We start from the raw sequence: 56,078 nt of genomic DNA, 5'->3' as shown, positions 1-56,078 counted from the left end.
CAGCTGGAAGGTGATCGACAACAAATGGCCGGGGTTCGAGGAAGCTTTTGAAGGATTTGTACCCGTACGCTGGAAGTTCATGTCAGATGATGATCTCGACAGCCTGCTCAAGGACAAACGTATCGTACGCAATGGCCCCAAGATCATGACAGTGCGTGACAACGCCATTATGCTGTGTGATCTCGAGGATGAATATGGCTCCGCTGCCAACTGTATCGCCGACTGGCCAATGGATGATTTTGTCGGCCTGCTTGAGATGCTCAAGAAACGCGGCAGCCGTTTGGGGGGCAACACCGGGCCTTACTGCCTGCGCTTCCTTGGCAAGGATGGCTGGGTTTTGGGCCGTGACGGGGTCGCGGCGCTGATCCGCGAAGGTGTGGTTGACAAAACCCCCACCGGAAAGGGCGCCATGCGCGCGGTGCAGGCGGCGTTTAACACATGGGCCGAAGAGTCTGGCCGTCCCTTTGCCCATATCTCCCGCACCCTTGCCATGAGCATCGACACATAACATCTATGGAGAACAGGAAAATATAAAACACAGCGGAGGAAACGGAATATGCGGCATCTGATGATGGCGATGGTACTTGGCGGCGCATTGGCGCAGCCGGTTTGGGCGGAGGGCGACAGCCCCCTGTTTTCGGACAAACGCTCCTACCCCATAGGGGCAGAGAATTACCGAACGGCGGGGCTGGCGCTGGGTGATGTGGACGGTGATGGCGACCTTGACCTCATTGAAGCCAATGGCCGTCACTGGGCGCAGCCGAGTTATGTTTATTATAACGCGGGCAACCGTTTCACCTCGCGTGCGCGGCTGGGCACACTTGAGGTCACGAGCTACACCGTGGACCTCGCGGATCTTGATGGCGATGGCGACCTTGATGTCATCTCGGCCTCGGACCGGTACGCCAATCAGGTTTACCTGAACGACGGCAAGGGCAACTTTGGTGACCCCATCTGGTTTGGTGCGGGTTCATCCGCCACGCGCAGTATTACGGTCGCGGACGTGAACGGGGATGGCGCGCCTGATATCCTTGAGATATGCCGTGGCAGCCGCAACTATATCTTCGTCAACGACGGCAAGGGTAACCTGGGTGCACCTGTCCCTTTCGGGAAGGGGGATGACGCCACGCTTGATGTCGCGGTGGCCGACATGAACGGCGATGGCACAATCGACCTTGTTCTTGCCAACCGGGACGGCCAACAAAACCAGATCCTGCTTGGCAGTGGTGGCTTGTCCTTTGAAACCGCCATCCCTTTCGGGCGCGGCAATGACGATACCCGCAGTGTCGTGGTGGCAGACATGAACGGGGACGGCCTGCCGGATATTGTCACCGCCAATATCGGTGAGGCAAATGACGTGATCCTCAACCGTGGCGAAGGCCGGTTTGAGACCGTTGGCGCTTTTGGCGGCGCGGAAGATGCCACCTATTCCATGGTGGGCATGGATATTGATGGTGACGGTGACACGGATATCGTTGTGGGTAACGATGAAGGCGTGAACCAGTTGTTCGTCAATGATGGCAAGGCGGGCCTGACCCTGAATGCCGAGTTTGGCGAGCCGGACTCTTACACCTATGCCCTGGCGGTCGGGGATATCAACGGGGACGGCAAGCTTGATATTGTCACCGGCAATTCCGACAGCCAGAACTGGACCTATTATCAGCACAAATAAGAACGGGGCCGTGACGGCCCCGTTTGTTTCCCACGTCAGGAATGGCCTTATCAGGCGGCGCTTGGTGCCGCGGCGATAACACTTGCATCCACGTGGGCCGCGAAGGTCTCGAAGTTCTTGATGAACAGGCCCACGAGATACTGCGCTTTGGCGTCATAGGCGGCTTTGTCGTCCCATGTGTCGCGCGGGTTCAGGATTGTGCTGTCCACGCCCGAGACTTCCTCCGGCACTTCAAAGCCGAAATTCGGGTCAATGCGCATCGGGGCCATGTTGAGGCTGCCGTCCAGCGCCGCGTGCAAGAGGGCGCGGGTTGCCTTGATCGGCATGCGGTGGCCGGTGCCATATTCGCCGCCGGTCCAGCCGGTGTTCACCAGCCAGCAGTTCACGCTGCCTTCCGCAATCTTCTTCCTGAGGAGGTCACCATACACGCTGGGGTGACGCGGCATGAAAGGCGCGCCAAAGCAGGTGGAGAAAGTGGCCTGCGGCTCTTTTACGCCAATCTCGGTGCCCGCAACCTTCGCGGTATAGCCCGAGAGGAAGTGATACATCGCCTGCTCAGGCGTCAGCCGTGCGATGGGGGGCAACACCCCAAAAGCGTCAGCCGTTAGCATGATGATATTCTTGGGCTTGCCTCCACGGTTATGCTCGGACGTATTCGGGATGAAGTTAATCGGGTAAGCGCCGCGGGTATTTTCGGCGAGTGTGTTGTCGTCCAAATCCAGCTCGCGGGTTTCCTCATCCATCACCACATTCTCAAGGATGGTGCCGAAACGCTTGGTGGTGGCATAAATCTCGGGCTCTGCTTCTTCGGACAGGCGGATAAGCTTGGCATAACAGCCGCCCTCGAAGTTGAACACGCTGTCTTCGGACCAGCCGTGCTCGTCATCGCCAATCAGCGTGCGGGAGCTGTCGGCCGAAAGCGTTGTTTTGCCAGTGCCGGAAAGGCCGAAGAAGATCGCCACGTCACCCTCGTCACCGATATTGGCGGAGCAATGCATCGGCATGATGCCTTTTTCCGGCAGCAGGTAATTGAGGATGGAGAAGACGGATTTTTTGTTCTCGCCCGCATATTCGGTGCCGCCTATGAGCACGAGGCCTTTTGAGAAGTTCACCGCAATGGCCGTTTCGCTGCGACAGCCCATGGTGGCCGGGTCCGCGCGGAAGCTTGGCAGGTTGATGATGGTGAACTGCGGCGCCATTTTGCCCAACTCCTCGCGCTCGGGACGGACGAGCATGGTGCGGCAAAACAGGCTGTGCCAGGCATATTCACCAACAGTGCGCACGGCAACGCGGTGCTCGGGGTCGGAACCGCCCCACAAGTCCTGAACAAAAAGGTCCTTGCCTTTCATGTGGGCAAGGAACGCTTTGTGGATGGTATCGAACTGGTCGGGGGTCATCGGGCGGTTCACGTCGCCCCACCATACGGTGTCTTCCGTCATCTCGTCGCGTACGGTGAATTTGTCATTCGCTGAACGACCGGTGTGTTTGCCGGTTTTCACAACGAGCGGGCCATCCTTGGCCATTTTGCCTTCACCGCGACGAATCGCTTCTTCATACAGTTGGGCGGTTTCAAGATTCCAGTATTGATTCCCAGTGTCGGTGATACCTTGCGCATCAAGGCCGACATTGCTTAGACGGGTGCCGTAAACTTGCAACGTCTTGTCCTCCAAGTGATTATTGGGGCTGTTTCGGATGGTCTTCGCCACCTCGAAACACTCGGTGCCGGGCGCCTCAAATTGTGTGCCGCAGCTTATTTTTGTCCCGTGTACGGGAGAGTTAGCCAGTCAAAGTTGCGGAATTGGGGGGTGAAATCAACTTGAATCTGATGGTGTTGCAATTGATAGCGCTGTCAATTTTTCCAATATAACTCATGAGGTTAGGGAGCGTCAGCCATGATAGCGCTGTCAATTTCGGCGCGGGAGAAGATGCGTGCATTGATCGACCGGTTGTTTGCCACTATTTCGTCTTAAAGTGCTCTTAACCCTTTACCTTGATCCAGATTCGGGCAAAGACTTGTTATCGCTTTGGAAATAACAAGGAGGCTCCCGGATCAGGGTGAACGGTACATGGAAGAGGGAAACAAAATGACCGCACAAATTGCGCTCGTCGACGACGACCGTAACATCCTGACATCGGTGACAATCGCATTGGAGGCGGAAGGCTTCCATGTGCGGACCTATCCTGACGGTCAAAAAGCTTGGGACGCACTTTCCAAAAATCCGGCTGATCTTGCGGTGCTGGATATCAAGATGCCACGTCTGGACGGTATGGAACTGTTGCGTAAGCTGCGCGAAGTTTCTGATATGCCGGTGATTTTCCTCACGTCCAAGGACGAGGAAATTGATCAGGTACTGGGTCTTCGCATGGGGGCTGATGACTATATCGGCAAGCCGTTTTCGCAACGCCTGCTGATTGAGCGTATCCGTGCATTGTTGCGCCGCGTGGAAATGATCAAAAAATCACCGGAAGAATTGATCGAGGAAACCGAAGAGGTCCTCGAGCGCGGTAATCTGGTGCTTGATCCGCTCAGGCACCGGGTCACATGGAAGGGCAAAGATGTCACCCTCACGGTGACCGAATTCCTTATTTTGCAGGCGCTTGCCATGCATCCCGGCCATGTAAAAAGTCGGGACCAGTTGATGGATACTGCCTATTCCGATGATGTGTATGTGGACGACCGCACAATAGATAGTCACATCAAGAGGTTGCGGAAAAAATTTCGGGCCGTTGCTGACGACTTTGATGCAATCGAAACGCTTTACGGCGTAGGCTACCGCTACCGCGACGCTTGAACAAGCGCGTAAGGGGCTAGCGATTGCGACCACAGATACAACACAGCGCTGCAAGTGGTCGGGGCCGGGATATCCGGCCTCGTCATTACACCCGTGGGCTTTCCCCACTTATGGTGCGGATCATGGTGGTCAACTCCATGGCACTGCTTATTCTTGTCGGTGGCGTTTTGTATCTGAACCAGTTTCGTCAAAACCTACTTGATGAACGAATTGACGCTTTGCTTGTCCAGGGAGAAATTATTGCGGGTGCATTGGGCGAATCAGCGGCAGGCGGTGCGGAAGCAACCGAGATTGACCTTGCGCCGGCACGGCAGATCATCACACGCCTTGTCGGTCCTACCGACAATCGCGCCCGCGTCTTCGCGACAGATGGCAGGCTTATTGCGGATAGCCGTTTCCTGGCCGGTGACAAGCGATTGATTGAAGAAGCATTGCCTGCCCTTGAGACCAGGCCAAGTTTTGTTGAGCAGCTGGAGGATGGCCTGCACCGATTGCTCGATAGCTTGTCCCCGCGTCCGGCGTCGCCACCGAGTGTGGACCGCCCAGGCATGCGAGGCTCAGACTTCATGGAAGTTGCGACGGCCTTGGAAGGCGTGCCAACCGCACAATTGCGTATGCGCGCAGACAACAGGCTTGTTATCAATATCGCAGTGCCGATCCAGCGCTTCCGGCGTGTATTGGGTGTGCTGCTGCTAACCGCTCAGACCGAAGATATTGACCGTATCGTGCGGGCTGAACAGATGTTGACAGTGAAGGTTTTTGGCGCGGCGTTGTTCGCAACCATTCTGCTGTCTTTCTTTCTGGGGCGCACCCTCGTGCGGCCGATCCGTGTTCTGGCCCGCGCGGCCGAACGGGTGCGCGGCGGGATTGGCCGGGAAGAAAACATTCCTGAATTTGCCGAGCGCATGGACGAGATCGGCGATCTCTCGCGTTCTCTGTCCGACATGACGCGGGCGCTTTATAACCAGATTGATGCGGTGGAACAGTTTGCGGCAGATGTGGCACACGAGATAAAGAACCCGCTTTCTTCCATGCGTAGCGCACTTGAGACGCTGGAGATGACCGACAAGCCAGACGTGCAGGCCCGGCTGTTTGCCATCTTGCGGGATGATGTAAAGCGTATTGACCGCCTCATCACCGATATTTCCGACGCATCACGGCTCGACGCGGAACTGACGCGAGGCGAGATGGATGAACTGGACCTGGCCATCATGCTCAACATGATTGTTGACGCTTACACCACAGCGAACAACCATCGTGGTATTGAGGTGGTGCTCGGTGATTATGAAGCCGGGGTCTTTGTCATGAAGGGCATTGACATGAGGCTTGGCCAAATCTGGCGCAACCTGATTGACAACGCCATCAGCTTCAGCCCCGAGGATGGTACAGTTACCGTTTCCCTAACCCGGCGGGGCTCGCGCGTCATTGTGACGGTTGAAGATGAGGGGCCGGGTATGCCCGAGGGGGCGGAAGAGAAAATATTCAGTCGCTTTTATTCCGAACGTCCCGATACAGAAGCCTTTGGTTCACATTCTGGTCTTGGTCTGGCTATCTCGCGCCAGGTAGTTGAAGCCCACGGCGGTTCCATTCATGCTGAAAATAAAATTGCCGACGATGGGTCTGTATCGGGCGCGCGCTTTGTCGTAGAGTTGCCTCTTCTGAAGTAAAACCGAGCAAGAGCAGTTTGCAGGTGAAGGCCAGACTAGGGGCGGCGAGTGTGACAAATCCTATACATGGGACAGTGGTTGACGTGGCGGGCGCAGGGGTGCTTCTACGCGGCCCTTCTGGTGCCGGAAAATCAGATCTTGGGCTGCGGTTGATCGACCGTGGTGCGGTGCTGATCGCAGATGACCAGATATGTTTGCGGGCGGGTAGCCGGGGGCTTGTTGCCTCTGCCCCGGATGAGATTTACGGTTTTGTGGAAGTGTGGGGGCTTGGCCTGCTTTCTGTGCCTGCCGCTAAATTCAGTCTTTTGCGTCTGGTGGTGGACCTTGTTCCTGCCAGCGGGGTTGCCCGTTTTCCTGACGTGGAGACAACGACGTATGAGGGCTTGTCTTTACCGCTTATAAAATTGCATGCGTTTGAGATCTCCACGCCGGCGAAAATTGAATTGGCACTAAAGTATGCCGACCAGATTGGGGACGAGCGGCCACTGCGTGAGAGGAGAAAGCGCTCATGAGTCTCGCTGTCAAACGCCAACTGGTTATTGTGACCGGGCTTTCCGGGGCGGGTAAGTCTTCCGCGCTTCATGCATTTGAAGACATCGGCTTTCAGGCGATTGATAATCTGCCACTTACAATGTTGTCCCAACTGCTTGACGAGGCCATATCGGGAGACAGTGACGCACCGATCGCAGTTGGAATCGATTCGCGTACCTTGCATTTTTCGCCCAGCAAGTTTGAAAAAGCACTCGGTACTCTGCGGGGTCGCTCCGACATTCACCTGCATGTGTTGTTTATGGATGCGTCCGACGACGTGCTGATGAAACGTTTTTCGGAAACGCGACGCGTACACCCTTTAGGGGAAGGACGTCTGTTGCGGGCAGCCATCCGACAGGAACGCGATCTCATGGTCCCTATTCGGCAGCACGTCGATGGTCTGATCGATACCAGCAAGCGCACCGGTGCGGAGACACGGCGGACTATTCTCAACCGTTTCACCGCTCATGACGAGCCCAATATGGTGGTGACCTTCATGTCTTTCGGCTTTGCCAATGGTGTCCCACGCGACGCTGACATGGTTCTGGATGTGCGCTTCCTGAGAAACCCGCATTATGTGCCGGAACTGAAACCAAAAACCGGCCTGTGCGAGGAAGTGGCCAGTTACGTGCAGGCTGATGACGGCTTTGAACCCTTCATTGAGAAGACGATGGGGTTGGTGAATTTTCTGTTGCCGCGATATCGTGATGAAGGAAAATCCTATCTCACGCTTGCAATTGGCTGTACGGGCGGCAAACATCGTTCTGTAACGGTTGTGGAAAGGATCGCGGGCCAAATGACGCTCGACGGTATGACGGTCAATCGCTACCATCGGGAAATAGCAGGTGATGAAAGACGTTGAGGTCTGTTTGGCGGGTTGTCCGTCAGGGAAATAGAATGAGGTCTAGTGTATGATAGGCATGGTGTTGGTAACGCATGGCCGGCTCGCGGATGAATTCATCGCGGCGACGGAGCATGTAGTGGGTGCGCAGGAGCAGATCAGGGCTATCTGCATTGGTCCTGATGATGACATGGAACAGCGCCGTCAGGAGATTATGGACGCAGTCAAAGATGTTGACAGCGGCAGCGGTGTGGTGCTGCTCACCGATATGTTTGGCGGGACGCCGTCAAATCTCGCTATTTCGCTTCTGGAGAAGGACAGGGTTGAAGTGATTGCGGGCATCAACCTGCCGATGCTGATTAAGCTGGCAAGTGTACGCCATGGATCGAGCTTGCAGGAATCGGTTGAAGCGGCCAAGGATGCTGGCGTTAAATACATTAATATTGCCAGCCAGGTTCTTGGTGGCTGAAAGGGTGGGGCCAGTACCGCTATGACAACAAAGGACAACCTCTCGAAGACGGTGGGTATCGTCAACCAGCGTGGGTTGCATGCCCGTGCATCGGCGCGGTTCGCAACCGAGGCGGGCCGCTATGAAGCAAATATCGCGGTAGCGAAAGACGGTATGGAGGTCATGGCGACCTCTATTATGGGGCTGATGATGTTAGGGGCCGCTAAGGGCGATGAAATAGTTATCTCAGCGGGGGGCGAGGAGGCTTTTGCCGCTGTTGAGGCGCTATCTGCGCTGGTGTGTAATCGATTTGGGGAACCGGAATAAACCGTCCGCCCATTCTATATAAAGAAATCTTTATCTTTAGGCGCAAACCTGCTATCACGGCTGCAAATGACGTGGGTGGCCTGCTTCGGCTGCCTTTTTACATGAAGAGTTAGTGAGCAGGACATTCCATGACCGATTATAAAGTTGCCGATATTTCGCTTGCCGATTGGGGCCGGAAAGAAATCAACATCGCTGAGACCGAAATGCCGGGCCTGATGGCGCTGCGTGAGGAATTTGGCGCGTCGAAGCCACTCAAGGGTGCGCGCATCGCAGGCTGCTTGCACATGACGATTCAGACTGCGGTGCTGATTGAGACACTCATCGACCTTGGTGCTGAAGTGCGCTGGTCAAGCTGCAATATCTTCTCGACGCAGGATCAGGCTGCTGCAGCGATTGCAGCGGCAGGCATTCCTGTATTTGCCTGGAAGGGCGAAACGGAAGAAGAAGCTGAATGGTGTATCCACCAAACGATCAAGGGCCCTGACGGCTGGGTGCCGAACATGATTCTTGACGATGGCGGCGACCTGACCGTGATCATGCACAATGATTACCCGGATCTGATGGACGGTGTACGCGGCATCTCCGAAGAAACCACCACGGGTGTCATGCGTCTCTATGAGATGGCAAAAGAAGGTCGCCTCAAGGTGCCTGCCATCAATGTGAACGACAGCGTGACCAAGTCGAAGTTCGATAACCTTTATGGTTGCCGGGAAAGCCTTGTTGATGGGGTCAAGCGTGCGACCGACGTGATGATCGCGGGCAAAATCGCGGTTGTTTGCGGCTACGGCGACGTGGGTAAAGGCTCCGCCGAATCGCTGCGTAGTCAAGGCGCCCGGGTGATGGTGACCGAGATTGATCCGATATGCGCGCTGCAAGCCGCCATGGAAGGTTATGAGGTTACGACGATGGAAGATGCCGCTAAAATTGGCGATATCTTCGTGACAGCGACCGGCAACAAGGATGTCATCACCGTTGATCATATGCGGGATATGAAAGACCGCGCTATTGTGTGCAACATCGGCCACTTCGACAGCGAAATCCAGATTGCGGGTCTTGCAAACTACAAGTGGGAAGAAGTGAAGCCACAAGTGGACGAAGTTGTTTTCCCGGACGGCAAGCGCCTTATCGTGCTGGCGAAGGGTCGCCTCGTGAACCTCGGTTGCGCGACAGGTCACCCAAGCTTTGTCATGTCGGCTTCCTTCACCAACCAGGTGCTGGCGCAGATCGAGCTTTGGAACAACCATGAAAAATACGACATTGACGTCTTTGTGCTGCCTAAGCATCTGGATGAAAAAGTCGCGTCTCTGCACCTTGCCAAGCTTGGCGCAAAGCTGACAACTTTGTCAGCGGACCAGGCGAAATACCTTGGTCTTGAAGTAGAGGGTCCGTTCAAGCCTGAACATTACCGTTACTAAGTTTGCCAAGGAAAGTGCAGATGATGAAAGAATATGTTTTCACCAGTGAGTCGGTCTCCGAAGGCCATCCGGACAAGGTAGCCGACCGCATCTCGGACGGTGTTGTTGACCTGTATCTCGGTCAGGAACCCGAGGCGCGTGTCGCGTGTGAAACGCTCGTGACCACCAACCGTATTGTTCTGGCCGGTGAAGTACGCGGTCCACAATCCATTACCTCAGACGATATAGAGGAAGTGGCGCGGGGTGCCGTGAAGGAAATCGGCTACGAACAGGAGGGTTTCCACTGGAAAAACGCGGTATTTGAAAATCATCTGCACGAGCAGTCGGCCGACATCGCACAAGGTGTCGACGCCGCGGGCAACAAGGATGAAGGCGCTGGCGATCAGGGCATCATGTTTGGCTATGCCTGCGATGAAACTGAAAGCCTGATGCCTGCGCCGATTGATTATTCGCACCGCATCTTGAAGTCGCTTGCTACGGCGCGCCACTCGGGCGAAAATCCGGAGTTGGAGCCTGATAGCAAAAGCCAGGTAACACTCAAGTATGTTGACGGCAAGCCGGTCGGGGCGACCACGGTTGTGGTCTCCACACAGCATAAAGACGGTGTGACACAGGAAGCCTTGCGGGCGCTGGTGCGCAAGCATGTTGAAGGTGTACTGCCGGAAGGCTGGATGTGCCCTGACGACGAATTTTACGTCAATCCGACGGGTAAATTTGTGATTGGCGGCCCTGACGGTGACGCTGGCCTGACCGGCCGCAAGATCATCGTTGACACCTATGGCGGCGCGGCCCCTCATGGTGGGGGTGCTTTTTCGGGCAAGGACCCGACCAAGGTTGACCGGTCCGCAGCTTATGCGGCGCGCTACCTCGCAAAAAACGTGGTGGCAGCAGGACTTTCTAGTAATTGCACCATCCAGCTTGCATATGCCATTGGCGTCTCCAAGCCACTGGCGGTTTATGTAGACCTATGGACCAACGAAGCAGGTATCGACCCGCACAAGTTGTCTCGCGTATTGCAGGATATGGTCAACCTCAGCCCCCGCGGTATCCGAGAGCATCTCGAGCTCAATAAAGCAATTTATGCCCGCACCGCCGCTTATGGTCATTTCGGGCGCAAGCCATCCGAGGACGGTGGTTTTTCGTGGGAGCGCACGGATCTTGTAGATGCGCTAAAGGGTGAATTTGGCCTCTAGGTGCACGATCCCGTCCGCCAGAAGGTGGGCGGGTCCGTCTTGATTGGCGTCTCTATCAGCTTTGGGAGGTGGCCTGAACGTGGGTGGCGCAAGATAGCTAACTCCCGCTCCCTTGTCCTCGGAGCGACAATTCCCAGCGTAATCAATTCCTCTTCTTGTATCTGACGCTTGATACAGGATACTCTTGGTGAGTATCGCGAGGAGGGGACCTCTCAAACATGACCGAGCCTGACCTGCTATCGTTCGCTTTATGGGGTATCATCGCCTGTGCTGCGATCGCGTGGATCGCCCTTAGTCTTTGTGCTTTGTGGCGCGCCGGGCGCATGACTGACCGTGCAAACGGGCTGCAGGAGCTGACCAGTTTTCTTGACAGCATGATCCGGTCTGACCGGCGCCACCCTATCTGGTTGTGGTCGGATGGTCGGCTGCAGGCAGACACAGGATCGCTGGCGCTGGTCGGCCTGCCGGAGAACGCCCGGCATATTGACCAGCTTGCAGGTGAGGGCGCGGTTGTTCCCGCTGATGTTGTCAGTACGCTGAAAAAAGATATGAAGAACGGGCGTGGCGGTACGTCGCCTTATGTCGTCTATCGCGGGAAGGATCGTCCACGCTTGATTATCGACGTTCAAACCTTGCCGACAAACGATAATCACTGGCCGTCAACTGTCCTTTGGGTTGAGGAGGTTCTTGACCGTTCGCCCAAAGGCTATGGGCAGGGTGTCCGCACACTTGAATTGAGATTGCAGGACCTTAGCCGCGCCTTCAATGGTTTGCCGTTCCCCGTATGGGTCCGAGGTCCTGACTTCTCTCTTTTGGAAGTGAATAATGCATATGTAGAGGCTGTTGACGGCGAGAATATTTTTGATGTTGTGGAACGGGGCGTCGAACTCTTTGACCGCCGTAGCCTGACCTCGGCGCGAAAAGCCCGTGAGACTGGCCAGCGAATCCGGGACCGGCGCTTCGGTGTGATTAGTGGCCAGCGTCGGGCGTTTTCGGTCATCAATGTGCCCCTTGATAACGACGGCAACATTCTTGGTGTTGCTGTTGATGTTACGGGCGAAGAGGAGGCGCTGTCGGAGCTGTCAAGGGTGCTTGAATCGCAGTCGGAAACCTTGAACAGACTTCGTAGTCCTGTTGCAATCTTTGGTCCAGGTCAAACACTCCGTTTCTACAACAGTGCGTTTGCACGCTTGTCTCATCTGTCGGAAGACAGCCTCTCATCGGAGTTAAGGCATAGCGAATTGCTGGATGCCATGCGGGACAAACGCCGGTTGCCGGAGCAGGTAGATTTCCAGCAATGGAAAAAGAATGTGCTGCGTCACTATACGACGCTTCTGGAGCCCTATGAAGAGATGTGGCACCTGCCGGATGGGACAGCGCACCGGGTTGTGACGCAACCACATCCACTGGGCGGTCTGCTGATATTGTTTGAAGACGTTACAGATCGGCTTGCCTTGGAACGATCATACAATACTCTTATTGCGGTGCAGCAGGAGACGCTGGATAACATGCGCGAGAGTATCGCCGTTTTTGGGACGGACGCTCGCTTGCAGCTTTCCAACCCGGCGTTCCAGACCATGTGGCAGTTGACAGAAACCGCGTTGGAAGGCAAACCCCACCTTTCAACGCTGGTAACAGATATCCCTATCGATGAAGCGCGTAGCGCCATAGGAGATGAACAGGATTTTCGAGCCTCGCTGGCGGCGTGGGTGTCTGAGCACAAACACCGGTCCGGGCGGTGGTATCGCGCCGATGGCATGGTAGTGGATTATGCCATGGTTCCTCTTCCCGATGGCGGGGTGATGCTTACTCAAAGTGATGTCACTGACAGCTTCAAGGTCGAACAAGCCCTGAGAGAACGATCCAATGCACTGGAAGCGGCGGATCGACTGAAAAGCGAATTTATCACCAGCATGTCTTATGAACTCAGGACCCCGCTCAATTCGATTATCGGTTTTGCTGAATTGCTCGATCAGAAAATCTTCGGGGAGCTCAATCAGCAGCAGGCTGAATATGTGAAGAATATCCTGAGCGCATCGGATGATTTGAAGGTGCTGATTGCCGATGTCCTCGACCTTGCTGTGCTGGATGCCGGTGAGGCAGAGCTTGAGCTTGAAGACGCAGACGTCGTCCGCGCACTTTCTGACGCGGCAACATTGGCCGCAGATATTGCTGGCAAGGTTGGTATTGCACTGAACTTGGAAGACTTTAAGGACGTGGGCACGATTACTGCTGATTCACTGCGCCTGAAGCAGATATTCTATAATATGGTATCATCCATGCTGAACTTTGCTCGCTACGGCGGGGCGCTGACAGTACAATTGTTGGGCGACGACCTTGGCGTTTCGGTAACAGTATTTAATGCAGATTCAGGGCTTACCCCGCGCGAGCGAGACAGGCTTGTTACAACGGTAGCCATGGGTGCCTCTCCAGGTGGACGGCGTGCGACGGGACTTGATCTCGCTCTTGTCCGCAGTATTGTCGGCTTGCACCACGGTACAATCCAGCTTGAACCATATGGTGATGAAGGTCTTGCGCTCAGTTGTCATTTGCCGCGCAGTCAGCCCGATCATAGTTCAGTTACCTGATTTTAATAAAGACAAGATCGCCCATGCCCAACACCTTGCTTTTTGAGCTATCCTGCAAAAGCGAAAAAGAAACGGCCGACCTGGCAGCGCTCATGGCTGGGCTCATCGAGCCCGGTGTCATCATTGCTCTGACGGGCGATCTCGGTGCAGGCAAAAGCACTTTTGCTCGCGCCTTCATCCGCGCGCGCCTCGATGATCCTGAGGCCGAAGTGCCCAGTCCGACCTTCACGCTTGTTCAGACCTACGATGATCCGACCAGCGTTGAAATCTGGCACGCGGACCTGTACCGCCTGAACGATCCGGAGGAAGTCTATGAACTTGGCCTTGATGACGCCCGGACAGAAGCAATTTGCCTGATCGAATGGCCTGACCGTATGCCAGCAGGCTGGTGGAATAGTGCGTTGGAAATGAAGCTCAATATCAGCGCACAGGGCGAGCGCACAGTTGCTTTTTATGGCGAGGCAACCCGGTGGCTTGATGTACTGGCACGGCTCAGCGCATGACGAGGGGGATTATCCTGTCAGCCGGGCTTGGACGTCGTATGGGCGAGCTGTCGGCGCATACGCCAAAACCGCTGGTGCGTGTGGCAGGGAGGGCGCTGCTTGACCGCGCGCTTGACCGGACAGACGAGGCTGGCTTGGATCGGGTCGTCGTAAATGTGCATCACCACGCGGATCAAATTGAAGATCATTTGGCGTCGCGCATTGGTGCGGGGCAGGTGGTGATTTCGCATGAGCGCGATAAGCTACTGGACACAGGGGGGGGCGTAAAAAAAGCGCTCCCGCTCTTGGGGGAGCACCCCTTTTTCACCATCAATAGTGATGCGCTTTGGCTTGACGGTGCTGGTTCCACGCTTCTGCGTCTTGCATCAGTTTTTGACGCTGACCGTATGGACGCTCTTTTGTTGCTTATCCCCACCCCGGAAGCGTTAGGCTATGACGGGGTTGGGGATTTTATTCCCTTTGCTGGTGGCATGGGGCCGGTGCCCATTTCTTTTCGGGGGGAGGCGCCTGCCGCGCCAGTGATGTATGGTGGCATCCAGATGATTGTGCCATCGCTGTATGACAGCACGCCAGTAGGCGCGTGGTCCAACCGGCTGGTCTTCCGCAAGGCGGCAGATGCCGGGCGGCTTTTTGGTCTTGTACATGACGGACACTGGATGCATGTCGGCACGCCCGAAGGTGTGATGGATGCGGAAGCCCGCCTTAAAGAACTTGGAGCACCGTAACGATGACGCATGAGCCCAAGGTCTATACCATTGGTGCCGCGCACTCCTTCGTGGATGCGCTGGCTGCCGGGGTAATGGACAGGGCGGACAGTGACCCGACCCGATTATCGGAAATCACCATCCTTGTACCCAACCGGCGCGCGCAAGGTTCGCTCCGGGAAGCCTTCCTGCGCATTGTGGGTAGACGCCCGATGGTGCTGCCAACCATGCGCCCTATCGGTGACGTGGACGATGATGAGGTGGCCTTTCTTGGCGCGGGGCTGGGGCTTGATCCGTCTGATATTCCGCCAGCTATCTCCGGCACACGGCGGCAGGTGCTTTTGATGCGGCAGATCATGGCATGGGGTGGTGCGGGCGAGACAGGCATGGCACCAGCGCAGGGCTGGCGCCTCGCGGCTGAACTCGCACGCTTCATGGACCAGTTGGAAACAGAGGGTCTGCCATTTGACGGCCTGAAGGAACTTGTACCCGAAGGGTTGGCGCATCACTGGGATGTGACACTTGAGTTTCTCAAGATCATCTCCACCCACTGGCCGGCTATTCTAGAGGCCGAGAGTGTGATGAACCCCGCAGCGCGGCGAGATACGCTGTTGCGTATGTTGGCAGATCTTTGGGCGGCGCGGGCTCCAAGGGGGACGATCATCGCGGCCGGGTCTACCGGTTCCATTCCCGCGACAGCCAACCTGCTTTCTGTCGTGGCGCGCCTGCCTGAAGGCATGGTCGTGCTGCCGGGTCTTGAGCGCGACATGGACGATGACGCGTGGGCTGAGGTTGATGCAAGCCACGCGCAAGGCGTGCTGAAGGATTTGCTGGTCACCACGTCGGTGAACCGACATGAGGTACGCGACTGGAATAGGGTGCCGACTAATGGCCGGCTCCCCCGGGCGCGCCTGTTTCAGGATGCGCTGGCGCCTGCGTTTGTGACTGACCGTTGGACCAGCCTTGGCTATGACAAGGCAGATAAAGCCATACTTTTTAAGGGCCTGAGCAAAATCGTGGCACCGACGCGGAGGGAGGAAGCCAGCGCCATCGCCCTTGCCATGCGAGAAGTGCTGGAGATCCCGTCGCGCACCGCGGCCCTTGTCACGCCTGACCGCGCTCTGGCGCGCCATGTGCGCGCGGCGCTCGCGCGTTGGGGCATTGAGGTAGACGATTCTGGTGGTGACAGGGTGCTCAACACGGTACCGGGCCGTTTCCTTGGGCTTATCGCCGATGCGGCGAGTGAGAGCTTTGCGCCCGTTCCTCTTCTGGCACTATTGCAGCATCCGCTTGTGTCCATAGGCGGCGACCGGCGGGTATATCTGGCGGCCATCCGGCGTTTCGACATGTATGTGATGCGTGGGGTGCGCCCGGCGGGCGGTCTGGACGGCTTGATCGCAAGAGCCAAGGCGGCGGTGAGTGACAAGAAAGCCGACTTCAACGCGGAAGACCTCGCGGTGGTTGAGAAAGTCATCGCCTGCCTGCGCCCGTTGGAGGCGGCGCTGGCGAACGCTGAACCGCTTGATCTGCTGCTGAAAACCCATACTGAAGTGGCCGAGGCGCTGGCGGCTGAAGAAGGAAAGCCGGGTGCGGATAGCTTGTGGAAAGGCGAAGAGGGTCAGGCGCTGGCGGATGCAACGGCGGAGCTCATTCAGGAAACCGGGGCGATAGACGACGTGAGCGCGGAGGCCTACGCCGCCCTGTTTGCCGAACTTTACGCGGGCGTAACCGTGCGGCCGGTATGGCGCAAACACCCGCGGCTTTATATCTGGGGTACGCTTGAGGCACGGCTGCAGCGCGCAGATGTGATGATTTTGGGGGGGCTGAATGAGGGTACGTGGCCCGGTGAGATCAAGCCCGACCCATGGATGAACCGGCCAATGCGCAAGGAGTTTGGCCTGCCGCCGCTTGAACGCCGCACGGGACAATCAGCGCACGACTTCATGCAGGCTGCGATGGGGGAGGAGGTCATCCTCAGCCGTGCCGAGAAAGTGGACGGTGCGCCCACAGTGCCAAGTCGCTGGCTTTTCCGTATTGAGGCGCTGGCAGGCGGCAGCATCCCTGAGGCGGCGCATTATCTGGCGTGGGCACAATCGCTCGACGCGGTGAAGCGTGCAAGGCCTGTGCAACCGCCTGCGCCAAAGCCGCCGCTTGCGGCCCGGCCCAAACGCCTGTCGGTCACGCAAGTGGAAAACTGGATGCGTGACCCTTACGGGCTATACGCAAACAAGGTGCTCAACCTGAAGCCGCTGGACGCCATTGACGACCGCCCCAACGCTTCCACCAAAGGCACGCTTTTGCATGAGGCGCTGGAAAAATTCCTTGCGGAAGAAGGCCCGCGCAAGGGGGATGCAGGCTACCAGCGGCTGATTGCAGTGGGGCGGCGTGTGTTTGAACCAGTGCTGATCCAGCCTGCTGTTTATGCTTTCTGGTGGCCGCGGTTTGAACGTATTGCAGACTGGTTCATCTCCAATGAGGCAGCGCGCGCAACGGCTTATGAGGTCGCGGCCATTGAAGAATGGGCGGAAGCCGAGCTTGAGGATAGCGGGTTTACCCTGTTCGCCAAGGCCGATCGCATCGACCGCAAGCGAGACAGCGGCGCGTTGACGATCATAGATTACAAGACAGGCAACATCCCCTCTGCCAAGCGCGTGGCGGCAGGGTTTGCACCGCAACTGCCGCTTGAAGCATGGCTCGCTGAGCGGGGTGCTTTCACTGGTGTGGACGCAGCACCCGTGGATGATCTTGTGTTCTGGGAGATTAAGGGCGGGGAACCGGTTCAGAAAGAGCACAGGCCTATAAAAGACGTGCCTCTATCTGTTACGGAGGCGGAACAAGGCTTGAGAGACCTCGTTAAAGCCTTTTCGGATGAGGTGGTTGCATACTTGTCAAATCCACGCCCGAAACAAGCTGGCTATGGTGACTATGATCATCTGGCGCGGGTGAAAGAGTGGCGCAACACAGATGACCCGTTTGATGGTGATGATGACAGTGACGGGATGTGCAGCGAATGAGCAAGCCCCGCATGACAGAAGCGCAGGCGCGCGCCACACAGCCCGAATTGACCGCATGGGTAGGGGCAAGCGCGGGCACCGGCAAGACCCACGTTTTGACCGCCCGTGTGTTGCGGCTGATGCTGACAGGCACGGACCCTGAAAACATAGTCTGCCTAACCTTTACCAAGGCCGCCGCGGCCGAGATGAAAAACCGTATTTTCGAGGAGCTTGGCCGCTGGTCGATGATGCCGGATGCCGCGCTCATCGCAGAGATCAGCCGCCGTACCGAAGAAGATGCGGACGCTGATATGCTGATCCGCGCCCGGCAACTGTTTGCCTATGTGCTGGACCTCTCCGGCGGCCTGCAGATACAGACATTCCACAGCTTTTGTCAGGCGCTTCTGGGCCGTTTTCCGCTTGAGGCGGGGATGGCGCCGGGTTTTGAGGGCATCGACGAGGCCGTCGCAAACGAAATGATGGCCAGCGCAAAGGACCAGATGTTGGCGCTGACCCGGACACCGCAGGGTGCAGATATTCGTCGTGCGCTCGATCATGTGGCCGGGCTGGTGACCGAGAACACTTTTGACGAGGTGATCGGGCGACTGTCGTTTGAGGCCTCTACCCTGACCCGGGCCGAGAAAGCCTACACCAGCACCGGCCTTGCTCCTGCACTGTACCGTGCGCTTGAGCTAACGCCCGGTGAAACCCGCGATATGGTCATAGACCGTGCGGTCGCGGATGATGCGTTTGACCTGGCCGGCATGCGCGCCATGGGGCCGGTTCTGCTGACGGGCAGCAAGACGGAAGTGAAGGCCGGGGAAGCGATCACGGCTTTTACCGCCGCCGAGGGCGATGCGCGCACGGCATTGTTTGATGACTATATGCTGGTGTTCCTCACGCAGACGGGCGCGCCGCGCGCGAGGGTGGCGACCAAAGGCACGCTTACCAAACACCCGGAGTTTGAAGACATTATCGCGAAGGAACAGAACCGTCTGGTGCGGGTGGCCGAACGGCTGAAACGCATCGCGGCGGCAGAGGCGACGGTCTCGCTCCTGACCTTGGGGCTAGCGCAACTTGGCCGTTACCGCCACCTGAAGGCGGAACGGGGCCTGGTGGACTTTGACGACATGATCGACCGTACCGTCAGCCTGCTGGACCGTACCGACGTCGCGCCTTGGGTATTGTTCAAGCTGGATGCCAGCGTGGACCATATTCTTGTTGATGAAGCGCAGGACACCAACCGTGAACAGTGGCGTGTGGTTGAGGCCCTGACGGCCGAGTTTTTTGCGGGCGAAGGCGCGAGCGACAAGATACGCACAGTGTTTGCCGTAGGGGATGCCAAACAATCCATCTTCTCGTTTCAGCGCGCCGACCCACGCGAATTTGTTGCCGCCCGTGACCGGGTGTTCCACCGAGCTTGGCAGGCAGAAATGCTGGCGGAGAACGTACCGCTCAACCTGTCGTTCCGGTCTGGCGGCGCTGTGCTTTCGCTCGTTGATGCTGTGTTTCATAAAGATGCGGCGGCGTGGGGTGGCCTCTCAGCCGACCTTGAGCATGTTCAGCACGATTTTATCCGCACAGGCCATGGCGGACTGGTGGAGCTGTGGCCCCTTGAGGTACCAGTTTCTGCACGTGAAGACGACGAGGCGCAGGGCTGGGTGCCGCCCCTTGTGCAGGAACATGCGGACGATGCCGAAGGCCGCGCCGCGTGGCGCATCGCCCGCCGCATTCGGCAGATGATCCAGGGGCGTGAGATGCTCGAAGCGCAGGCCCGACCCATTGAGGCAGGTGATATTCTGGTGCTGGTACGCAGGCGCACGGCGTTTGTCGATCATCTGGTCCGGGCATTGAAGTTCCTTGGCGTGCCGGTTGCTGGCCGCGACCGCATGGTCCTGACGGACGAACTGCCGGTGATGGACCTGCTGGCACTGGCGCACGCGGCGCTTTTGCCCACGGATGATCTTACATTGGCCACCGTGCTGAAAAGCCCTTTCATCGGGTTTGATGATGATATGCTGTTCCGTCTGGCGCATGGCCGCAAGGGTGCGCTGTGGCATGCCCTGCAGCGCAAGGCGGGGGGCGAACCAGCGTTTGCCAGCGCGCTTGCCTATCTGCAGGATGTGGTGCGCGGCGCGGATATCCGCACGCCCTTTGAGTTTTTCTCCCATGTACTGACGGAGTTGGGGGGGCGTGCAAAACTCGCGGCGCGGCTGGGTGAGGAAGTCCATGATCCGATTGACGAACTGCTCGAAGAAGCGCTGAGATTTGAGCATACAGGTACGGCGTCCCTGCAGGCCTTCATCCACCGGGTTGAACACAGCGGTACCCAGATTAAACGCGACATGGAGGCGGCCGGCGGGCTGGTGCGCATCATGACGGCGCACAGCTCAAAAGGTCTTCAGGCGCCGATTGTCTTTCTGTCCGACCTTGTCAGCCTGCCGACGACGACAAAGGAAGGCCGACTGGTGCCGATTGACGGCCCATCCCCGAATATGCCGCCCCTTCTGATCTGGACGTCGCTTGGAGCGGGCTTGCCGCTGGTGGAGGACAAAAAAAAGCAGCTCAAGGAACAGGCGCTGGAGGAATATCGGCGGTTGCTGTATGTGGCGCTGACCCGCGCTGAGGATCGTCTTTATATCGCCGGGTGGCAGAGTGAACGGGAGCCGGATGAAAACTCGTGGTTCAAGGCGGTTGAGGATGGTTTTGAACGTATTGGCGCGGAGGCGATCACGCTTGAAGGTGGTTATGAAGTTAGGCGATTCGTCGTGCCGCAAACCGCTGAGGTCACTGCAAAAAAGATGGAAGACGGGGCGCGCACGCCGCCGCCACCGTTGCCTGCGTGGGCGCGCAAGCGTATGCCGGAGGACCCGGACCCGCCCAAGCCACTGGCGCCTTCCCGCCCCGACGAGGAAGAACCCGCGGCGACCAGCCCGCTTGCGCGCAAGACTGCCGCTCGGTTTGAGCGTGGACGGTTGATCCACAACCTGCTGGAATGGCTGCCGGATCTGCCTGCGGATGCGCGTGAAGCGGCCGGGCTGCGGTATTTGGCCCGCGCAGGGCTTGACGATTTGGCGACGGCCACCTTCTGGCGCGAGGTGTCATCAATTTTAAATGACGCGTCTTTTGCCCCCCTATTTGGCCCCGGTAGTCGGGCAGAAGTGCCCATTGCCGGGCTTGTGGGTGGGCGTGCAATCTCAGGGCAGGTCGACCGCCTGGTGGTGACAGATGAGAGCGTGATGATCATCGACTACAAGACCAACCGCCCGCCGCCAAGGGATGCGGCGCAGGTGCCGGAGGTTTACCTGAAGCAAATGGGGCTGTATGCCCGTGCGCTGGAGAGCGTGTATCCGGGCCGGGAGGTCAAAGCTGCGCTTTTGTGGACCGATATAGCATACCTGATGGAACTGAAAAAAAGCCAGATGGATGAGGCGCTTGCACGTATGGGGCTTTAGCTGCTGTGCGGTGAAATATCACACAGGCGTTACTAAACCTTGACCCCGCATAGGTGCCTTCTTACCTTAACGACTGTGACGAGACCACCGGCCCGGACAGGGGCCCCGTGTGAGGCTGGATGTGCCATCACCGGTTAGCAAAGAAAGAGTAGACAGATGGCAACCATCACCGTGACTGATGAAAATTTTGACGCTGAAGTGCTAAAAGCAGACAAGCCCGTGCTTCTTGATTTTTGGGCGCCTTGGTGCGGCCCATGTAAGATGATCGGTCCGGTTCTTGAGCAGATTTCCGGCGAGCGTGATGATATCATCATCGCCAAAATGGATATTGACGAGAACCCGGAAACACCAACGTCTTTTGGCGTGCGCTCGATTCCGACCATGCTGATCTTCAAGGGCGGCGAAGCCGTGGCAACCACCATGGGTGCGAAGCCAAAAGCGCAGCTCGAAGCGTGGATCAACCAGTCAATCTAAGACTGGTGACAGCTGAAAACAAAAAGGCGCCCGATTGTGGCGCCTTTTTTTGCAGTCTAACTTGGCAGTTCACCGGTAATTTTAAGTACATTGCCTGCGAGGTATAGGGAACCGCCGATCAGCACAAAGGGCGAGCGGTTTGGGTTGGCTTTCTCCGCGACCATGCGCATCGCTGATTCTACATCTTTGGCCACCACACCATTGATGCCCACGTCCGTCGCGGCAGCGGCGAGGAAACCGGGCTCCGCCGGGTCTTCGTCGCATTCGATAGGCACCGCAATCACATGGTTGACGATACCGGCAAGTGGCCTCAGGTAGCCCTTGGCGTCCTTGCGGTTCAGCATGCCGATAACGAGCGTGATGGTGCGTTCGACCGGGTCGATCTCTGAGAGGAAGCTGCGGATCACCTGACCAGCGGCGGGGTTGTGGCCACCATCCAGATACAGCGATGCACCATCGGGCAAAAGGGTATTTAGGTGGGTTCCGGCCAGTTCTTGCAATCGTGCTGGCCAGCGTACCCAACCAAGGCCGGCGCGGATCGCGGCGTCAGGTATGGTGACCTCATTTTGCGCACGCGCCAGCGCCATTGCCATGCCCGCATTGATCATCTGGTGGCCTCCCGCAAGGCTTGGAGCCGGTAGTTCAATCTCGCATGAACTGTCCGTATAGCGAAAACTGCCTGCCTTGGGGTTTGGCAGCACATGCCAGTTTTCATCAAAGATCTGCGGCTTGAGGCCAAGCTCTTTGGCACGGGCGCGAATGACCGCCATGGCTTCCGGGCTTTGTGGACCAATGACTGTGGGGGTACCTGCCTTCATGATGCCGGCCTTCTCGCCCGCGATTGCCCCGAGTGTGTTGCCGAGGAAGTTTTCGTGGTCCATGCTCACGGTTGTGATGCCTACAGCCGCGGGTTTGTCTATCACATTGGTGGCGTCCAGCCGTCCGCCGAGGCCTACCTCCAGAATGCACAAGTCAGCGGGCGCGCGCGCGAAGGCGAGGAAGGCTGCGGCGGTGGTGATTTCAAAGAAAGTGATATCGTCGCCAGCGTTCTTTGCTTCGCATTCTTCCAGAATGGCGACGAACTCTGGTTCGCTGATGATTTGCCCCGCAACGCGGATGCGTTCGGCAAAACGTACGAGGTGCGGCGAGGTATACACATGCACGCGGTGTCCCGCTGCCTCCGCGATCGCGCGCAGGGTGGCGACGGTCGAACCTTTGCCGTTCGTGCCTGCGACATGGATGACAGGCGGCAGTTTTTTATGTGGATTGTCGAGTTTCTCAAGCAGCCGGTAAAGACGGTCGAGTGACAGGTCGATCTCAACCGGGTGCAGGCTTTTGAGGCGCGCGAGAAGCTTGTCGCTGGCCGAAGTGTCCATGAACGTTCCTCGCGCTGCCGGGTGTATAGTGCGGCCGGTTGTTATTCCGCTGCTTTTTTGCGGTGTTGCCCACTCATCAGCATGGCAAGCACGCTGCCGAGTTTTTCTGCCATTTCATGACGGTGGGTTACCATGTCGACCATGCCGTGCTCCTGCAGGTACTCGGAGCGCTGGAAACCTTCCGGCAGTTTCTCGCGGATAGTCTGTTCGATCACGCGTGGGCCGGAGAAGGCGATCATCGCACCCGGTTCCGCGATCTGGATATCACCCAGCATGGCGTAGGAGGCTGACACACCGCCAGTTGTCGGGTCGGTCAGTACCACAAGATAGGGCAGGCCTGCGTCGCGCAGCATCTGCACAGCGACGGTTGTGCGCGGCATCTGCATCAGCGACAGGATGCCTTCCTGCATGCGGGCGCCGCCGGAGGCCGTCATCATCACCATGGGTGCGCTGATTTTAAGCGCGTGGCGTGCGGCGGCGACAATGCCTTCTCCCACGGCCATGCCCATGGAACCGCCCATGAAATAGAAGTTCTGAACCGCAATCACCGTGGTCACGCCGCCGACCTTGCCAACGGCGGCCTTGATGGCGTCTTCGTCACCCGTGCTGTTGCGTGCCGCTTTGAGGCGTTCTGAATAGCGTTTGGTGTCACGGAACTTGAGCGGGTCCTGATTTACCTTTGGCATGTCGATAAGGTCATAGCTGCCGTTGTCAAACAGGGCGTCGAAGCGGTCCTTGGGCGGCACGCGGTCATGATGATCGCAGTGTGCGCACACATACTGGTTGGCGATAAATTCTTTCTGGAAGATCATCTGCCCGCAGCTTTTGCATTTGTGCCACAGGTTATCCGGCGTTTCCTTCGGATTCAGGACTTTTCTCAGCTTCGGTTTGACATAATTGGTGAGCCAGCTCATGCGCCTCAACCCCTTCTCGTTTTGTGCTTACCGCTTTGCCTGCCGGACACCGTCCGCCAGCGTTCTGGTGAAGGTCAGCACGTCTTCAGTCATGCCCTTTTTGGGCTTGTTGTCACTGTCTAGGCCGCCTTCGATCAGGGATACGATGGCGGACCCGACGACGGCCGCGTCAGCAATACTCGCGACATCTGCGGCCTGTTCAGGCGTGCGGATACCGAATCCGACAGCAACTGGCAAGTCTGTATGCGCTTTAATGCGCGCGACTGCCGCGCCGATGTCGTCTTTCGTGGCGGACTTGCCGCCGGTGACACCCGCAACTGCCACATAATAGACGAAACCGCTCGCCCCGGAAAGGATTGTGGGCAAACGCGCGTCATCGGACGTTGGTGTCGCGAGGCGGATTACATCAATCCCGGCCTTGCCTGCGGGCACGCGCAGTTCCTCGTCTTCCTCCGGCGGCAGGTCAACAATGATCAGGCCGTCCACGCCCGCCGCCGCGGCGTCAGCTGTGAAACGGTCAATGCCGTAGGCGTAAACCGGGTTGAAATACCCCATCAGAACGAGCGGCGTATCAGCGTTGACTGCACGAAACCTGCGCACCATCTCAAGCGTTTTGATCATCGATCCACCCGAGGCCAGTGCGCGCTGTGCAGCGCGGTCGATGGCGGGGCCGTCTGCCGACGGGTCGGTAAACGGCATGCCCAGTTCGATAATATCGGCCCCAGCGTCCGGCAGGCCCATGACAATCTCAAGCGAGGTGTCAAAATCCGGATCGTTCGCGGTTACGAAGGTGACAAAAGCGGCACGGTTTTCTCCGGCCAGCCGCTCAAAACAGGATTTCAGTCTGCTCATAACGTTTCCTGTCTCAGATTTCTGCGCCAAGGGCGTCTGCCACGGTAAAGATATCCTTGTCGCCACGACCGGACATATTCAACACACACAGATGCTCTTTTGGAAGTTTGGGGGCCATACGAATGATATGTGCAAGCGCATGGCTGCTTTCAAGCGCGGGGATTATACCTTCTGTGCGACAGCACATCTGGAAGGCGTCGAGCGCTTCCTTGTCGGTTGCGGAGACATATCTGACCCGCTCGTTTTCATGCAGCCACACATGCTCTGGCCCGATGCCGGGGTAATCCAGCCCGGCGGAGATGGAATGTGCTTCGGTGATCTGACCGTCAGCATTTTGCAGCAGGTAGGTTCGGTTGCCGTGCAGCACACCCGGTGCACCACCCGCGATGGAGGCGGCGTGCTGGTCTGTATCCACGCCGTGCCCGGCGGCTTCAACGGCGAACATGTCCACATCCGCGTCATCAAGGAAAGGGTGGAAAAGCCCGATGGCGTTCGACCCGCCACCCACACAGGCCACAAGGCTATCCGGCAAGCGGCCCTCGGCAGCCATGATTTGCTCGCGCGTTTCGCGGCCGATGATACTTTGGAAATCACGCACCATCATCGGGTAGGGGTGCGGCCCCGCAACCGTGCCGATGATATAGAAGGTGTCATGCACATTGGTGACCCAGTCACGGAGCGCATCGTTCATGGCGTCCTTGAGCGTGGCGGAGCCACTGGTTACCGGTTTTACCTCAGCGCCCAGCAGTTTCATGCGGAAGACGTTGGGTTTTTGCCGTTCAATATCCACGGCCCCCATGAAGACGGTACATTTGAGGCCAAAACGCGCAGCCACCGTGGCGGTGGCAACACCGTGCTGGCCTGCGCCGGTTTCCGCAATCACCCGGGTTTTGCCCATGCGTTTTGCCAACAGCACCTGCCCGATGGCATGGTTGATCTTGTGCGCGCCAGTGTGATTAAGTTCTTCGCGTTTGAAGTAAACCTTGGCGCCGCCCAATTGCTCAGTCAGACGCTCGGCAAAATACAAGGGGCTTGGCCGACCGATGTAAACCCGGTTCAGTTCATCCAGTTCGCGCAGATATTCCGGGTCCTTGATCGCTGCCCGGTAGGCGGCTTCCACCTGATGCACGAGCGGCATCAGGGTTTCAGAGACATAACGCCCGCCATATTTGCCAAAATGCCCCTTTTCATCGGGGCCGGTGCGATAACTGTTGAGGACCATGATTTTACCTTACACTCGAGAATAAGCCGAAGACTGTCCTTATACGTGCCAACTTACCTAACGGCTTTTGCAGCGCGAAGAAAGGCCTCAATTTTTTCACCGGATTTCTGCCCCGGTGTGTCTTCAACGCCGGAGGATACATCAACGGCATGTGCGCCGCTTTCCGCGATCGCGCCTGGCAGGTTCTCCGCAGTCAGCCCGCCTGCCAAGAGCCATGGGTAAGAAAGCTTTTGATCCGCGAGTATATGCCACGGGAATGATACAGCGTTGCCGCCTGGCAAGGTGGCACCTTTGGGCGGCTTGGCGTCAAAGAGTATGGCATCGGCATGGGATGCAAAAGCGTCAGCTTGTGCAAGATCCGCGCGTTCGCTAACCCCGACGGCTTTGATAACAGATACACCCAGGCGGTTCTTGAGTTCGGACACCTCATGCGGATATTCGTCGCCGTGCAGTTGAACCCAGTCAAGATCGAGCGCATCAACGGCGGCCTCGATGAAATTATGGTTGGCATTCACAAAAACACCAACGCGTTCGGCCCGTTTGGGCAGATGACGGCGCATGGTGAAAGCAGCCTGCAAGGTGACGTTTCGCGGCGAGGGCTCATAAAATATGAAACCGAGCCAGCGCGCACCATAAAAGGCGGCAAGGTTGGCGTGTTCGGCGGTCGAAAGACCACAAATCTTGGTATGAACGGCCATAGGTTTTCTCAGGCTGTGTGGGAGTGAGGTTCGGGGCGCCACAGGCGAATGAAGCGGCCTTTGCCGTCAGTCTGCGCGCCAACAACGATCAGGACAATATCAAGCAGCCAACCGATGCCAAAAAGTCCCATTGTCAGGAAATACAGGACACCTGTGATCCAGCGGCCAATATAAAACCTGTGTATGCCAAAAAAGCCGACAAAAACCGCAAGGAACAGCGCCACCAGCCTGCTTTTGGGAGAGTAAATCGCGGCATAGGCTTCGCTTTGCGTACGGAAGGGGGCGTCATCCGCAGCTGCTGCGTCCACGCGTTTCTTGCCGTCCCCCTGAAGGGCCGCCACAGCGTTGGTGATTTTCTGTGCGGCGGCTTCTTGAAGGGCCATAACATCATCGCCCGCCAGGTTGAAGCGTTCCGACCATAAGATTGAAGCGGTGCGGTCCAGAAGCTGTACCGCGATACGGTAGCGGTTGTCCTGCATGCGGATGCTGCCTTCAAGCACCAGATGTGCGCCCAACTCACGGGCAATCTCATGCGGCTCAAGCCCACTTTCCGCCAGTTTCTCGGTCGATCGTTTGGCGGGAATGCCGAAGCCAACGGCCTGCAGGTCGGCGATCAGGTCTTCCACCAGACCGTCCCGAAAATGGGGGGGCAGGTCGCCCATTTCCTTGAAGGGCATCACCGCAATGGCTTTGCGCCCGCCATATTCCGGTGACGGCGGTGCGGCATCAATGAAACCAAGCGCGGGCATGCTGGACAACGATGGGTCTTCGCCGTTTTTGCGTGCCGCGCGACGTTGCATCATGGTGCGGCCATTGGTGACCAGAAACATGGTCAGTGCCGACAGCGTGCCAATACCGCCCAGCAGGTCGGCATTGGCTTCAATCCAGGTAATGGCCGTTTCAAACATCCCCGTCGTGCCTTCTCTAGCCCCCGGGGCGATAGATCACGCCGGGTCGTCACTTTCGTGAAGCGGCGCAAATTCGGCATGTTGCCGGGTCAGCGCCGCACTTGCTGCTTTCATCAGGTCTTCACCCAACAGCATACCGCTATTCCATGTTGCAACATAATCAAGGCCATCTGCAACGGTGTGATCGCGTGCATGATTGAGTACCGCTTTTGTACCACTGACCGCAAGGGGACTTTTACCTGCAATTTGCCCGGCGATGTCGAACGCAGCCTTTAGCGTCATGTCCTTGTCGTCATGCACATGGTTGACAAAGCCAAGCCCCTTGGCCTCACTGGCGGGCATCTTGCGGCCTGTGTAGGCGAGTTCCTTGAGTATGCCCAGCGGTAGCAGGTAAGGTGCGCGTTGCAGTGTGCCAAGGTCGGCAACAATCGCGACATTGATCTCCTGAATCGAAAACCACGCGTCCGAGCTGGCGATACGAATGTCGCAAGCCGCGATAAGGTCTATGCCGCCACCGACACACGCGCCGTGGATGGCGGCGATCACCGGTATGCGGCAGTTGTCGACAGCATTGAAGCTATCCTGCAGCCACAGGATATGACGGCGGAGTTTGTCGCGCACTCGCGCAGGGTCACCCTCTGCGGCCCCCATCACGCTGGCACTTTCTTTCAGGTCAAGGCCGGCCGTGAAATGTTTGCCGTTACCCGACAACACAATGGCGCGCACTGCCGGGTCAGCGTCCAGCGCCTTGAAGGTTTTACCCAGTTCCGCGAAGAAGGTGCCGTTCATTGCGTTCAGCTTGTCGGGCCGGTTCATCGCCACATGGGCAATGTTATTCTCTATCGTGACCTCAAGTGTTTTATATGCCATGGCTTTGCCTCCCCGGTTAGCTGTTCCCTTACCATATTGGGCGAAAGCGTCGGAAGGCCAGCGTGGTTTTAACGGTACCGGCTGACAAGCTCACCAAATGTTTCGGCCTTCGCCAGGTCCTTGCCCATGCGGCCTTTTTCAAACCAGTTCGCTGCAAATTTTTTCGCAGCCCGGTTGTCAAGGCTGCGGTCAAGGAAGTCGGCCAGGGTTGTGGTATCGGTATATCCGGCACTTAACTCCCCACGCAGTTTGCGAATCAGCGCCCAGAATTGCTCTTCGCCCAGGAGATCATGAAGCACTGCGAACGCAAGTGTGCTTACAGCATCTGCTTCGACCTCAAAGCCCTCGGTGGTGAAGTCGGTTAACGGCGTTTTGCCCAGTGTCCGGTTGCGCTTCTCGAGTGTCAGCACCTCATCAAACAGGGTCTTCTTGATATGTGGCATATCGCTTTCGGATGTTTGGGCGGCCATGATGAAACGGTCAATACCATTTGCCCAGTGACCCGCCGCGCGGGAGGGGTTCAGCATCCACATATCCAGCACCGCCGCGCGCAGTTTCGCGCCAATCCCTCTGCCTTCGCTCAAGGTGGCTGCGTCGAACATACTGTCTTCAACGTACACCAGCCCCTGTCGTCGCCCGCTGCCATATCCGTCACGCACGGAAGCAATGGTCAGTTGCGCATTGCTTTTGGGTGTGCCAACGCTTTGGTTCAGGCTTTCACTATAGGTGGCCAGTGCCGCTGCGATGCTTCGCGCTTCGGTTGCCTGCCCCGTGCGGAAGGCAACGGTGATACCGCCGCTACGGTTTGTATCATAGTCGCCGATGGCTAGAGTAAGCGGCCCTGTTGGCTGGGTGCTTTTCAGCTCAAAATTGGTTTTGGTGCCGGTGGTCGTTTTCTCAGCGAAGGAGAGATTGCCAACGATATTCTGGCTGCCGTTGACCTCAACAAAAGCCACCTGATGAAACGGCTTCCCCTGCCATGCCGCTTCGATGCCCGGCATTGTCGGGTAGGCGAAAACGGGGTAGGCGAAGCCCTCTGCCCGCAGCATGGTAAAATCGGGACTCAGCATCTCCCGTGATTGCGGCAGCCCCATGACAGAGAGGTCATCAAGCGTACCCGCGTAATGGATGACAATTTCCAACCGGCTCTTGGGTTTGAGAGGCACGGCGAACGATATGTCTACGACCTTTAGCCGTAGCCCTGTTGTGCCTGCGACGTTGGCATTGCGGTCACTTGTTTGCAGCCGGGCGCCGCCCGGACCCAATACTTTGCTAACCCTTAAGCCGGGGTTGAGGAGGATGCTAACCCTGCCAAGCGGCGCATCACCGGTGTTGCGAAAGCTGACCTGATAGGCGCCCAGCATTTGCGCCCTGTCTGGGCGTGTGTCGAGATGCAGTTTGGCGATGAGTGTACCGTTCAACAGTTCAACATCGTCATTTGCGGCGGTATAACCACCACTTGAAAAAACAAGAAAAACAGCAGCGACAACACGTACGGCAGCAAAACTCATTCGCATCCCTGACCTCATTAGAAGTGTAACATAGTAACAATTTTGCGATTTAAGCCGAAGAAGCAGACAGGGTCAAGCGGCGGTTAGTGCGCAGGTGCGCAGAAGCCAGTGATAAGGGTGTCGGCAATTTCGGCGGCTGCTTCCACGTGGGCAATATCCACGTTCAGGCCGTATATCACAAATATCAACTTTCTGGCCCCGTGGGCTATCGCTGTGCGGTTGCTGTCGGAATAGGGGCTGCCGAAAGGACCGGCATCATCGCTGAGGATAGGTAGACCCTCAAGGTTTACCGAGCCGCGGCCGATGCCCTCGTATGCCTCTCCTGCCTCTCCGATGGTCAGGCGGATTTCGCCTTCGATCTTTTCGGCGTCATAGCAGCCAACCGGGATGCCGGTCATCAGCGAGACAAGGTTGCCGCTATCGACCACGTTATTGACCTTAAAGAGCCCCTTGCCGGAGATGACCCGGCGGGTCAGGCTTTCGGATGATGGCCGGTAGCGGCTTGGGTCCTTGCCGCAAGCCTTGAAGGCCGCGCGGATATCTGCAATCACCGGGTCTGTTGAGGCGGCTTCGCCCATCAGTTCCTCAAGCCTGAGGCGTGCACCGTCTGCGATGGCGCTCACCAGCGCCTCGTCACTGTCGCGCACACCAATGTTAAAATCGAGCATGCCCACATGGACAGCGAAGCCAAGTTCCTGAAAACGGGGATCAATTGTGAAGGCCATAGTTTCCTCGCCGGACCGAATCAACCACAGCATAAAGGTTTCAGTGGTTGGTCGAAAGGGTTCAGAACTGGCGGTGCAGTTTAGGCTCTTTTTGTTCGAACGCGCCGTCAAGATAATGGTCGACAACCCTGTCGCCATAGACCTCATAGATCATATGCAGGTGTTCGGCACGCCAGTCCCGTGATGGCCAAAGCTTACCGCTTGTTTTGTGCGCGTGTTTGATGATGTTTCCGCCGCTGGCCAGTTTCTCAAGAAGGATGAGCAGCTCATCTGCCAACTTCAACACGGCGCGGGCCGCGAGGTCATGAAGGCCGTCACCGCGCATCAGGTCTGCCGCACACTGATGCACTACATCACCCGCATCGAGCGCGGTGGTCAGGTCATGCACTGTCATGCCGGTCATCTGAGGCTCCAGCATATAGCTTGGCCAGAAATGGGTGATGGCTCCCCGGTACCATGGCGACAATCCGCCATGGATATTCCAACGTTCGCCAGGCACACAGGCCAGTGTTTCGGGGCTTAGCATATGACAACCGTAGCTTAGCAGCAGCTCCGGCTTGTAGCGTGTCAGAAGGCTTTGTACCTCGCTGCCATTGAGGGCATCTGCCGTGGTGTCATGTCGGGGCACGTTGGGCCATTCCAGTGTGCTGAAATGCCTGGCTTCACTTTCCTCGCGTTTTTGAAAGTGGTGCCTGAACAGGGTTTTCAGCGGATCGCCCAGGTGCGCAGGTGGCTCCGGCATAAAAGCGTCGCGTCGTTCGCTGACAATCGCCGTCAGGTAGCCAGTGCGGGCGAGGGCGCGGGCAATGTAGCTGTGGCGCGGATGGTCGCCGGTGACGAAAACAACCTTCATGATGCCACAGGCTCCGCGCGAAAGGACAGCAGCTTTTCAGCTTCAAGCCGTTCGATGATCGGACGAAGGTCTTCCATGCTGCATTCGCAGATATCCGCCATATCGCTCACGCTGTGGTGACCATCCGAAAGGTTCAATATCCACATCATGCGCTCCAGCCGCAGCCGGCCATCCGCTACCATGTCGGTGGAGGTGCGGCGGGTGCTGTCGGCGTTCAGGTTGGGATAAAGGCCACGTTTGCCCAATTGTGGCTCACCATACGGTGAAAGATTTACCGGCTTGCCGCCAATCTCCACCAGCCGTAAAGCAGTCTCAATGGTGTCGATACCCTTCACAAGGCCGGCAACATTCATAAATGCCTTGTCATCCAGCGAATTATGGTAGCCGTCATATTCATCGTAGGCTGAGCGCGCGAGTTGGCCCACTGGCAGGTTAAAGCCGGGGGCGCAATATTGCCGTTCGTCACTGCCCCCCACCGGTGTGAAGGTGGTATATTTAATCGGGATAAGCGAGGCTTCCTTGCCTGCATCAAGCCGTTTCATGACAGTATCTACAACCGAGTTTGCCACCCTGCTAGCCTTGTAGCGAATGCGCGGCATGTCACCACCGATACAGGTGACGATAAAACCGGCCTCAAGTTTGGCCTTCAGGTGCTCGTGATACCGCGACAGAAAACACAGGGAGCCGATTGTCTCCGGGTTTAACACAAAACGGTAGCTGTAGCGTCGTCGTTCCCAACTGCTGATGCGGCGGTATAGCGCCAGCAATGCCAGCGGGCCGCTCAGTTCATTGTTGGCCAGCGACGGGTGGCACAGGTAGCTTGTCAGCATGATCTCCCGGTCGCTTTCGCCCGGCAGCACGCAGGAGGCAAAGGGCACGCCGCCATCATCTTTGAATTCGCTTTCGATCAACACGCGGTAGTTGCCGGGCTTGAGCGCGGCGCGCACCTTGTGTGGCAGGCAGAAGCCCCAGGTACGTTTGTAGTAGCTCGTGACATACGGGATGGCGTCAGGGAGATTTGGCAGGCTGAACAGGTGTGGCTCCAACTCATCAAGGCTGAAGCTGGCGTCGACCGGTTCCGAGTAGTTGATGACCGAAAGGTTGCTCACATCCGTGTCGCATATCAGCCCACCATCCGGGTCCCAGAGGCGTGCACGTTTGCAGTGCCACTCGGGCGGCACAGTCCAGTCAAATACCTTTGATCCCGTCGGCACCTTCTCCATCTCGAGCGGCATAAACTGCCGGAAATAGTCGATCGACGCCTCAAGTCCCGGCCCGGTGATGGAGCGAAACATGGGGAAAAGGTCATCAAATGCCTTGTCGATCAAGGCGTGGTCTGACGGAAATTTATCAAACATGCAGGGTCCCTTTTTGCGTGCCGGCCAAGCATAAGCAAAAGCCGTGCCGACAGATAAGCCTAGCAAATAAGGCCCAACAAAGTGTGGGTTAATTGAGCACCACGCAGCAGGCGGCGTAAAATCATCGCCTTGGTTGTAAATTTACACTATATATGTATTGTTTTAAGGGGGTCGTTAGGGGGTGTGCCGCATGACATGCAAGCCTTTGTGGTTGGCTTTGCCCATGATTTTAGTGGCCGCCTGCACGAGCGTTGAGCTCGGAGAAGGAGGGGGTAAGACCCACCGTTATCTCGGGTTCGTCGAGGTCACGTTACCCGAGACGCGAGGTCAGCTAAGGGCTTGGCAAATCAAATCTGTGGGTATCGCTGCCGAGGACGGGATCATGCTGGGTTGGCGTGAGCAGGAGCAGGTGCTTGTCCCCCTCAAAGAACCAGACGGAGAAGCCATGCCGCATGAGGCGCCATGCAGTCTTGTGGTGGTTATTCGTTCAGATGCCGAGGCCAAACACGCCCGAGAGATTCTATCGGGCCTTGACGGGGAAAACATATGTCTGACTTCATTTCAGTGAAAGCAATTAAAATGGGGGCTGTTGCGGGTTTGATTATCGGCACGGCCGGATGCGCGCAGATGACGCGCCATTCCAACACCTTGGTATTTGGCACCACCACAACGATCGGTGTAAAAGTGGGGCAGGACGCCAGTCAGACCCCGACGATTGAGATCGGTTATGGCAGGCAGGAAGCCGCTTTTGTCCCAGTGCTTGCAAATACCGGCAGCGCCACCAATGGTGACCTCAACCCGTGTCCCGGTACCATGGTGAACGGGCAGGGGGGAGCTGTCAAAGTGGACCTGACGACTTGTAAGTTTGAGGCGACCAACAATGGTACGGACAAGGATTCGTATTCCACACTTGCATCTTTTGGCGCAGATGTCGGCGCGACAGCAGGCAAGGGAGAGGTCACGCTTGCGCAGTATTTTGCGACCGGTATTGCCGCACAGGCACTGGCGCTTTCAGGCGGTGCGAACGTCGTTCAGGCTGGCGGTGATACTACTGCAAAAGCAGATGCGGCGGGCAAGGCCGCAGATGCGATGAGCGCACAGGCGCAAGCTCGCATTGCCGCCGAAAAAACCAATGCGGTTAAATATGCTTCGACGATGGACACTGGCGAGTTGGCTGCAAAGGCAATGCTGGGCGATAGTTCTGCGCCGGTTGACGCCACCAAACGCGCGGCACTGGCCACAAAAATTGGCGTACCAGCTTGTAATGATACGGAACTGGCGAAACTCGACCAGCGCAGTGTGAAGCAGTTTCTGGCCGAGATGAAAACACAGAAATTCCAGTGCCTGGCAAGGCTTGGCACCGAAGTGCAGAAATAGGGGATACCGATGGCCAAACTTGAAACTTATGACACTGAAGCAGGCGCCATTGGTGCGCGGGACCACTATAATCATACCCTGGGCAAGCGCGCGACTGTGTTCCCGTTGCCGACCCCCGCCGACAGCCTTTCCGATTTTGGCGGCGGCGGTGCCGACAAGCTGTTCAAGGACCCGATCGACCCCGGGGTTTGGGTGCTGGTGGTTGAGGATTAGGCACTCAAAGCCTGTGTGATAGCCAGATAGCGAACTTTGTTGTGCGGCCGACAAGGGCTTCAAGCACGCCGTCGATAACTCGCGGTGCGCCACGATGCGCGGTGGCCTCGTCACGGTGGGCCGCTTCGTCTTCAATAATCGCCTGTACGGCCGCATGAAGCTCTCTGTCATGTTGCGCGGTCCAGTCAAGCTGGTCTTCAAGGTGAGTAAACACATTGCGTTCAACTGCTATGGTGCAACTCCAGATGCCCTTCTCGCCAAAAAGTGCTGTCACAAAGCCCAGCGCATAACCGCCCGCAGCCCAAAGCCAGGGCGCATGGCAGGTGCGGCTTGTGCGCGCTTTCGCGAGCGCATCGAAGATCGCAAAATGCTCCCGTTCATGCGCTTGCATGTGCTGAAGTTCAACTGCGCACGGCCAGCCCATCAGTCGCGCGACAGCGATCTGCGCACGGTATATCTGTATCGCGCCATATTCGCCCGCGTGATTGACCTTGAGGATGGTTTCTGATGTGTGGCTCATGGCCGGTGTGTTGCCTGTTCAGGCGTCGTCAGGCGTATCACCGCCATACTGGAACACCTTGTCAAGCGGTGCATTCAGTGCGCGGGCAATCTCGAACGCCGCCTCTAGCGAGGGGGAGTAGCGGCCCTGTTCAATCGCGATGATGGTTTGCCGCGTCATGCCTATTTTCTTGGCAAGCTCAGCTTGCGTCATTTCTCCCGCCATGAACCTGAGCGTGCGGATATTGTTGCTGATCTTCGTCGCTTTCGCCATCTCACGCCCCTTTGCGGTAGAGATAAAGCCGGATGGAGAAGGAGATAATGGTGGAAAGCGCCATCAGCGCGAGGATGGCGTGGGCGATGGTGAAGGTGCTGTATTCAAACATCACCAGCACGAGGATGCCAAAAAGCCCCGTGGCCTGCACATAACTGCCGACCCGTTCGGAGCGAGCTTCGATTATCTCGTCGCGTTCGTCCACCTCGCCCATCTCTTCGCCCTCATTGCGGCTCATGATGGCGGAAATAACCGTGGTCGCGATAAGGGCCGCCACATAGACGCCAATCATCACCCACATGGCCGGGCCAAACTCACCCACTGAAGTCGCACCCGCCTGCATCATCGCGAAGGCGTTCATGAAATACCAGCCGAACACCACAATCGTGGCACCCAGCACACCCAGTACCATTTTTTCATTGAAGCTCATTGTCTCACTCCTTGCCCGCTGGCGGGCAGTATGGCCCCGCTGTCGTTTTCCCGGGCCGTATTATCGGTTTTTACTTATGTAAAAAATCCTATTCTTTATGTAAGGTATTTTTTACATTACTCTTATGTAAGCCCGAGCGGACGTGGTGTAAAGAGTTTTTTACATCTAAAATGCAGCCAGCAATCACTGGTCGTCGGCTGCAGTTGTTTCTTGCGCTGCCTTCTTCGCGGAGTCCTCTCTCAGTTTGCGCTCATAGCTTTCGCTGCGGCAGGACCGGACAGGACAGCTGAAGGCGAGCGGAAAATGTGATGTGCGATAAGGACGTGCGTAGTAGATCCAGCGATATTCCATCGCCATTTCATCGAGGTATTCCGTGTTGCTTGGTCTCTCCGCGCGTGGATAAATTGGTTTCTTATTGCCATCTTTTGATGGGTTTGGTGTCAGCGCGGCTGGCGCAAACATATCTATATAGAGCTCGAATTCGCCGAAGGCTTTTGGCCGTTCGATTGTTTTGCCCTTCATTCTGCCGGGCACGGGCAACAAGTCGGAAGGGCTGTAGAAATGGATCACTTCAAGGACGGGAAAATCGGGTTTTGCACTGTCCGTGAAAAGTGTGCGCCCACCAGATGGTGCAATCGTCAGCTCATAGGTAAATTGAACTTCTATTGTGTCGCCACTCGCAAGTGGAGATGGCAGTTTAACGAACAACCCTGCCCCCCCCCCAAGAGGGTAGCTTGTGACCAGTTTTGGGGTTGGGCATGTCCACAAAGGCGACGCGGCTTACGGTCCAGCTCGGGCTATCAAAGAAAAAGGGTATGGTGGAGACAGGATTGGCGGAATTATTCCTGACGCTGATACTGGCGGTGGCTCTCCATACCATTTTGGTTGATGTCTTTGACATCAACAGTGTGCCCTCGCTCACGACTGCCGTCATTTCGAGTTCACGTGCGGCTTCGTCGTCTGCACGACCGGGCAGGTTCGCCAGCAGTACGATAATGCTGAGCAGCACGATGTTTCTGGACATAGGTCCGCCCCTCTTTTCCGGCACCCTAGCAAAAAGGGCTGCCGTTGGCAGCCCTTTCGTAGTGTCTCTGATGTCTCGGCTCTTTACGCGGCTTTTTTGCCCGGAATTTTCCCGCGGGTGTCGCCTTTGGTGTAGAAGGTTTCGCCCTTGTCCGCCATGTCGCGCAGAAGCTGTGGCGGCGTGAAGCGCTCGCCGTATTCCTGCGCCAGACGGTCAGCCTCGCGGACAAATTCGTCCACGCCCATGGTGTCGATGAAGCTGAACGGGCCGCCGGTGAAGGGCGCGAAACCCCAGCCGAAGATGGCGCCAATGTCGCCTGAAGCGGTGTCACGTAGCACGCCTTCTTCAAAACAACGGGCACATTCGATCGCCTGCCGCACCATTAGACGGGATTTGACTTCATCCACACTTGGCTGGTTCTCCGAGAGGGGGAAATGCTCACCAAGGCCCGGCCACAAGTGTTTTGAGCTGCCGTCTTCGGGGTACACGTAGGAGCCCTTGCCATTCTTGCGGCCGAAACGCTCAAGCTCGGTAACCATTTTTTCGACAAAACCGTCCGCGGGCGAGGGCACATATTTGTCGCCGAGCGCCTTACGCGTCGCCATCCCCACCTTATAGGAAAGGTCAATCGCCACTTCGTCACCCACGGCCAAGGGGCCAACCGGCATGCCGGCCATTTTGCCTGCGTTCTCAATGAGGGCCGGGTTCACGCCTTCCTTGACCATGGCATAGCCTTCCTGCACATAGGTGCCGAAACAGCGGCTGGTGTAGAAGCCGCGGCTATCGTTCACCACAATCGGGGTCTTGCGGATCTGGCTGACATAATCAAGCGCGAGGGCGAGGGTTTCGTCGTCGGTTTTTTCACCCATGATGACTTCCACAAGCGGCATTTTGTCTACCGGTGAGAAGAAGTGGATGCCGATAAACTGGTGCGGACGAGAGAAGTTTTTCGCCAGCCCTGTGATCGGAAGGGTCGATGTGTTCGAGGCGAACACAATGTCTTTGCCAATAACAGCTTCGGTTTTCTCGGTGACATCTTTTTTGATGTCCTCGGCTTCAAACACAGCCTCGATGATGAGGTCACAGTCCTTGAGATCATCATAGTTGTCTGTCGCCGTGATGCGCGAGAGAAGCGCGTCGCCCTTTTCCTGGCTGACCTTGCCGCGTTCGACACCCTTTTTCACCAGGTTGCGGCTATAGTCCTTGCCTTTTTCGGCGGCAGCCATGTCGCGGTCCAGCAGTACAACGTCCATGCCTGCCTTGGCGGAGACATACGCCACGCCCGCGCCCATCAGGCCCGCACCCAGCATGCCAAGGCGTTTCACCGTCTTGCGTTCAATGCCTTTTGGCCTGAGTGAGCCCTTCTCCACGGCCTGCTTGTTGATGAACAGGCTACGGATCATGTTGGGTGCCACAGAACCCGCGAGCAGCGTCATGAAATATTTGCTCTCGATGCGGATGGCGGTGTCAAAGTCAACAATACCGCCCTCATAGAGGCACGACAGGATCGCCTGCACAGCAGGGTAGTTGTGCTGGGTCTGTTTCTGGGCCATGGCGTTGGCGCCGATGAAGGTTTGTACGGCAGACGGGTTCATTGCCCCTGCGCCGCCCGGATATTTGAAGCCCTTTTTGTCCCATGGTGCGAGTGCACTTGGGGATTTTTTGACCCACGCCTTGGCTTTTTCAACAACCTGGTCGGTCGGCACCATCTCATTGGCGATGCCAAGGCCCAGCGCGATCTGGCCATTATATGGCTTGCCGGTGGTGATGGCCTGTGCTGCCGCCTGAATGCCGACAATACGCGGCAGGCGCTGTGTGCCGCCGGCACCCGGCAGAAGGCCCACTTGCACTTCCGGGAAGCCAAGCTGCATTTTGGGGCTGTCGGTGATCACGCGGTAGTGGCAGGCAAGCACGAGCTCAAACCCGCCACCCAGCGCAAGACCGTTCACGGCCGCTGCAAAAGGCTTGGTGCCTTCAAGCGCAAGCTGTTTTTTTGGCTTGCCGCCGGTTTCAATGAGGCGGAGGATCTTATTGAGGCGGAATGCGCCTTCAAAGGCTTGTTCCGGAGTCTGCTCGGCACCGGCTTGAGCACCCAGCATGTTAAGGTCTGCGCCCGCAAGGAAGGCGTCCTTGCCGGAAGTGATAACAGCGCCTTTGACGGTGTCGTCCTCAAGCACTTTGCCAACACAGGTTTCAAGGTCTTCGATCAGCTGCGCGTTGAACACATTCATGCCGGTGTTTGGCAGGTCAATGGTCAGAAGCGCGATGCCGTCGCTGTCTACTTCATAGCGAATGGTCTCGGTCATTGTGGTGTCTCCCTTCGCTCTCTTATACGCGTTCAATGATGGTGGCGGTGCCCATGCCGGCGCCGATGCAGAGCGTGGCGAGGGCAGTAGATTTGCCGCTGCGCTCAAGCTCGTCCAGCACGGTGCCGAGGATCATGGCGCCGGTGGCACCCAGCGGGTGACCCATGGCGATGGCGCCGCCGTTTACGTTGATGTCACTATGGTCGATATTGAGTGCTTCCATGAAGCGCAGAACCACTGACGCGAAGGCTTCATTCAGCTCCCAGACGTCAATGTCTGATGCGCTCATACCTGCACGTTTGAGTGCTTTCTGTGCGGCAAATTCCGGCCCGGTGAGCATGATTGTCGGCTCGGACCCGATCGATGCCATGGCACGGATGCGGGCGCGTGGCGTAAGCCCGAACTTTTCACCCATTTCCTTGGTGCCGACGAGAATGGCGGATGCACCGTCTACAATACCGGACGAGTTACCGGCGTGGTGCACGTGGTTGATACGCTCAACCTCGGGGTATTTTTGAATGGCTACATTGTCGAAACCAAATTCACCCATTTGCACAAAGGACGGTTTCAGCGCACCCAGCGACTGCATGGTGGTCTCGGGCCGCATGAACTCGTCATGGTCAAGCACGTTCATACCAACAACGTCTTTCACCGGCACGATGGATTTCGCGAAACGCTTCTCGTCCCACGCGGCTTTCGCGCGCTTCTGGCTTTCAACGGCGTAGGCGTCAACATCATCGCGGCTGTGACCATATTTGGTGGCGATCAGGTCGGCCGAGATGCCTTGCGGCACAAAATAGCTGTCGAAGGCCACGGATGGGTCAACCGGCCATGCGCCACCGTCACTGCCCATGGGCACGCGGCTCATGCTTTCTACGCCGCCGCCAATGGCCATGTCGGCCTCGCCAGACATCACTTTGGCCGCTGCGATATTCACAGCTTCAAGGCCAGAGGCACAAAAGCGGTTGACCTGGAAGCCCGCCGTTGTTTCGGCATAGCCTGCGTTGATCGCGGCTACGCGGGCAATATCGGCACCCTGTTCTCCCACCGGTGACACACAGCCCAGCACAACATCGTCAATGTTAGCGGTGTCGATGTCGTTACGGTCCCGTACTGCTTGCAATACCTGTGTTGCAAGCTGGATCGGCGTGATTTCGTGCAGCGAGCCATCAGCCCGGCCACGTCCGCGCGGGGTGCGCACGGCGTCAAAAATATATGCGTCAGTCATTCGTCTATAACTCCCTTAACTTCCCAATGGGGGTTTAGAAATTTGCGGCGTCGAGGGCCATGACTTCATCCGCACCGGCTTCGATCTCGGCCAGCATGGCTTTGATCTCGGGCATGCGGCGTTTCATGTAGTAACGGCCGGTTGTAAGTTTGTTCTCATAGAAGGTAGGGTCACTTGTGCCGGCGTCCAGTGCATCCACGGCAACTTTTGCCATCTGGGTCCACATCAGGCCGAGCAGCACATGCCCAAAGAGGTGCATGTAAGCGGTGGAGCCTGCGCCCGCATTGTCAGGGTTTTGCATGGCGTTCTGCATCAACCACATGGTGGCACTCTGCAGGTCCTTGAGGCCAGCGCCAAGTGCATCGGTGAAGGGGCGCAGACGGTCGTCGCCTTTGGCATTTTCACGGATATCGGCGGCGTATTTGAAGAAAGCCTGAATGGCGCGGCCACCGTTGGCCGGTAGTTTGCGACCGACAAGGTCAAGCGCCTGAATGCCGTTAGCGCCTTCGTATATCTGAGCGATACGGGCGTCGCGCACAAACTGTTCCATGCCGTGTTCGGCGATATAGCCATGACCACCGAAAATCTGCTGGCTGGAGACGCAGTATTCAAAGCCGCGGTCGGTGAAAACACCCTTGATGATCGGCGTCAGGAGGCTAACCATATCCTCCGCCGACTGGCGTTCTTCTTCGGTTTCCGCATTGTGGGCGAGGTCCACCAGCACACCGCACCAAAGCGATGCAGCGCGCGAGCTTTCATTAAACGCCTTGGCGTTCATCAGCATACGGCGAACGTCCGGGTGCACAATGATAGGGTCGGCTGGGCCTTCCGGGTTTTTGGTGCCGGAAATGGAACGTCCCTGCAGACGGTCCCGCGCATAATCGGCCGCGTTCTGGTATGCTACTTCCGAATTGGCAAGGCCCTGCATGCCCACACCGATGCGCGCGGCGTTCATCATAATGAACATGGACCGGAGGCCCTTGTTCGGTTCGCCGATCAGGTAGCCGCGGGCACCGTCATAGTTCAAGACGCAGGTAGAGTTGGCATGAATGCCCATCTTTTCTTCGATGGAGGCGGTGTTCACGTTGTTGAATTCACCCACGCTGCCATCATCGCCAACCTTGTATTTCGGTACGATAAAAAGCGAGATGCCTTTCACACCCTTCGGTGCATCGGGCAGGCGTGCCAGCACGAGGTGAATGATGTTCTCAGAGAGGTCATGATCGCCAGCCGAGATGAAGATTTTGGTGCCGGAGATTTTATAGGAGCCATCGTCCTGCGGTTCAGCCTTGGTGCGGAGCAGGCCGAGGTCGGTACCACAGTGTGGTTCGGTCAGGTTCATGGTGCCGGTCCAGTAGCCTTCCACCATCTTCGGCAGGTATTTCTGTTTTTGCTCGTCCGTGCCGTCAAGCGAGATCGCTGCCATCGCACCAGCGGAAAGACCGGGGTACATGGCAAAAGCATGGTTTGAGGAGATCATCATTTCTTCAAAGCAGAAACCGAGAACATGGGGCAGCCCTTGACCGCCAAAGTCAGGATGCTGTGTCAGGCCGGACCAGCCGCCCTCAACATATTTATTATACGCTTCCTTGAAGCCCTTCGGTGTTGTGACAGAACCATCATTATGGCGCGTACAACCCTCGCGGTCGCCGGAATAATTCAGCGGCTGAAGCTCATTTTCACAGAATTTGGCCCCTTCTTCCAAAATGGCGGATACGAGGTCTGGGGTGACTTCCGAATATCCCGGCAGGTTTTGATATTGGCCGATATTCAGCACTTCATTGAGCACGAAGCTCATGTCTTTCACGGGGGCGCGATATGTTGGCATATTTAAACCTCAACTATGTCAGTGTGATTATACGTCTATCAGATGTCATCTTTTGGGTGCGTACTGGCGCAGGGGTTCGCCGGTGTCACGGCGAAGCCACTGGTCCGATTCTTCAGAGCGCACGAGATTGGCGATCAAGGAACAGAAATCCTGAAGCTCGTCTATTGTGGCGTTGATGTCGTCGCGTTGTTCTTCGAGGGCGCGAATACGGGCGCGGCATTTCTCGACAGTGACCGAACGTTGGGTCTCGCGGCCGTCGCCAAGGTCATAGAGATCGAGCATTTCGCCAATTTCCTGAAGCGAGAAACCGACCCGTTTTCCGCGCAGAATCCATGCCAGCCGCACCCGGTCATTGACATGGTAAATGCGGTTCTGGCCTTGACGCTCCGGCGTGAGGAGACCTTGTTCCTCATAGTGTCTGAGCGTGCGCGGCGTGACGCCAAATTCGCACGCCAATTCCTTGATGGAATAGGTGACGGATTTTTCCGCTCGCATTGGAAACCTTCCCTTTAATGTGCCTCATTACGTAGTTTACGTTAACGTAAACGTCAAGACATCCGCACGGGAAATTTGCTAGATGCCTGCTTTCGCACTATATTTTCTGGACGTTGCAGTTTGATTTAACTCAGCAGTTGCCGGTCTGTAATGTTGATATGGCCGCGACTCGGTGTGATGGGAGGGGGCGATGGCACCTAAATTTGAGAGTTTCCGGGAGTTTTTCCCGTATTATTTGGCGGAGCATTCCGACCCGGTCTGTCGCGGGCTGCATTATGCCGGTACGCTTATCGCGTCTGCGGTTTTCATTTATGCCCTTGTCACCCAGACATGGTGGTTGCTGCTCCTCTATCCTGTCATCGGTTATGGTTTTGCATGGTTCGGCCATTTCGTGTTTGAGAAAAACCGTCCCGCCACTTTTGATTATGCGCGGTGGTCGCTGGTCGGTGATTACAAGATGCTGTCCCTTTGGCTTACAGGACGACTGGCTCCTGCGATGGAGGACGCTCTCGCCCGCCATGGACGTAGGAATTCCAAGGGCGTTTCCGGCGCGGCCTGAATGACCAGCCGTATCTGCCACTAGCCCACAGGGTGTGGTGGCTCGAATGTATCTGTCTCGTTGATGCGAATTCACGAGGGTATCAATGCTGCAAGTTAATGGACCGGCTGCGGCTGTCTCTGGCGCGCCTGGGGGTTATCCTCACTTACTATCTTCTGTAGACAAGAGGCGGGCCTCGAAGCGCAAAGGTTTTGAGGATATATATAGCGTTCAATGGCCTTCGCATTGACTCTGCGAGATATGACCTCGTGGCGTATGCAAATATAGTCGCTGGTCGCCTCAGGGTTAGGGTATAATAACTACTACAACACATTGGCAGCCTCCTATGTATTTGCATTCCAGCGCTAGTTTAGGTAGGACAAAGACATAACTTCTTCGCTGGCCTTTTGGGATCAGTCTTCGTATGCCGCTTTACCTACCCATCGCCGAACTATCGATGAACATTTTCGTCGTGCTTGGCATGGGGGCTATTGTCGGCTTTCTCTCCGGTATTTTTGGCGTTGGTGGTGGCTTTCTGATGACGCCCTTGCTCATATTCGCGGGTGTGCCGCCCACCGTTGCCGTTGCTACCCAGTCAAACCAGATCACCGCAGCCAGTGTATCAGGGGCGCTGGCGCATTGGCGGCGGCAGGGTGTCGATGTCAAAATGGGCTTTGTACTGATCATTGGCGGAGCCTTCGGCGCCTTTGTTGGCGCGCAGGTTTTCACGTACCTCCGGCTTCTCGGGCAGGTCGATCTGATGATTTCCATTGCCTACGTGCTGTTTCTTGGCTCTGTTGGCGGGCTTATGCTGTGGGAAAGCCTGCGGGCGATATTGCGTCAACGCAGAGGGTATGAACCGCCGCGAAAACCGCGCGAGGAGCGCCATAAAGCTTGGATTCATGCGCTTCCATTCAAAATGCGCTTCAGAAAATCGCATCTTTATATCTCAGCATTGCTGCCGCTTGCAGTGGGTTTTTTTGTTGGGCTTCTCTCCGCCATTATGGGCGTGGGTGGGGGCTTTGTTATGATCCCTGCAATGATCTACCTGCTTGGTATGCGTGCGAATGTGGTTGTCGGCACTTCATTGTTCCAAATCATTTTTGTCACAGCGCTCACCACGATCTTCCACTCTATCAATACCCAGACAGTCGATATTTTCCTTGCACTGCTATTGTTGCCGGGAGCTGTGGTCGGCGCTCAGATTGGCGCGCGCATTGGGCTCAAGTTAAAAGCGGAGCAACTGAGAGCGCTTCTTGCTCTTATGGTCCTGCTGGTTTGCGTGAAAATGGGGCTCGGCCTTGTTGTGGAGCCTCATGAACGGTATTCGGTTGCGGAAGTGACTCAACTTGAGGGCGTGAAGTGATGCGGTGCTTTCTCTTCCTCATGGTTATGCTTTTCGGGGTGACCCGTGCGGCTGAAGCCGTGGTCACGGACTTGTCCAACAGGCGCATCGAAATACGGTACAGTTTCAATGGCGCAGACCTTATCTTGTTCGGCGCAGTCGGCGCGACCAGCATCAATACCCTCAACGATAAATACGATGTGGTTATTGTGGTACGTGGACCTGAAGAGCCAACGGTGGTTCGTGAGAAGGAGCGGGTCGGCGGTATCTGGGTCAACACGAAGGCTGTTCGTTTTCCAGCGGCGCCGGGCTATTATGCCGTGGCGGCGTCAAGGCCACTGGAAGAAATCGCAACGCCGGTCGCATTTGCAAGCTACGGCATTGGTTTTAAAAACTTGCCCCTCGTGGCGGATAGCGGTACGGGCCGTGGCTTGACCGTCCCCTCTCCTGAATTCAGGAACGCATTGTTTCGGCTTCGTGCCAGTGAAGGGTTATACCGGCAGGAAATCGACAGTGTCAGTGTGGTTGACGAAGGCTTGTTTCGGACGGATATTCGCCTCCCGGCCAATGTGCCCATCGGCAACTTTATTGTCGAGACTTTCATTTTCCAAAAAGGCAGCATGAAGGCGCGGCACCGTATTAACCTGCATGTTGATAAAGAAGGTTTTGAACGAGCAGCCTATACCTTCGCGCACGAATGGCCGTTTTTTTATGGTCTCGTGGCCGTGATCGTGGCACTTGGTGCGGGTTGGCTTGCTGGCATCCTTGGGCGAAAATAGCGTACGTTAAGCGCGGCTTATTTCCCTTTTCTGATTTCGTAAAGATACCGCCCATCTTCAACGCGGGCCATAACAAGCGTGTGTCCCGCCATGGAGCAGAAAGCAGGCATGTCCCGCACCGATGCCGGATCGGATGCAATGACGAGAAGCAAATCACCGTCATTAACCTCATCAAGCTTGCGTCGGGTTCGCAGAACCGGGATCGGACAGGCAAGTCCTGTCGCGTCGAGGATGGCGGCGAAGTGATTGTCAGGTGATGTCATGGTGCTGGGTATCCTGCAGCGCGGGGTACTGCCCGAATAGTTTGTGATGATCGCATATGGTGTTCAGGATAGACGAGATATCTCAATAGCGAGTTAACGCATCGCCTGATTTATCGCCGTTGGCTCTTAGCCTGGTCTTCCCTAGTCTTCGAGGATTCCGAGACGCATGGCGCTTGGCAATATTTCACGGGTCGACGTGACGGCCAAAGCCGCCTTGAGTTCCTTGATGTGGAAAGACACGGTGGGGGCGCTGACACCCAGTCGCGCTGCGATCTGGCCGTTGGTCAGGCCGGCATTCAGTTGTTGAAGGACCTGATGGGGACGGCCTTTAATGCCCAGTTGGGCGGCCCTCTCTTTTCGCTCCAGCGGTTGATAGAATGTATGCATGTAAATGGCGGCAAGATGAACCTCGTCTCCATGCATTTTCATGATCTCCCTGAGCTTGCGGACCGGGTGGACTGCATGCAGGGTAACCTCGCCATGCCCGCGACCGAAGGCATGTCGAACGGGGAAGCCGACAGCAGAAAAGATGCCATAGTGTTCGGCGCGCTGAAGGATAAAGTCAAAGCCCTTGAAATTCGGGTCGGTGGGGTCGAGAAGTTCCCGCGCCATGTATAAAGGCTGCATGGAACGTTTCTCAATCTGGTGGATCATCGGGTCCACTTTTTCGTAATGACGGCTCTGGTATTCCTCCACGCCTTCTTTCGGCATGCTGGTGATCCACGTGCGGCCTGCGAGCGAGACCCGGACATGAGTATCCTTGCCGTTCTCTTCTTCGACGGGGGTGTTTATCGGTGCGTAGGAATAGCCATAGGTTGCACATTTAAAGCCCCGCGCTTCAATGAAGTCGAGGAAATGCTGCCACACATCATGGCTTGCAATAGCTGTTTCCATCTGGCCAATGAGGTTGCTCACATTGTCCACAAACAGTCTCCAACTGGCGATCATAATTTTAGTTTGAGTGAAATTAGTGCACGATCAAAGGTTTCAAGCAAGGGAAACATGGTGTGGCGATAAAGAATATACCGACAGCTCTGGGCGGCTAGTCAAAGATAAAGCCCGCCTCCGGGTAAGAGGCGGGCTGGTGACCGGGATTGGGTATGCCCCGGTCGCAAGGACAGGTCGGCTGGGTGCCGGGTGCTGAGAGATAACCTGTCCCTATCTCGAAAATACTACCTAGTGAACAACGCCACCTTCGCTGCGGAAACAATCAGCTGCCTTGGTTGCCAGTTGCTCGTGAATGGCGAGCCAGAGGTCAAAACCCTCTTCGTCGCCGATTGCTTTCATCTTGGAGAGAGCTTCATCGGCATAGACAAGCGCTTTGGGTCCGAGGTTTTGCAGCAGATTGTCGGCGACAAGGCCAAAATAGAACGTGGGGTCAAAAGGCAATGACTGTTGCATGATATCGGTCCTCTGAGCAGCATGTGAAATTTGCTCACCCTATCAGCAACAGCTGTGCCAGTTTTACGGGTAAAGGAATTTCAAGGCCTTGCCGGGATTGGACGGCACAGGACAACGGCACGGGGTCAAAGCTGCCGGGCACGGACTGACCGTCCCCGGTAAGGCTTGCCGTCCCACTATGAAACAGTGGTTAAAGTAGCGATAAAAGGGAGGGAGCCTCCCGCCACGGCTTATCCCCGGCAAGCCTCGGCACCATGATAACAGGCAAACCGGATAGGCAACGCAATTGTTCTGCAGTGGCGTCGAGCGGTGGCGTATCGCCTTTGCTTTCACTCATGACAATGGCGCGCACCTCCAAGTTGCGGGCCTGCATGGCTTCAAGCGTTGCCAATGTATGCGAGATGGTGCCCAGATAACTGCCCACCACCATCAGAGACGGTAGATCGAGTGCGGCGATCCAGTCCGCAACCAGTGTTCTGTCCACCAATGGCACAAAGGACCCACCAACACCTTCAATAAGGGTGAAGGGGTTGGTATCAAGCGCTGTCTGGCAAGTGTTTATCAGGGCATCCATATCAAGGGCACGCCCTTCCAGTGCCGCCGCCATGGCGGGCGCGAGGGGCGCACGATAGCGAAACGGCGATATCTGGTGCATGACGTCAGGGGTCAGGTCAAGCCCAAGCCCGTCCGCGATGATGGCGGTGTCGCTGCCGTCCATTGTGTCATCTGTCACACCGCTGATAATGGGTTTAAGGGCGGAAACCGGTTTTCCCGCCGCCCGCAGCTGGTGGCACAGCGCGGCAGTGACCAGTGTCTTGCCAATTTCGGTGCCGCTTGATGTAATGAAAAGCCCGTTCATGAATTTTGTTCCAGCCCCAGTTTTTTGCATGCCGTTATCAGCCGCTTCACGTCCGCGTCGCAGTGGCTTGCAGAGAAACTGAACCGCAGCCGGGATGTGCCCTCGGGTACGGTTGGCGGACGAAAGGCAATAACCTTGAAACCAGCCTCTGCAAGGTCAGAAGAGGCATTGAGCGCGTCGGCCTCGGTCCCAATGACGAGGGGTACTATAGGTGTGTCTGGTGTTGCCAGTCCCATCGCTCTTGCGAACTGTCGGGCGAGTGTCGTTGGCCGTTCGACAAGCGCCTTATCCTCTTTGATCAGCTCCAGCGCTTTGATCGCTGCGCCGGTGACGCCGGGGGGGAGCCCTGTTGTGTAGATGAAGGACCGCGCCCGCGTGCGCATGAGGTCGATCACCGGCTTACTGGCGGCAAGATAGCCGCCGTAAGAGCCGACAGCCTTTGAGAGGGTGCCCATTTGCAGCGGCACAAGGCCTTCGGCACCACAGGCATGTGCGCTGCCGCGACCGCCACCAATGGTGCCCAGCGCGTGGGCGTCGTCATTCATCAGCCATGCGTCATATTCAGCGGCAACACCGCCCAGTTCCTTGAGCGGTGCGATGTCGCCATCCATTGAATAAACGCCGTCAACCACAAGGATCACACGACCATAATTGGCGCGTTCAGCCTTGAGGATGGCGCGTACGTGGTCGACATCGCTGTGGCGGTTGAAGCGCACGGTTGCGCCCGAAAGCTGCATACCGGCATGGATGCAGGTATGCACCAGTTCATCGGCGATAATCAGGTCATCCTTGCCGACAAGGGTGGGGATAATACCCACATTAGCGAGATAGCCTGAACCAAAGACGCAGGCGTCCTCCGTGCCCTTGATTTGTGCAAGGCGTTTTTCAAGCTCACTATATAGCGGGTGGTTGCCGGTTACCAGGCGGCTTGCGCCTGCACCGGCGCCAAAGCGGCGTGTGGCTTCCCTTGAAGCTTCCACCACCTCGGGGTGAGTCGAAAGGCCCAGATAATCATTGTCTGTGAAGCTGACCAGCTCAGGCCCAGCGTCTACACGCATGCTCATGCCGGTTGCGCGCACACTGGTTACCAGTTGCCGGCGCTGGTTTTTTGCTTCGAGGGCGACCAACTTCGCACTAGCTAAAGCATCAAGGCTTGACGGGGCGGGCGTAAATCTTTCCATAGATGTTGGCTTTAGGCGTTCGGGCAGGCTGCGTCAAGCAAGCTTAAGCAGGATTGCGCTTAGGTAATTTTACTTGACTTGACCCCGTCCAGCCGCGATTTTCCCGGCATACAAGGTCGAGGAGTTTTTCATGAACGCACCTGCAAATGTCTCGTTTTCGGAGGCCCCCATCCGCCATGACTGGACCCGTGATGAAATCATGGCTCTGTTTGCCATGCCCTTTATGGACCTTGTGTTTGAGGCGCAGCGCGTTCACCGGCTATATCATGACCCGAACAAAGTGCAGCTCAGTCAGCTGATCTCGATCAAGACCGGTGGCTGCGCCGAAGATTGTGGCTATTGCTCCCAGTCCGCCAAGCACGCCAAAACAACGGGCCTGACGGCAACCAAGCTGATGGAAGTTGAGCGTGTCCTGGCGGCGGCGAAAAAGGCGAAAGCTGGCGGTGCGTCACGTTACTGTATGGGCGCGGCCTGGACCAGCCCCAAAGACCGCGATATGGACAGCATCCTCGCCATGGTCGAAGGTGTGAAAGATCTTGGCCTTGAGACCTGCATGACCCTTGGCATGCTGGATGACTGCCAGACAAAACAGCTCAAGGATGCGGGCCTCGATTATTATAACCACAATGTGGACACAAGCGAGGAATACTACAAAGAGATTATCACCACGCGCAGCTATCAGGAGCGTATCGATACCCTCAAGCGCGTGCGCGACGCGGGTATTAATGTCTGCTCCGGTGGGATCGTCGGCATGGGCGAAAAGCCCGAGGACCGCGCGGGTATGCTGATGACGCTGGCCAACCTCGAGGAACACCCGGACAGTGTGCCGATCAACATGCTTGTGGCTGTGCCGGGCACGCCGCTTGAGCATGTGGAGAAGCTCGACCCGTTTGAATTTGTACGCACCATCGCTGTGGCGCGCATCATGATGCCGAAGGCCGAGGTGCGCCTGTCCGCCGGGCGTCAGGAAATGAGTGAAGAGACGCAGGCGCTGTGTTTCCTTGCTGGTGCCAGCAGCATCTTTTATGGTGAACAGCTTCTCACGACACCGAACCCAGAGAATAACAAGGATATGGCGCTCTTTAGCAAGCTGGGCCTGAGCCCGGCTTAAGATGGCTGATCATCCGCATTGGTATACTGAAGGCGTTGGCCATATCTGGCTGCCCTATACCCAGATGAAAACCGCTACGCCGCCCCTGCCGGTGCAGTCCACCGACGGCGTGCGTATCACGCTTTCAGATGGCCGCGAGCTTATTGACGGCATCTCATCATGGTGGGCGGCGGCTCACGGCTATAACCACCCGCACATCATGGGGGCGATGAAAACCCAGCTTGAGGCCATGCCGCATGTGATGTTTGGTGGTATGGTCAACGAACCCGCGCTGAAGCTCTTCACGCGTCTCGCCGCTATGCTGCCGGGAGATCTGAACCGGGTGTTTATCGCCGAATCCGGCTCGGTGTCTGTTGAAGTCGCGATGAAAATGGCGTTGCAATACTTCTTCAACCGGGGCGAAAAGCGCAGCAAGTTTGTGCACTTCCGTGGTACCTATCACGGTGACACATTGGGTACCATGGCAGTGTGTGACCCGGAGGAGGGCATGCACGGCCTGTTTGGTGATGTGCTGGCAAAAAACCTACTGTCTGACTTGCCGCGCACAGCGGAGGACGCGGCGAAGTTTGCTGATTTCCTTAAGGCCAATGCCTCAGATGTTGCGGCGGTGGTCACTGAACCGTTGGTGCAGGGGGCAGGCGGCATGGTGTTCCACCAGGCTGAGACCTTGCGCTGGCTGCGTGAGGCCTGTGACGCGGCGGATGTACTGTTGATTGTCGACGAGATTTTTACTGGCTTTTACCGTACGGGCACACGGTTTGCCATTGATCAGGCCGGCATTGTGCCAGACATGGTGACCCTTTCCAAGGCCTTGTCCGGCGGCGTCTCGCCACTGTCTGCCTGCGTGGCGCGCGAGGAAATTTTTGAGGCCTTCTATGATGATGACCCGGCGAAGGCGCTTATGCATGGGCCGACCTATATGGCGCATGCCTTGGGCTGTGCGGCCGCCAACGCGTCACTTGACCTGTTCGAGCGCGAGGATTACGCCGCCAAGGTCCATGTCATTGAGGGGCAACTTATGGCCGAACTTGCACCCTGTGGTTTTCTCGATAGTGTGAAAAGTGTGCGGGTGAAGGGCGCCATTGGCGTCGTGCAATTACATGACGCGTCGGGGCTGGAGGCCCTCAAGCCCCGACTTGTCGAGCGCGGCGTCTGGATACGCCCTTTCCGCGACATTGTGTACCTGACCCCGCCTTTGGTTATTGGAAAAGACGACCTGAGCATCCTGACCGGGGCCATCTGTGACCTATTGGGCGCCTGATCAGAACCAGCCGCTGCGGCGGAAAAAGAACGCAAGCCCGGCTGCGATAACAGCGCAGCCTCCCGTGACCCACCAGAAGGCGGTGCCGTCCTCAACACCCGGCATGCCGCCAACGTTGATACCAAAAAGCCCGGTGAGAAAGCCTAAAGGCAGGAAAATCGCCGCGACGATGGACAACATATACATATTCCGGTTCAACCGATCAGACATGACGGTGACCAGTTCTTCCTGTTGGAACTGAAGGCGGTCACGTGCGGCGTCCAAGTCCTCAAGGTGGCGGGTCAGGTCATCATGCGCATTTCTCAGCCGCCGTGTATATTTTTCACCCAACCACGTGGTGGCGAGGTCCTTCAGCAAGCCGACAGCAGCGCGGAGCGGGTTGAAATAACGCCGCAGCAACAGGACCTTGTGCCGGAGGTCCGCCAACTTTGTGCGGTGCTCAGGCTTTCCGCCATCGATCATTTCCAGTTCAAGCTCGTCGATCTCTTCCATCAGTTCAGAGATGGGGATGGCCATATTCTCGATCACGTTTACGGTCAGTCCAACGATCACTTCTGACGATGATGCAGGCTGGTCTGTGGCGCGCAGTTTTGCGGCCAGTTTGCGAGCGGCAAAAACCGGGCGGCGCTGTGCGCTGATAACGTGAGACCCGTCACTCCAGATTCGCAGCGATACCATGTCTTCGGGGTCTTCATCCGGGTTCAGGTTGATACCGCGTAAAATGACCAGATACTCTTTTTCAAATTCTTCCACGCGGGGGCGAGTGTCTTCGGCGCACAGGGCATCAATCATAGAATCATCGATGTAAGGCGCGGCTTTTTTCAGTTCCGCCCGGGCATTGGGCTGTGAAACATTAAAGTGTAGCCATATGGGCTCGTCGATCTGGCCTTCAGCAACAGCGGCATGCCGGCCAGTGTCAGCGCCGTCCCGAAGATAAACCGCATGAATCAAGGCCTTTTCGCTCATGCTTTATCCTTTCCCGCGCCGCTGTCATGCGCAGCTTTCTGCTGAAGACTTTCCGGCACGGTTTTCAGGTGCAGGTCGCGTTGGGGGAATGGAATTTCGATGTGGTTTTCAGCGAATTTTCGCCAGATGGTAAACTGTACATCACTCTTGGGGCCACGTCGGCCTTCGGTGACGTCCGCGACCCAGAAGTACAAGGTGAAATTGATTGAGCTGTCGCCGAAACCGTCCAGATAACAGACCGGTTCGGGAAATGCGATACAGCGTTCATGTTCTTTTGCGGTCTGAAGCAGGAGCTCCCTAACGAGGTCCAGGTCGGAACCGTAGGCAACGCCAACATTGATTTCCACACGACCATTCTTGTTTGTCAGCGTCCAGTTGATGACGCGGGCGGTGATAAAATCCTCATTGGGTACCATGACTTCCTTGCCGTCGAACGTCTCAACAAGGCTATAACGCGCGCCGGTGTGACGCACAAAACCCTGAATGCCGTCAGACAGCTCAATCAGGTCATCAATCTCGACAGATTTCTCGGCAAGCAGGATGATGCCACTGATGAAGTTGGACGTAATTTTTTGCAAGCCGAAGCCGATACCAATCCCGACAGCGCCGCCCAGCACGGTCAGCGCCTTAAGGTCTATGCCGATCATATCGAGCGCCGCAATAAAGAAAATGAAATAGATAGTCAGCATTGCGGCTTTGGAAAGCAGTTCGCGGTTGCTCGACCGCATGCGGCTAAAACTGCTGATGCGCTTCTCAACCTGTGCCGACACCAGCGACGATATCCAGAAAAAGCCTACAATGATCAACAAACCCTTGAGTACGGTATAGGGCGAGATGGAATATTCCATGAATTCAAGTGTCAGGCGTTCATCGCTTAGGAAGGTGCGCACCGGGACGAGATGGCCTTGAAATGCGGCCCATGACAGGAAGATCAGGAAGGAGACAATAAGCACCTTCGCGAGAATGGTCCGGGGGTTGAAAAACTCAGACGTGACGGACATGGTGGCTATGTGTCTCCTGCGCGCTTAAAAGGCCGAGCAATCTGCTACCGCATATTGTTGCGGAAATGAAACGGTAAGTCATTGCTTTTCTGATGCAGGCCGCACGCGGCTATACCTTCAGGATGATGCCCTTGCGTTTCATGAGTGCAACCGGGGTCCATGATACCAGCACGACCACCATGACAGGCACTAGCATGGCCAGTTCCGCCGGAAGCAGGGATGAGAGCTTTTCCTGAAGTGCCAACGTCCCGTCATTCAGCAAAAGCGGCGCCATCAGATAGGTATGTGCGACGTAGGCCGTGATGGCGTTGATGCCAAATGCTTGCGCAAACGTTGCACAGCTCCCGCGCCATCCTTTGATGTCCAGGCACCAGATAAGCGCTGCGAAAACCAGAAGCGCCAGGCCGCTTGTCGCCAGCACAAAGGTGGATGACCATGTAGCCTTGACGATGGGGTGAAGGGGCGCAAGCGCAAACCCAAGGACGGTGAACACCAGCCCGGCGGCGCACAACTGGCGCAAGGTCGCTTTGGTGCAGCCCCGGGCGCGTATAAGTGTGCCGGTCAGTGCGCCCATAAGCGCCTGCGCAATGCTGGGCAGCGTACCCAGAAGGCCTTCCGGTTCATAGGGCACCGCTGCGTTGCGGGCATACACATGGTCACCCAGAACAAGTCGGTCGAACCAGCTGGAAAAGTTCTGGCCGGGTGCCATAAGGTCAAGCGGCACGTCGGGGAAAGGGGTCATCTGCAGCACGGCATAACCCGCAAGAATGACAATGATTGCAGCCACCTGCGCGCGCCAGCCAAAGCTGATAAAGAAGAGCGCCGCGCCAAGGAAGGTGAGGCCGATGCGCTGCAAGACGCCAAGAAGCCTTATGGGTTGCCCCCAGTCGGCAAAGGAAAGGGTCAGTGCAAGGCCGATCAGAAACAGTAGGCAGGCACGTTTGAGAAGCTTGAGCACAACGGCGCGTGCAGGAAGGCCTTTTTCGGCAGGCAACGCAAAGGGCAAGGATACGCCCACCATAAAAATGAAGAAAGGGAACACAAGGTCCGCAACCGTAAGCCCCGCCCACGGCGCGTGTAGAAAAAGGCCATAGGCGGGTACATCTGCACGGTAGTGGAACACCGCTACGCTGTTCACAAAAATCATGCCGATGACGGCAAGACCACGAAATACATCAAGCGATAAAAGCCGCTGTTTTGCCATGCCCCAAATCCCCAGCCGTAATGACAACGTTAGACAAGCGTAAAGCAGCTGGCGTATTTTGCAATATGTGAGTGACGGTTATTGCAGGGCTGAACAATAAAAAGCCCGGCACGGGGCCGGGCTTTTCAAACTTTGTTGCTGCGTATGGTTATTCGCGATTGCCAAGGAACTGCAGCAGGAACATGAACAGGTTCACAAAATCCAGATACAGGCTCACGGCACCCATGATCGCACCTTTGGCAACAGCTTGCCCGGTCGTCATCATGTAATAGCTTTCCTTGATGCGCTGCGTGTCATAGGCGGTGAGGCCAGCGAAGATCAGCACACCGGCAACCGAGATGACAAACTGCATCATGGTTGAGGCAAGGAAGATATTCACCACGCTGGCGATGATGAGACCGATCAGGCCCATGAACAGGAACGTGCCCATGCCCGACAGGCTTTTCTTCGTCGTATAACCATAGAGGCTAAGCGCCCCAAATGCGGCCGCCGTAATGAAGAACGTGCGTGCAATGCTTGGCCCCGTGTAAAGGACGAATATTGACGCCATCGACAAGCCCATTGTGGCGGCAAATGCCCAGAAGATCATCTGCAAGGCCCCGGCCGAAAGTTTATTCACGCCGAAGCTCATGACCATGACAAAAGCCAGTGGTGCAAGGGCAACGATCCAGCGCAGACCGCTGCCGAAGATGGCATTCATCATATCGGGGCTGCTGGCGGTCAACAGGGCAACAATACCTGTCAACAATACACCGGAGGCCATATAGTTATAGACCTTCAGCATGTAGGCGCGCAGGCCTTCATCAAATTCCGCAGTTTGCGCACGGGTTTGCGCGCCATATTGCGTATTAAAGCGTTGTACCATTTCTGCTCCTCATGAGCTGGTTGTTAGTTTGAGCTTAATATGGCGACGAAGCCCGATGCTTTCAACCGCAATCGGACATCGCTCACGCCGATTTTATCCGCTTTATTCTGTGCGTAGCACCTGGTTCGGTTTGGCTGAAAGCGCCCGGAAGCTTGATCCAAGGCCAAAAAGCACGGTGATCAAAAGGCTGACGGTCACGGTAAAGACCATTGGCCATGGCAGGAAACTGAATTCCATCTCCATGACAAATTCCACTACCAGCCACCCGGCCAGAGAGCCAAGCGCGAGCGCAATAGTTGCTGTGATAAGCCCGATCAGCGCATATTCCAAAAGGTAAGCGCCGAGGATCTGCCCTCTGACCGCGCCGATGACTTTCAAAATCACTGATTCGTAAACCCGTTGCCGGAACCCGGCGGCGATAGCACCCGCCAGTACCAAAATGCCTGCAATGATGGCAACGGCCGCAGTGGCGCGCACGGCGATGCCGATTTGTTCCATCATGGTATTCACGCTTGAAAGTACTTCTTTCATGCGCACAGCGGTGACGCCGGGGAACTTGCTGGTGATCGCCCTGTGGGCGACGACTTCCGCGTCCCCCCCTGCCTTCAGGGTTGCCATGTATGTATGCGGCGCGGCCTTGAGCGTGTTGGGATCAAACAGAATAACGAAGTTGAAACCGAAGGTGCCCCAGTTGATTTCGCGCAACGAGCGAATGGTGGCGGTGATCTCGCGCCCAAGGAC

55 protein-coding genes (2 of these 55 running past the window's edge) are annotated in these 56,078 nt (G+C 56.7%); 24 read left to right on the top strand and 31 right to left on the bottom strand.

All coding sequences use genetic code 11. The features are described from left to right. Positions 1-508 carry the 3' portion of a DNA-3-methyladenine glycosylase I gene (locus ACN0VM_RS05960; protein WP_417449941.1) on the top strand. It extends 164 nt beyond the left edge of the window, so only the last 508 of its 672 coding nucleotides appear in the window; its start codon lies off the left edge, out of view; its stop codon occupies positions 506-508. A gap of 48 nt (positions 509-556) precedes the next feature. Further along, positions 557-1,672, top strand: coding sequence for an FG-GAP and VCBS repeat-containing protein (locus tag ACN0VM_RS05955; RefSeq protein WP_417449940.1), 1,116 nt, complete (start codon positions 557-559; stop codon positions 1,670-1,672). Positions 1,673-1,722: 50 nt separating this feature from the next. Here ACN0VM_RS05955 and ACN0VM_RS05950 read toward each other — a convergent pair whose 3' ends face one another. Next, a complete protein-coding gene (locus ACN0VM_RS05950) occupies positions 1,723-3,327 on the bottom strand; it encodes a phosphoenolpyruvate carboxykinase (RefSeq protein WP_417449939.1) in 1,605 nt (534 codons plus the stop codon). Between the two features lie 429 nt (positions 3,328-3,756). On the opposite strand from ACN0VM_RS05950, the gene ACN0VM_RS05945 reads away from it, so the two are divergent. From ACN0VM_RS05945 to trxA, 14 genes are all read left to right on the top strand, one after another. After that, positions 3,757-4,464 carry a response regulator transcription factor gene (locus ACN0VM_RS05945; RefSeq protein WP_417449938.1) on the top strand — a complete coding sequence of 236 codons (708 nt, stop codon included), beginning with the start codon at positions 3,757-3,759 and terminating at the stop codon, positions 4,462-4,464. Positions 4,465-4,487: 23 nt separating this feature from the next. Continuing rightward, positions 4,488-6,131: a stimulus-sensing domain-containing protein gene (locus ACN0VM_RS05940; RefSeq protein ID WP_417449937.1), complete on the top strand. Its 1,644-nt coding sequence runs from the start codon at positions 4,488-4,490 to the stop codon at positions 6,129-6,131. Positions 6,132-6,181: 50 nt separating this feature from the next. Further along, positions 6,182-6,643 carry an HPr kinase/phosphorylase gene (locus tag ACN0VM_RS05935; RefSeq protein WP_417449936.1) on the top strand — a complete coding sequence of 154 codons (462 nt, stop codon included), beginning with the start codon at positions 6,182-6,184 and terminating at the stop codon, positions 6,641-6,643. Next, positions 6,640-7,524, top strand: a complete 885-nt coding sequence (gene rapZ, locus ACN0VM_RS05930) for an RNase adapter RapZ (protein ID WP_417449935.1) — start codon at positions 6,640-6,642, stop codon at positions 7,522-7,524. The genes ACN0VM_RS05935 and rapZ overlap by 4 nt, the downstream gene beginning before the upstream one ends. 49 nt (positions 7,525-7,573) lie before the next feature. After that, complete coding sequence (locus ACN0VM_RS05925) at positions 7,574-7,972, top strand: PTS sugar transporter subunit IIA (RefSeq protein ID WP_417449934.1); 399 nt, start codon at positions 7,574-7,576, stop codon at positions 7,970-7,972. A 21-nt stretch (positions 7,973-7,993) separates the two neighbouring features. Next, positions 7,994-8,278 carry an HPr family phosphocarrier protein gene (locus tag ACN0VM_RS05920; protein WP_417449933.1) on the top strand — a complete coding sequence of 95 codons (285 nt, stop codon included), beginning with the start codon at positions 7,994-7,996 and terminating at the stop codon, positions 8,276-8,278. Between the two features lie 128 nt (positions 8,279-8,406). After that, complete coding sequence (gene ahcY, locus ACN0VM_RS05915; protein ID WP_417449932.1) at positions 8,407-9,693, top strand: adenosylhomocysteinase; 1,287 nt, start codon at positions 8,407-8,409, stop codon at positions 9,691-9,693. A gap of 23 nt (positions 9,694-9,716) precedes the next feature. Further along, a complete protein-coding gene (gene metK, locus ACN0VM_RS05910) occupies positions 9,717-10,886 on the top strand; it encodes a methionine adenosyltransferase (RefSeq protein WP_417449966.1) in 1,170 nt (389 codons plus the stop codon). Positions 10,887-11,104: 218 nt separating this feature from the next. Next, positions 11,105-13,474 carry a PAS-domain containing protein gene (locus tag ACN0VM_RS05905; RefSeq protein ID WP_417449931.1) on the top strand — a complete coding sequence of 790 codons (2,370 nt, stop codon included), beginning with the start codon at positions 11,105-11,107 and terminating at the stop codon, positions 13,472-13,474. 23 nt (positions 13,475-13,497) lie between these two features. Further along, the gene (gene tsaE / locus ACN0VM_RS05900) at positions 13,498-13,977 is read left to right on the top strand and encodes a tRNA (adenosine(37)-N6)-threonylcarbamoyltransferase complex ATPase subunit type 1 TsaE (protein ID WP_417449930.1); all 480 of its coding nucleotides are present in this window, start codon (positions 13,498-13,500) and stop codon (positions 13,975-13,977) included. Then, positions 13,974-14,702 carry a nucleotidyltransferase family protein gene (locus ACN0VM_RS05895; RefSeq protein WP_417449929.1) on the top strand — a complete coding sequence of 243 codons (729 nt, stop codon included), beginning with the start codon at positions 13,974-13,976 and terminating at the stop codon, positions 14,700-14,702. Before tsaE ends, ACN0VM_RS05895 begins: the two co-directional genes overlap by 4 nt. A gap of 2 nt (positions 14,703-14,704) precedes the next feature. Next, the gene (addB, locus tag ACN0VM_RS05890; RefSeq protein ID WP_417449928.1) at positions 14,705-17,695 is read left to right on the top strand and encodes a double-strand break repair protein AddB; all 2,991 of its coding nucleotides are present in this window, start codon (positions 14,705-14,707) and stop codon (positions 17,693-17,695) included. Continuing rightward, complete coding sequence (gene addA, locus ACN0VM_RS05885) at positions 17,692-21,129, top strand: double-strand break repair helicase AddA (RefSeq protein ID WP_417449927.1); 3,438 nt, start codon at positions 17,692-17,694, stop codon at positions 21,127-21,129. Before addB ends, addA begins: the two co-directional genes overlap by 4 nt. Before the next feature lie 156 nt (positions 21,130-21,285). Further along, a complete protein-coding gene (trxA, locus tag ACN0VM_RS05880) occupies positions 21,286-21,603 on the top strand; it encodes a thioredoxin (RefSeq protein WP_417449926.1) in 318 nt (105 codons plus the stop codon). Positions 21,604-21,659: 56 nt separating this feature from the next. On the opposite strand, the gene ACN0VM_RS05875 is transcribed toward trxA, so the two are convergent. From ACN0VM_RS05875 to ACN0VM_RS05825, 11 genes are all read right to left on the bottom strand, one after another. After that, positions 21,660-22,979 (bottom strand): bifunctional folylpolyglutamate synthase/dihydrofolate synthase, encoded by a 1,320-nt coding sequence (locus ACN0VM_RS05875; protein ID WP_417449925.1) that lies wholly within the window; start codon positions 22,977-22,979, stop codon positions 21,660-21,662. 41 nt (positions 22,980-23,020) lie between these two features. Next, entirely contained in the window at positions 23,021-23,893 is an 873-nt protein-coding gene (accD, locus tag ACN0VM_RS05870; RefSeq protein WP_417449924.1) for an acetyl-CoA carboxylase, carboxyltransferase subunit beta, read from the bottom strand. A 27-nt stretch (positions 23,894-23,920) separates the two neighbouring features. Then, a complete protein-coding gene (gene trpA / locus ACN0VM_RS05865) occupies positions 23,921-24,745 on the bottom strand; it encodes a tryptophan synthase subunit alpha (protein WP_417449923.1) in 825 nt (274 codons plus the stop codon). Between the two features lie 13 nt (positions 24,746-24,758). Continuing rightward, positions 24,759-25,967: a tryptophan synthase subunit beta gene (gene trpB / locus ACN0VM_RS05860; RefSeq protein WP_417449922.1), complete on the bottom strand. Its 1,209-nt coding sequence runs from the start codon at positions 25,965-25,967 to the stop codon at positions 24,759-24,761. Between the two features lie 53 nt (positions 25,968-26,020). Beyond that, positions 26,021-26,665 carry a phosphoribosylanthranilate isomerase gene (locus ACN0VM_RS05855; protein WP_417449921.1) on the bottom strand — a complete coding sequence of 215 codons (645 nt, stop codon included), beginning with the start codon at positions 26,663-26,665 and terminating at the stop codon, positions 26,021-26,023. An 8-nt stretch (positions 26,666-26,673) separates the two neighbouring features. Beyond that, entirely contained in the window at positions 26,674-27,573 is a 900-nt protein-coding gene (locus ACN0VM_RS05850) for an NINE protein (RefSeq protein WP_417449920.1), read from the bottom strand. 36 nt (positions 27,574-27,609) lie between these two features. Continuing rightward, positions 27,610-28,443 (bottom strand): crotonase/enoyl-CoA hydratase family protein, encoded by an 834-nt coding sequence (locus tag ACN0VM_RS05845; protein ID WP_417449919.1) that lies wholly within the window; start codon positions 28,441-28,443, stop codon positions 27,610-27,612. Positions 28,444-28,511: 68 nt separating this feature from the next. Then, positions 28,512-29,954 carry a hypothetical protein gene (locus tag ACN0VM_RS05840; RefSeq protein ID WP_417449918.1) on the bottom strand — a complete coding sequence of 481 codons (1,443 nt, stop codon included), beginning with the start codon at positions 29,952-29,954 and terminating at the stop codon, positions 28,512-28,514. Between the two features lie 83 nt (positions 29,955-30,037). Next, entirely contained in the window at positions 30,038-30,712 is a 675-nt protein-coding gene (locus tag ACN0VM_RS05835) for a B3/4 domain-containing protein (protein ID WP_417449917.1), read from the bottom strand. Between the two features lie 28 nt (positions 30,713-30,740). Continuing rightward, positions 30,741-31,532: a formyltransferase family protein gene (locus ACN0VM_RS05830; protein WP_417449916.1), complete on the bottom strand. Its 792-nt coding sequence runs from the start codon at positions 31,530-31,532 to the stop codon at positions 30,741-30,743. Further along, positions 31,529-32,890, bottom strand: a complete 1,362-nt coding sequence (locus tag ACN0VM_RS05825) for a DUF4910 domain-containing protein (RefSeq protein WP_417449915.1) — start codon at positions 32,888-32,890, stop codon at positions 31,529-31,531. The genes ACN0VM_RS05830 and ACN0VM_RS05825 overlap by 4 nt, the downstream gene beginning before the upstream one ends. Positions 32,891-33,080: 190 nt before the next feature. On the opposite strand from ACN0VM_RS05825, the gene ACN0VM_RS05820 reads away from it, so the two are divergent. The 3 genes from ACN0VM_RS05820 to ACN0VM_RS05810 are packed head-to-tail and all read left to right on the top strand — an operon-like array spanning position 33,081 to position 34,480. Beyond that, positions 33,081-33,458: a hypothetical protein gene (locus ACN0VM_RS05820; RefSeq protein WP_417449914.1), complete on the top strand. Its 378-nt coding sequence runs from the start codon at positions 33,081-33,083 to the stop codon at positions 33,456-33,458. Further along, positions 33,437-34,267, top strand: a complete 831-nt coding sequence (locus ACN0VM_RS05815) for a hypothetical protein (protein WP_417449913.1) — start codon at positions 33,437-33,439, stop codon at positions 34,265-34,267. The genes ACN0VM_RS05820 and ACN0VM_RS05815 overlap by 22 nt, the downstream gene beginning before the upstream one ends. 9 nt (positions 34,268-34,276) lie before the next feature. Continuing rightward, positions 34,277-34,480: a hypothetical protein gene (locus ACN0VM_RS05810; protein ID WP_417449912.1), complete on the top strand. Its 204-nt coding sequence runs from the start codon at positions 34,277-34,279 to the stop codon at positions 34,478-34,480. 4 nt (positions 34,481-34,484) lie between these two features. Here ACN0VM_RS05810 and ACN0VM_RS05805 read toward each other — a convergent pair whose 3' ends face one another. The 9 genes from ACN0VM_RS05805 to ACN0VM_RS05765 form a co-directional block, all read right to left on the bottom strand. After that, complete coding sequence (locus ACN0VM_RS05805; protein ID WP_417449911.1) at positions 34,485-35,000, bottom strand: demethoxyubiquinone hydroxylase family protein; 516 nt, start codon at positions 34,998-35,000, stop codon at positions 34,485-34,487. Between the two features lie 18 nt (positions 35,001-35,018). Beyond that, positions 35,019-35,252, bottom strand: coding sequence for a helix-turn-helix transcriptional regulator (locus tag ACN0VM_RS05800; protein WP_417449910.1), 234 nt, complete (start codon positions 35,250-35,252; stop codon positions 35,019-35,021). Position 35,253: 1 nt separating this feature from the next. Next, a complete protein-coding gene (locus tag ACN0VM_RS05795; RefSeq protein ID WP_417449909.1) occupies positions 35,254-35,682 on the bottom strand; it encodes a hypothetical protein in 429 nt (142 codons plus the stop codon). Positions 35,683-35,865: 183 nt separating this feature from the next. Beyond that, a complete protein-coding gene (locus ACN0VM_RS05790) occupies positions 35,866-36,390 on the bottom strand; it encodes a hypothetical protein (RefSeq protein ID WP_417449908.1) in 525 nt (174 codons plus the stop codon). After that, positions 36,380-36,706 (bottom strand): hypothetical protein, encoded by a 327-nt coding sequence (locus ACN0VM_RS05785; RefSeq protein WP_417449907.1) that lies wholly within the window; start codon positions 36,704-36,706, stop codon positions 36,380-36,382. Before ACN0VM_RS05785 ends, ACN0VM_RS05790 begins: the two co-directional genes overlap by 11 nt. Before the next feature lie 83 nt (positions 36,707-36,789). Further along, positions 36,790-39,012, bottom strand: a complete 2,223-nt coding sequence (locus ACN0VM_RS05780; RefSeq protein ID WP_417449906.1) for a 3-hydroxyacyl-CoA dehydrogenase NAD-binding domain-containing protein — start codon at positions 39,010-39,012, stop codon at positions 36,790-36,792. Between the two features lie 22 nt (positions 39,013-39,034). Beyond that, entirely contained in the window at positions 39,035-40,240 is a 1,206-nt protein-coding gene (locus ACN0VM_RS05775) for an acetyl-CoA C-acetyltransferase (protein WP_417449905.1), read from the bottom strand. A gap of 34 nt (positions 40,241-40,274) precedes the next feature. Continuing rightward, positions 40,275-42,068 carry an acyl-CoA dehydrogenase C-terminal domain-containing protein gene (locus ACN0VM_RS05770; protein ID WP_417449904.1) on the bottom strand — a complete coding sequence of 598 codons (1,794 nt, stop codon included), beginning with the start codon at positions 42,066-42,068 and terminating at the stop codon, positions 40,275-40,277. 45 nt (positions 42,069-42,113) lie between these two features. Further along, entirely contained in the window at positions 42,114-42,563 is a 450-nt protein-coding gene (locus ACN0VM_RS05765; protein WP_417449903.1) for a MerR family transcriptional regulator, read from the bottom strand. Between the two features lie 190 nt (positions 42,564-42,753). On the opposite strand from ACN0VM_RS05765, the gene ACN0VM_RS05760 reads away from it, so the two are divergent. From ACN0VM_RS05760 to ACN0VM_RS05750, 3 genes are all read left to right on the top strand, one after another. Beyond that, on the top strand, positions 42,754-43,122 hold the full coding sequence (locus ACN0VM_RS05760; RefSeq protein ID WP_417449902.1) for an Mpo1-like protein: 369 nt from the start codon (positions 42,754-42,756) through the stop codon (positions 43,120-43,122). Between the two features lie 403 nt (positions 43,123-43,525). Continuing rightward, a complete protein-coding gene (locus tag ACN0VM_RS05755; protein ID WP_417449901.1) occupies positions 43,526-44,467 on the top strand; it encodes a sulfite exporter TauE/SafE family protein in 942 nt (313 codons plus the stop codon). Next, positions 44,467-45,225 (top strand): TIGR02186 family protein, encoded by a 759-nt coding sequence (locus ACN0VM_RS05750; RefSeq protein ID WP_417449900.1) that lies wholly within the window; start codon positions 44,467-44,469, stop codon positions 45,223-45,225. The genes ACN0VM_RS05755 and ACN0VM_RS05750 overlap by 1 nt, the downstream gene beginning before the upstream one ends. 17 nt (positions 45,226-45,242) lie before the next feature. On the opposite strand, the gene tusA is transcribed toward ACN0VM_RS05750, so the two are convergent. From tusA to ACN0VM_RS05725, 5 genes are all read right to left on the bottom strand, one after another. Further along, the gene (gene tusA, locus ACN0VM_RS05745; RefSeq protein ID WP_417449899.1) at positions 45,243-45,488 is read right to left on the bottom strand and encodes a sulfurtransferase TusA; all 246 of its coding nucleotides are present in this window, start codon (positions 45,486-45,488) and stop codon (positions 45,243-45,245) included. Positions 45,489-45,629: 141 nt separating this feature from the next. Then, positions 45,630-46,412: a helix-turn-helix transcriptional regulator gene (locus tag ACN0VM_RS05740; protein WP_417449898.1), complete on the bottom strand. Its 783-nt coding sequence runs from the start codon at positions 46,410-46,412 to the stop codon at positions 45,630-45,632. A gap of 252 nt (positions 46,413-46,664) precedes the next feature. Beyond that, complete coding sequence (locus ACN0VM_RS05735) at positions 46,665-46,889, bottom strand: hypothetical protein (RefSeq protein WP_417449897.1); 225 nt, start codon at positions 46,887-46,889, stop codon at positions 46,665-46,667. Positions 46,890-47,079: 190 nt separating this feature from the next. Continuing rightward, positions 47,080-47,748, bottom strand: coding sequence for a dethiobiotin synthase (gene bioD / locus ACN0VM_RS05730; RefSeq protein ID WP_417449896.1), 669 nt, complete (start codon positions 47,746-47,748; stop codon positions 47,080-47,082). Further along, positions 47,745-48,929 (bottom strand): aminotransferase class I/II-fold pyridoxal phosphate-dependent enzyme, encoded by a 1,185-nt coding sequence (locus ACN0VM_RS05725; RefSeq protein WP_417449895.1) that lies wholly within the window; start codon positions 48,927-48,929, stop codon positions 47,745-47,747. Before ACN0VM_RS05725 ends, bioD begins: the two co-directional genes overlap by 4 nt. A 130-nt stretch (positions 48,930-49,059) precedes the next feature. Here ACN0VM_RS05725 and bioB point away from each other — a divergent pair, with 130 nt between their 5' ends. Then, positions 49,060-50,040, top strand: a complete 981-nt coding sequence (gene bioB / locus ACN0VM_RS05720; RefSeq protein WP_417449894.1) for a biotin synthase BioB — start codon at positions 49,060-49,062, stop codon at positions 50,038-50,040. A 1-nt stretch (position 50,041) separates the two neighbouring features. Further along, positions 50,042-51,301 (top strand): adenosylmethionine--8-amino-7-oxononanoate transaminase, encoded by a 1,260-nt coding sequence (locus ACN0VM_RS05715; RefSeq protein WP_417449893.1) that lies wholly within the window; start codon positions 50,042-50,044, stop codon positions 51,299-51,301. Here ACN0VM_RS05715 and ACN0VM_RS05710 read toward each other — a convergent pair whose 3' ends face one another. The 5 genes from ACN0VM_RS05710 to ACN0VM_RS05690 all read right to left on the bottom strand — a co-directional run. Further along, positions 51,302-52,267 carry a zinc transporter ZntB gene (locus ACN0VM_RS05710; protein ID WP_417449892.1) on the bottom strand — a complete coding sequence of 322 codons (966 nt, stop codon included), beginning with the start codon at positions 52,265-52,267 and terminating at the stop codon, positions 51,302-51,304. Beyond that, complete coding sequence (locus ACN0VM_RS05705) at positions 52,264-53,268, bottom strand: mechanosensitive ion channel family protein (RefSeq protein WP_417449891.1); 1,005 nt, start codon at positions 53,266-53,268, stop codon at positions 52,264-52,266. Before ACN0VM_RS05705 ends, ACN0VM_RS05710 begins: the two co-directional genes overlap by 4 nt. 109 nt (positions 53,269-53,377) lie before the next feature. After that, positions 53,378-54,472 carry an acyltransferase family protein gene (locus ACN0VM_RS05700; protein ID WP_417449890.1) on the bottom strand — a complete coding sequence of 365 codons (1,095 nt, stop codon included), beginning with the start codon at positions 54,470-54,472 and terminating at the stop codon, positions 53,378-53,380. Between the two features lie 148 nt (positions 54,473-54,620). After that, a complete protein-coding gene (locus ACN0VM_RS05695) occupies positions 54,621-55,337 on the bottom strand; it encodes a Bax inhibitor-1/YccA family protein (RefSeq protein ID WP_417449889.1) in 717 nt (238 codons plus the stop codon). 102 nt (positions 55,338-55,439) lie between these two features. Continuing rightward, positions 55,440-56,078, bottom strand: the 3' end of a protein-coding gene (locus ACN0VM_RS05690) for an ABC transporter permease (RefSeq protein WP_417449888.1). 1,896 nt of this gene lie beyond the right edge of the window; 639 of the gene's 2,535 nt are visible here — the last part of the coding sequence; its start codon lies off the right edge, out of view — the gene reads right to left on this strand; the stop codon is at positions 55,440-55,442.

Source organism: Kordiimonas sp., from assembly GCF_048260245.1.
In the GTDB taxonomy this organism is placed as follows: domain Bacteria; phylum Pseudomonadota; class Alphaproteobacteria; order Sphingomonadales; family Kordiimonadaceae; genus Kordiimonas.
Note: the sequence above shows the minus strand (reverse complement) of the source record. Positions and strands in the feature narration are given on the sequence as shown.

Excerpts from the sequence above, each read along its gene's own strand:
- ACN0VM_RS05835 (WP_417449917.1), bottom strand. The coding sequence starts at position 30,712 with ATGCTGTGGTTGATTCGGTCCGGCGAGGAAACTATGGCCTTCACAATT.
- ACN0VM_RS05800 (WP_417449910.1), bottom strand. The coding sequence starts at position 35,252 with ATGGCGAAAGCGACGAAGATCAGCAACAATATCCGCACGCTCAGGTTC.
- trpB (WP_417449922.1), bottom strand. The coding sequence starts at position 25,967 with ATGGTCCTCAACAGTTATCGCACCGGCCCCGATGAAAAGGGGCATTTT.
- trxA (WP_417449926.1), top strand. The coding sequence starts at position 21,286 with ATGGCAACCATCACCGTGACTGATGAAAATTTTGACGCTGAAGTGCTA.
- ACN0VM_RS05715 (WP_417449893.1), top strand. The coding sequence starts at position 50,042 with ATGGCTGATCATCCGCATTGGTATACTGAAGGCGTTGGCCATATCTGG.
- ACN0VM_RS05755 (WP_417449901.1), top strand. The coding sequence starts at position 43,526 with ATGCCGCTTTACCTACCCATCGCCGAACTATCGATGAACATTTTCGTC.
- ACN0VM_RS05955 (WP_417449940.1), top strand. The coding sequence starts at position 557 with ATGCGGCATCTGATGATGGCGATGGTACTTGGCGGCGCATTGGCGCAG.
- metK (WP_417449966.1), top strand. The coding sequence starts at position 9,717 with ATGAAAGAATATGTTTTCACCAGTGAGTCGGTCTCCGAAGGCCATCCG.
- ACN0VM_RS05830 (WP_417449916.1), bottom strand. The coding sequence starts at position 31,532 with ATGAAGGTTGTTTTCGTCACCGGCGACCATCCGCGCCACAGCTACATT.
- ACN0VM_RS05925 (WP_417449934.1), top strand. The coding sequence starts at position 7,574 with ATGATAGGCATGGTGTTGGTAACGCATGGCCGGCTCGCGGATGAATTC.
- ACN0VM_RS05820 (WP_417449914.1), top strand. The coding sequence starts at position 33,081 with ATGACATGCAAGCCTTTGTGGTTGGCTTTGCCCATGATTTTAGTGGCC.
- accD (WP_417449924.1), bottom strand. The coding sequence starts at position 23,893 with ATGAGCTGGCTCACCAATTATGTCAAACCGAAGCTGAGAAAAGTCCTG.
- ACN0VM_RS05945 (WP_417449938.1), top strand. The coding sequence starts at position 3,757 with ATGACCGCACAAATTGCGCTCGTCGACGACGACCGTAACATCCTGACA.
- tsaE (WP_417449930.1), top strand. The coding sequence starts at position 13,498 with ATGCCCAACACCTTGCTTTTTGAGCTATCCTGCAAAAGCGAAAAAGAA.
- addA (WP_417449927.1), top strand. The coding sequence starts at position 17,692 with ATGAGCAAGCCCCGCATGACAGAAGCGCAGGCGCGCGCCACACAGCCC.
- ACN0VM_RS05725 (WP_417449895.1), bottom strand. The coding sequence starts at position 48,929 with ATGGAAAGATTTACGCCCGCCCCGTCAAGCCTTGATGCTTTAGCTAGT.
- ACN0VM_RS05795 (WP_417449909.1), bottom strand. The coding sequence starts at position 35,682 with ATGAGCTTCAATGAAAAAATGGTACTGGGTGTGCTGGGTGCCACGATT.
- ACN0VM_RS05815 (WP_417449913.1), top strand. The coding sequence starts at position 33,437 with ATGTCTGACTTCATTTCAGTGAAAGCAATTAAAATGGGGGCTGTTGCG.
- ACN0VM_RS05700 (WP_417449890.1), bottom strand. The coding sequence starts at position 54,472 with ATGGCAAAACAGCGGCTTTTATCGCTTGATGTATTTCGTGGTCTTGCC.
- ACN0VM_RS05695 (WP_417449889.1), bottom strand. The coding sequence starts at position 55,337 with ATGGTACAACGCTTTAATACGCAATATGGCGCGCAAACCCGTGCGCAA.
- ahcY (WP_417449932.1), top strand. The coding sequence starts at position 8,407 with ATGACCGATTATAAAGTTGCCGATATTTCGCTTGCCGATTGGGGCCGG.
- ACN0VM_RS05760 (WP_417449902.1), top strand. The coding sequence starts at position 42,754 with ATGGCACCTAAATTTGAGAGTTTCCGGGAGTTTTTCCCGTATTATTTG.
- ACN0VM_RS05785 (WP_417449907.1), bottom strand. The coding sequence starts at position 36,706 with ATGTCCAGAAACATCGTGCTGCTCAGCATTATCGTACTGCTGGCGAAC.
- ACN0VM_RS05845 (WP_417449919.1), bottom strand. The coding sequence starts at position 28,443 with ATGGCATATAAAACACTTGAGGTCACGATAGAGAATAACATTGCCCAT.
- ACN0VM_RS05750 (WP_417449900.1), top strand. The coding sequence starts at position 44,467 with ATGCGGTGCTTTCTCTTCCTCATGGTTATGCTTTTCGGGGTGACCCGT.
- addB (WP_417449928.1), top strand. The coding sequence starts at position 14,705 with ATGACGCATGAGCCCAAGGTCTATACCATTGGTGCCGCGCACTCCTTC.
- ACN0VM_RS05905 (WP_417449931.1), top strand. The coding sequence starts at position 11,105 with ATGACCGAGCCTGACCTGCTATCGTTCGCTTTATGGGGTATCATCGCC.
- ACN0VM_RS05875 (WP_417449925.1), bottom strand. The coding sequence starts at position 22,979 with ATGGACACTTCGGCCAGCGACAAGCTTCTCGCGCGCCTCAAAAGCCTG.
- ACN0VM_RS05705 (WP_417449891.1), bottom strand. The coding sequence starts at position 53,268 with ATGTCCGTCACGTCTGAGTTTTTCAACCCCCGGACCATTCTCGCGAAG.
- ACN0VM_RS05895 (WP_417449929.1), top strand. The coding sequence starts at position 13,974 with ATGACGAGGGGGATTATCCTGTCAGCCGGGCTTGGACGTCGTATGGGC.
- ACN0VM_RS05810 (WP_417449912.1), top strand. The coding sequence starts at position 34,277 with ATGGCCAAACTTGAAACTTATGACACTGAAGCAGGCGCCATTGGTGCG.
- bioB (WP_417449894.1), top strand. The coding sequence starts at position 49,060 with ATGAACGCACCTGCAAATGTCTCGTTTTCGGAGGCCCCCATCCGCCAT.
- ACN0VM_RS05840 (WP_417449918.1), bottom strand. The coding sequence starts at position 29,954 with ATGAGTTTTGCTGCCGTACGTGTTGTCGCTGCTGTTTTTCTTGTTTTT.
- ACN0VM_RS05805 (WP_417449911.1), bottom strand. The coding sequence starts at position 35,000 with ATGAGCCACACATCAGAAACCATCCTCAAGGTCAATCACGCGGGCGAA.
- ACN0VM_RS05850 (WP_417449920.1), bottom strand. The coding sequence starts at position 27,573 with ATGTTTGAAACGGCCATTACCTGGATTGAAGCCAATGCCGACCTGCTG.
- ACN0VM_RS05735 (WP_417449897.1), bottom strand. The coding sequence starts at position 46,889 with ATGCAACAGTCATTGCCTTTTGACCCCACGTTCTATTTTGGCCTTGTC.
- ACN0VM_RS05920 (WP_417449933.1), top strand. The coding sequence starts at position 7,994 with ATGACAACAAAGGACAACCTCTCGAAGACGGTGGGTATCGTCAACCAG.
- rapZ (WP_417449935.1), top strand. The coding sequence starts at position 6,640 with ATGAGTCTCGCTGTCAAACGCCAACTGGTTATTGTGACCGGGCTTTCC.
- ACN0VM_RS05775 (WP_417449905.1), bottom strand. The coding sequence starts at position 40,240 with ATGACTGACGCATATATTTTTGACGCCGTGCGCACCCCGCGCGGACGT.
- tusA (WP_417449899.1), bottom strand. The coding sequence starts at position 45,488 with ATGACATCACCTGACAATCACTTCGCCGCCATCCTCGACGCGACAGGA.
- ACN0VM_RS05765 (WP_417449903.1), bottom strand. The coding sequence starts at position 42,563 with ATGCGAGCGGAAAAATCCGTCACCTATTCCATCAAGGAATTGGCGTGC.
- trpA (WP_417449923.1), bottom strand. The coding sequence starts at position 24,745 with ATGAGCAGACTGAAATCCTGTTTTGAGCGGCTGGCCGGAGAAAACCGT.
- bioD (WP_417449896.1), bottom strand. The coding sequence starts at position 47,748 with ATGAACGGGCTTTTCATTACATCAAGCGGCACCGAAATTGGCAAGACA.
- ACN0VM_RS05855 (WP_417449921.1), bottom strand. The coding sequence starts at position 26,665 with ATGGCCGTTCATACCAAGATTTGTGGTCTTTCGACCGCCGAACACGCC.
- ACN0VM_RS05825 (WP_417449915.1), bottom strand. The coding sequence starts at position 32,890 with ATGTTTGATAAATTTCCGTCAGACCACGCCTTGATCGACAAGGCATTT.
- ACN0VM_RS05780 (WP_417449906.1), bottom strand. The coding sequence starts at position 39,012 with ATGACCGAGACCATTCGCTATGAAGTAGACAGCGACGGCATCGCGCTT.
- ACN0VM_RS05710 (WP_417449892.1), bottom strand. The coding sequence starts at position 52,267 with ATGAGCGAAAAGGCCTTGATTCATGCGGTTTATCTTCGGGACGGCGCT.
- ACN0VM_RS05770 (WP_417449904.1), bottom strand. The coding sequence starts at position 42,068 with ATGCCAACATATCGCGCCCCCGTGAAAGACATGAGCTTCGTGCTCAAT.